46 protein-coding genes and 1 tRNA gene (1 of these 47 running past the window's edge) are annotated in these 44,869 nt (G+C 57.7%); 22 read left to right on the top strand and 25 right to left on the bottom strand.

Annotated elements, in window-relative coordinates; translation table 11 throughout:
• Nucleotides 1-92: 92 nt before the first annotated feature.
• Nucleotides 93-1,985, bottom strand: coding sequence for a methyl-accepting chemotaxis protein (locus tag G5137_RS17840; RefSeq protein WP_421206335.1), 1,893 nt, complete (start codon nucleotides 1,983-1,985; stop codon nucleotides 93-95).
• Between the two features lie 207 nt (nucleotides 1,986-2,192).
• Complete coding sequence (locus tag G5137_RS17835; protein WP_005339743.1) at nucleotides 2,193-2,690, bottom strand: lactoylglutathione lyase family protein; 498 nt, start codon at nucleotides 2,688-2,690, stop codon at nucleotides 2,193-2,195.
• A 100-nt stretch (nucleotides 2,691-2,790) separates the two neighbouring features.
• Between G5137_RS17835 and G5137_RS17830 the strand changes: the two genes are divergently transcribed.
• Complete coding sequence (locus G5137_RS17830; protein WP_421255742.1) at nucleotides 2,791-3,663, top strand: LysR family transcriptional regulator; 873 nt, start codon at nucleotides 2,791-2,793, stop codon at nucleotides 3,661-3,663.
• Between the two features lie 144 nt (nucleotides 3,664-3,807).
• On the opposite strand, the gene G5137_RS17825 is transcribed toward G5137_RS17830, so the two are convergent.
• Nucleotides 3,808-3,884 (bottom strand) — tRNA-Trp (locus G5137_RS17825).
• A 201-nt stretch (nucleotides 3,885-4,085) separates the two neighbouring features.
• Here G5137_RS17825 and G5137_RS17820 point away from each other — a divergent pair.
• The 5 genes from G5137_RS17820 to G5137_RS17800 all read left to right on the top strand — a co-directional run bounded on the left by G5137_RS17820 (nucleotide 4,086) and on the right by G5137_RS17800 (nucleotide 6,995).
• Nucleotides 4,086-4,628 carry a hypothetical protein gene (locus G5137_RS17820; RefSeq protein WP_335865244.1) on the top strand — a complete coding sequence of 181 codons (543 nt, stop codon included), beginning with the start codon at nucleotides 4,086-4,088 and terminating at the stop codon, nucleotides 4,626-4,628.
• A gap of 99 nt (nucleotides 4,629-4,727) precedes the next feature.
• Nucleotides 4,728-4,922 (top strand): hypothetical protein, encoded by a 195-nt coding sequence (locus G5137_RS17815; protein WP_133249581.1) that lies wholly within the window; start codon nucleotides 4,728-4,730, stop codon nucleotides 4,920-4,922.
• Nucleotides 4,903-5,823 (top strand): aspartate carbamoyltransferase, encoded by a 921-nt coding sequence (gene pyrB / locus G5137_RS17810; protein ID WP_005339735.1) that lies wholly within the window; start codon nucleotides 4,903-4,905, stop codon nucleotides 5,821-5,823. The genes G5137_RS17815 and pyrB overlap by 20 nt, the downstream gene beginning before the upstream one ends.
• Nucleotides 5,824-5,838: 15 nt before the next feature.
• The gene (gene pyrI, locus G5137_RS17805) at nucleotides 5,839-6,303 is read left to right on the top strand and encodes an aspartate carbamoyltransferase regulatory subunit (RefSeq protein ID WP_005339730.1); all 465 of its coding nucleotides are present in this window, start codon (nucleotides 5,839-5,841) and stop codon (nucleotides 6,301-6,303) included.
• Between the two features lie 200 nt (nucleotides 6,304-6,503).
• Nucleotides 6,504-6,995, top strand: a complete 492-nt coding sequence (locus G5137_RS17800; protein WP_005339728.1) for an arginine repressor — start codon at nucleotides 6,504-6,506, stop codon at nucleotides 6,993-6,995.
• A gap of 132 nt (nucleotides 6,996-7,127) precedes the next feature.
• Here G5137_RS17800 and G5137_RS17795 read toward each other — a convergent pair whose 3' ends face one another.
• From G5137_RS17795 to arcA, 4 genes are all read right to left on the bottom strand, one after another.
• The gene (locus G5137_RS17795) at nucleotides 7,128-8,534 is read right to left on the bottom strand and encodes a YfcC family protein (protein WP_120416203.1); all 1,407 of its coding nucleotides are present in this window, start codon (nucleotides 8,532-8,534) and stop codon (nucleotides 7,128-7,130) included.
• Nucleotides 8,535-8,657: 123 nt separating this feature from the next.
• Nucleotides 8,658-9,662, bottom strand: coding sequence for an ornithine carbamoyltransferase (gene argF / locus G5137_RS17790; RefSeq protein WP_040095168.1), 1,005 nt, complete (start codon nucleotides 9,660-9,662; stop codon nucleotides 8,658-8,660).
• Nucleotides 9,663-9,741: 79 nt separating this feature from the next.
• Nucleotides 9,742-10,668: a carbamate kinase gene (gene arcC / locus G5137_RS17785; protein ID WP_005339719.1), complete on the bottom strand. Its 927-nt coding sequence runs from the start codon at nucleotides 10,666-10,668 to the stop codon at nucleotides 9,742-9,744.
• 62 nt (nucleotides 10,669-10,730) lie between these two features.
• Entirely contained in the window at nucleotides 10,731-11,951 is a 1,221-nt protein-coding gene (arcA, locus tag G5137_RS17780) for an arginine deiminase (RefSeq protein WP_043850716.1), read from the bottom strand.
• Nucleotides 11,952-12,698: 747 nt separating this feature from the next.
• Between arcA and G5137_RS17775 the strand changes: the two genes are divergently transcribed.
• The 3 genes from G5137_RS17775 (at nucleotide 12,699) to G5137_RS17765 (ending at nucleotide 13,990) form a co-directional block, all read left to right on the top strand.
• A complete protein-coding gene (locus G5137_RS17775) occupies nucleotides 12,699-12,875 on the top strand; it encodes a hypothetical protein (RefSeq protein ID WP_216952272.1) in 177 nt (58 codons plus the stop codon).
• 97 nt (nucleotides 12,876-12,972) lie between these two features.
• Nucleotides 12,973-13,620: an AAA family ATPase gene (locus G5137_RS17770; protein ID WP_216952274.1), complete on the top strand. Its 648-nt coding sequence runs from the start codon at nucleotides 12,973-12,975 to the stop codon at nucleotides 13,618-13,620.
• A 1-nt stretch (nucleotide 13,621) separates the two neighbouring features.
• Nucleotides 13,622-13,990: a CopG family transcriptional regulator gene (locus G5137_RS17765; RefSeq protein ID WP_421206330.1), complete on the top strand. Its 369-nt coding sequence runs from the start codon at nucleotides 13,622-13,624 to the stop codon at nucleotides 13,988-13,990.
• A gap of 734 nt (nucleotides 13,991-14,724) precedes the next feature.
• Here the strand turns inward: G5137_RS17765 and hemN are convergent.
• The 4 genes from hemN to G5137_RS17745 all read right to left on the bottom strand — a co-directional run bounded on the left by hemN (nucleotide 14,725) and on the right by G5137_RS17745 (nucleotide 18,623).
• Nucleotides 14,725-16,098: an oxygen-independent coproporphyrinogen III oxidase gene (gene hemN, locus G5137_RS17760; protein ID WP_204384669.1), complete on the bottom strand. Its 1,374-nt coding sequence runs from the start codon at nucleotides 16,096-16,098 to the stop codon at nucleotides 14,725-14,727.
• Nucleotides 16,099-16,129: 31 nt separating this feature from the next.
• Entirely contained in the window at nucleotides 16,130-16,570 is a 441-nt protein-coding gene (locus G5137_RS17755; RefSeq protein ID WP_216954465.1) for a DUF2489 domain-containing protein, read from the bottom strand.
• 11 nt (nucleotides 16,571-16,581) lie between these two features.
• Nucleotides 16,582-17,169, bottom strand: coding sequence for a Der GTPase-activating protein YihI (gene yihI, locus G5137_RS17750; protein WP_421206328.1), 588 nt, complete (start codon nucleotides 17,167-17,169; stop codon nucleotides 16,582-16,584).
• Nucleotides 17,170-18,005: 836 nt separating this feature from the next.
• Nucleotides 18,006-18,623 (bottom strand): c-type cytochrome, encoded by a 618-nt coding sequence (locus G5137_RS17745; protein ID WP_005339710.1) that lies wholly within the window; start codon nucleotides 18,621-18,623, stop codon nucleotides 18,006-18,008.
• Between the two features lie 142 nt (nucleotides 18,624-18,765).
• Here G5137_RS17745 and yihA point away from each other — a divergent pair, with 142 nt between their 5' ends.
• Nucleotides 18,766-19,422 (top strand): ribosome biogenesis GTP-binding protein YihA/YsxC, encoded by a 657-nt coding sequence (gene yihA / locus G5137_RS17740; protein ID WP_216952281.1) that lies wholly within the window; start codon nucleotides 18,766-18,768, stop codon nucleotides 19,420-19,422.
• A 776-nt stretch (nucleotides 19,423-20,198) separates the two neighbouring features.
• Here yihA and G5137_RS17735 read toward each other — a convergent pair.
• The 9 genes from G5137_RS17735 to G5137_RS17695 form a co-directional block, all read right to left on the bottom strand.
• Nucleotides 20,199-20,459 (bottom strand): DUF1488 domain-containing protein, encoded by a 261-nt coding sequence (locus tag G5137_RS17735; protein WP_005357522.1) that lies wholly within the window; start codon nucleotides 20,457-20,459, stop codon nucleotides 20,199-20,201.
• Nucleotides 20,456-21,277, bottom strand: a complete 822-nt coding sequence (gene aroE, locus G5137_RS17730) for a shikimate dehydrogenase (RefSeq protein WP_270905537.1) — start codon at nucleotides 21,275-21,277, stop codon at nucleotides 20,456-20,458. The genes G5137_RS17735 and aroE overlap by 4 nt, the downstream gene beginning before the upstream one ends.
• 103 nt (nucleotides 21,278-21,380) lie before the next feature.
• Nucleotides 21,381-22,289, bottom strand: coding sequence for an oxygen-dependent coproporphyrinogen oxidase (gene hemF, locus G5137_RS17725; protein WP_005357520.1), 909 nt, complete (start codon nucleotides 22,287-22,289; stop codon nucleotides 21,381-21,383).
• A gap of 112 nt (nucleotides 22,290-22,401) precedes the next feature.
• Entirely contained in the window at nucleotides 22,402-22,962 is a 561-nt protein-coding gene (locus G5137_RS17720) for an L-threonylcarbamoyladenylate synthase (protein ID WP_421255741.1), read from the bottom strand.
• Nucleotides 22,963-23,097: 135 nt separating this feature from the next.
• Nucleotides 23,098-23,601, bottom strand: coding sequence for a 5-(carboxyamino)imidazole ribonucleotide mutase (gene purE, locus G5137_RS17715; protein WP_421255740.1), 504 nt, complete (start codon nucleotides 23,599-23,601; stop codon nucleotides 23,098-23,100).
• 74 nt (nucleotides 23,602-23,675) lie between these two features.
• Entirely contained in the window at nucleotides 23,676-24,233 is a 558-nt protein-coding gene (locus tag G5137_RS17710; RefSeq protein ID WP_421255739.1) for a topoisomerase DNA-binding C4 zinc finger domain-containing protein, read from the bottom strand.
• A 55-nt stretch (nucleotides 24,234-24,288) separates the two neighbouring features.
• Nucleotides 24,289-24,762, bottom strand: coding sequence for a DUF494 family protein (locus tag G5137_RS17705; protein ID WP_005339699.1), 474 nt, complete (start codon nucleotides 24,760-24,762; stop codon nucleotides 24,289-24,291).
• Entirely contained in the window at nucleotides 24,755-25,870 is a 1,116-nt protein-coding gene (gene dprA, locus G5137_RS17700) for a DNA-processing protein DprA (RefSeq protein ID WP_421255738.1), read from the bottom strand. Before dprA ends, G5137_RS17705 begins: the two co-directional genes overlap by 8 nt.
• A 1-nt stretch (nucleotide 25,871) precedes the next feature.
• Nucleotides 25,872-26,966, bottom strand: a complete 1,095-nt coding sequence (locus G5137_RS17695; protein WP_421255737.1) for a LysM peptidoglycan-binding domain-containing protein — start codon at nucleotides 26,964-26,966, stop codon at nucleotides 25,872-25,874.
• A gap of 108 nt (nucleotides 26,967-27,074) precedes the next feature.
• Here G5137_RS17695 and def point away from each other — a divergent pair, with 108 nt between their 5' ends.
• The 5 genes from def to G5137_RS17670 all read left to right on the top strand — a co-directional run bounded on the left by def (nucleotide 27,075) and on the right by G5137_RS17670 (nucleotide 32,900).
• Nucleotides 27,075-27,587, top strand: coding sequence for a peptide deformylase (gene def, locus G5137_RS17690; protein ID WP_216952294.1), 513 nt, complete (start codon nucleotides 27,075-27,077; stop codon nucleotides 27,585-27,587).
• A gap of 12 nt (nucleotides 27,588-27,599) precedes the next feature.
• Nucleotides 27,600-28,544 carry a methionyl-tRNA formyltransferase gene (gene fmt, locus G5137_RS17685; RefSeq protein ID WP_421206319.1) on the top strand — a complete coding sequence of 315 codons (945 nt, stop codon included), beginning with the start codon at nucleotides 27,600-27,602 and terminating at the stop codon, nucleotides 28,542-28,544.
• A 60-nt stretch (nucleotides 28,545-28,604) separates the two neighbouring features.
• Nucleotides 28,605-29,897: a 16S rRNA (cytosine(967)-C(5))-methyltransferase RsmB gene (gene rsmB, locus G5137_RS17680; RefSeq protein WP_421255736.1), complete on the top strand. Its 1,293-nt coding sequence runs from the start codon at nucleotides 28,605-28,607 to the stop codon at nucleotides 29,895-29,897.
• Nucleotides 29,898-29,984: 87 nt separating this feature from the next.
• Entirely contained in the window at nucleotides 29,985-31,361 is a 1,377-nt protein-coding gene (trkA, locus tag G5137_RS17675) for a Trk system potassium transporter TrkA (RefSeq protein ID WP_005339689.1), read from the top strand.
• Nucleotides 31,362-31,457: 96 nt separating this feature from the next.
• Nucleotides 31,458-32,900 carry a TrkH family potassium uptake protein gene (locus tag G5137_RS17670; RefSeq protein ID WP_216952300.1) on the top strand — a complete coding sequence of 481 codons (1,443 nt, stop codon included), beginning with the start codon at nucleotides 31,458-31,460 and terminating at the stop codon, nucleotides 32,898-32,900.
• A gap of 239 nt (nucleotides 32,901-33,139) precedes the next feature.
• Here the strand turns inward: G5137_RS17670 and typA are convergent, their stop codons facing one another.
• Nucleotides 33,140-34,951: a translational GTPase TypA gene (gene typA, locus G5137_RS17665; protein WP_106844305.1), complete on the bottom strand. Its 1,812-nt coding sequence runs from the start codon at nucleotides 34,949-34,951 to the stop codon at nucleotides 33,140-33,142.
• Nucleotides 34,952-35,302: 351 nt separating this feature from the next.
• Between typA and glnA the strand changes: the two genes are divergently transcribed.
• The 6 genes from glnA to G5137_RS17635 all read left to right on the top strand — a co-directional run bounded on the left by glnA (nucleotide 35,303) and on the right by G5137_RS17635 (nucleotide 41,617).
• Nucleotides 35,303-36,712 carry a glutamate--ammonia ligase gene (gene glnA, locus G5137_RS17660; protein WP_005339672.1) on the top strand — a complete coding sequence of 470 codons (1,410 nt, stop codon included), beginning with the start codon at nucleotides 35,303-35,305 and terminating at the stop codon, nucleotides 36,710-36,712.
• A 115-nt stretch (nucleotides 36,713-36,827) separates the two neighbouring features.
• Complete coding sequence (locus G5137_RS17655) at nucleotides 36,828-37,409, top strand: DUF4124 domain-containing protein (RefSeq protein WP_421212419.1); 582 nt, start codon at nucleotides 36,828-36,830, stop codon at nucleotides 37,407-37,409.
• A gap of 80 nt (nucleotides 37,410-37,489) precedes the next feature.
• Nucleotides 37,490-38,545, top strand: coding sequence for a nitrogen regulation protein NR(II) (gene glnL, locus G5137_RS17650; protein ID WP_005356202.1), 1,056 nt, complete (start codon nucleotides 37,490-37,492; stop codon nucleotides 38,543-38,545).
• Nucleotides 38,546-38,554: 9 nt separating this feature from the next.
• On the top strand, nucleotides 38,555-39,973 hold the full coding sequence (glnG, locus tag G5137_RS17645) for a nitrogen regulation protein NR(I) (RefSeq protein ID WP_005339666.1): 1,419 nt from the start codon (nucleotides 38,555-38,557) through the stop codon (nucleotides 39,971-39,973).
• Nucleotides 39,974-40,114: 141 nt separating this feature from the next.
• Nucleotides 40,115-41,116 carry an adenosine deaminase gene (gene add / locus G5137_RS17640; RefSeq protein ID WP_236095642.1) on the top strand — a complete coding sequence of 334 codons (1,002 nt, stop codon included), beginning with the start codon at nucleotides 40,115-40,117 and terminating at the stop codon, nucleotides 41,114-41,116.
• Nucleotides 41,117-41,320: 204 nt separating this feature from the next.
• Nucleotides 41,321-41,617 (top strand): hypothetical protein, encoded by a 297-nt coding sequence (locus G5137_RS17635; protein ID WP_421206314.1) that lies wholly within the window; start codon nucleotides 41,321-41,323, stop codon nucleotides 41,615-41,617.
• Between the two features lie 66 nt (nucleotides 41,618-41,683).
• On the opposite strand, the gene rmuC is transcribed toward G5137_RS17635, so the two are convergent.
• Nucleotides 41,684-43,024, bottom strand: a complete 1,341-nt coding sequence (gene rmuC, locus G5137_RS17630; protein ID WP_236095644.1) for a DNA recombination protein RmuC — start codon at nucleotides 43,022-43,024, stop codon at nucleotides 41,684-41,686.
• Nucleotides 43,021-43,236 (bottom strand): hypothetical protein, encoded by a 216-nt coding sequence (locus tag G5137_RS17625; protein ID WP_033114762.1) that lies wholly within the window; start codon nucleotides 43,234-43,236, stop codon nucleotides 43,021-43,023. The genes rmuC and G5137_RS17625 overlap by 4 nt, the downstream gene beginning before the upstream one ends.
• Nucleotides 43,237-43,376: 140 nt before the next feature.
• Here G5137_RS17625 and G5137_RS17620 point away from each other — a divergent pair, with 140 nt between their 5' ends.
• On the top strand, nucleotides 43,377-43,898 hold the full coding sequence (locus tag G5137_RS17620; RefSeq protein WP_216952305.1) for a ferredoxin-type protein NapF: 522 nt from the start codon (nucleotides 43,377-43,379) through the stop codon (nucleotides 43,896-43,898).
• 53 nt (nucleotides 43,899-43,951) lie between these two features.
• Here the strand turns inward: G5137_RS17620 and G5137_RS17615 are convergent, their stop codons facing one another.
• Nucleotides 43,952-44,404 carry an Rrf2 family transcriptional regulator gene (locus tag G5137_RS17615; protein WP_033114760.1) on the bottom strand — a complete coding sequence of 151 codons (453 nt, stop codon included), beginning with the start codon at nucleotides 44,402-44,404 and terminating at the stop codon, nucleotides 43,952-43,954.
• 333 nt (nucleotides 44,405-44,737) lie between these two features.
• Nucleotides 44,738-44,869, bottom strand: the end of a protein-coding gene (locus G5137_RS17610) for a PfkB family carbohydrate kinase (RefSeq protein ID WP_216979891.1). It continues 708 nt past the right edge of the window; the window shows 132 of its 840 coding nt (coding positions 709-840); its start codon lies off the right edge, out of view; its stop codon occupies nucleotides 44,738-44,740.

Below are 44,869 nucleotides of genomic sequence, written 5' to 3'. Positions count from 1 at the left end.
CCCCGATGCGGTACATAGGGGGTTCTGAGTAGAGAAATGCTAGTTGAAAATGTGTAAACCTATTTCAGGACTAGATAAAGATGGCCTGAGGATCAGAGCCGGAAGCGGCCGATCTCCTGCTCCAGCCGCTCGGTCAGCGACTTGAGTTCGGCCGCCTGAGCCGCCTCGTTGCCCGCCTGCTCGGCCAGCTCTTGCGAGACGTGGCGGATATTCTCGGTATTGCGGCTGATCTCGCCGGTCACCGAGGTCTGCTCCTCGGCCGCTGCGGCGATCTGGGTCGCCATGTCGCTGATGGAGCCGATCGCCTCGTTGATCCGGGCAAGGCTCTGGTTGGCCGCTTCCGCATCCTCGACGCTGGTACCCGCCAGCTGACGGCTGGTCTCCATACCACCCACGGCGCGACGGGTGGTCTGCTGCAGGGTCTCGATCATCTGCTGGATCTCGTCGGTGGAGTCGTGGGTGCGGCGTGACAGCACCCGTACCTCGTCCGCGACTACCGCAAAACCGCGGCCCTGCTCACCGGCCCGGGCAGCCTCGATGGCGGCGTTGAGCGCCAGCAGATTGGTCTGCTCGGCGATGCCGCTGATGGTTGCCAGAATGCCGCTGATCTTCTGGGCATGGTTGTCGAGCTCATTGATGATCTGGCTGGCATCGGCCACTTCGTCCGCCAGACCGGTAATGCTGCGCTGACTCTGGCCAACCTGGGATTGACCGGCGACCGCCAGTGCAACCGCATCGGTGGCGGTAGTGGCGGCAAACTCGGCGTTACCGGCGATCTCCTGGGTAGCGGAAGCCATCTCGGTCACCGCGGTCGCCACCATCACGATCTCGTCCTGCTGCTGGCGTACCCGCTGACTGCGGGCCTGCGCCCCGGCCGCCTGGGCACGGGACTGTGCCGCCAGCTCGATGGTCACATCCCGCAACCGACTGACGATGCCATGCAGCCGCGCCACGAACTGGTTGAAGTTCTGGGCCAGCTGGCCCACCTCATCCTTGCTGTGGGTGTTGATGTGAACGGTGAGATCCCCCTCGCCGTGGGCAATGTCGTGCAGGGCGTGCGCGACCCGACCGAGATCGGCGAACAGGTATTTGAAGGTGGCGGTGAGCAGAGCGCTGAATACCAGCATCAGCACCAGGGTCAGCCCCACCAGCTCCCACAGCAGGCTGCTGAGCGGCGCCTCCAGCACATCGCGATACATCACCATGGCCAGCAGCCAGTCGGTGCCCGGCACCGGTTGTACCGCCAGCAGCACATCCCGCCCGTCGAGGGTGGCGGCGTGCAGCTCGCTGTTTTCGCGGCCCCACTGCTGGAAGGTGGCGGCAGAGAGTCCCGGCGCCAGCTCGGCGATGGGCTTGAGTGCCAGATCCTTCTGCGGATGGCCGACGATGAGGCCGCTGCTGTCGAGCAGCATGGCGTAGCCCTCACCCTGCACCTTCATCGCCAGTACTTCATCGATCAGCTTGTCGAGCGCCAGGTTGGCCCCCACGGCGCCGACCAGCTCGCCCTGATGGCGCACCGGCTCGGAGAGAGTAACCACCAGCTTCTGCATGGTGACGCTGACATAGGGGGCAGTGACGATCAGCTGCCCCGCCTTCACCGCATCCTGATACCAGGGGCGCTCGCGCGGGTCATAGTTGCCGGTGTTGAGGGAGGGATCCTGCCGGGTCATCACCCCCTGCGCGGAGCCAAAATAGGTGAGGCCGAAGCCGCCGGAGGTGTAGGCCTGCTTCAGGTGCGGCACCAGCTCGGCTTGGGGGTTATCGCTGATCAGGTTGACCAGCGCATGGACGGTGTTCTTGCGATCCGTCATCCATTCGCCGATGGCGACCGAGTAGGCGTGGCCATAGTTGACCGCCTCGCTCTGGATGGCGCTCATGGTGCGGGATTTTAGGGTGTGAAAGGCAACGATGCCGAGCAGTGATGCCATCAGCAGCACTACGCCAAGACTGGTGGCCAGCAGCTTGCCGCGCAGAGAGAGGGTCATTACGACGAATCCTTGTTGTTGTGTCAGGCAGGGAAAACCCTGATGTATCAAAGGCTATCGGCCGCAATATGAACAGACTTTAGTGAATCTGTATATTTTCCCATCTATCAACAACAGAACGCGCTATTCGTGTGAACCAGATCGCTATTCCATGCTACTGACTCTTGTAACAACAAAGCAGCAGGCCGCCCTAAGGCGGCCTGTTACTTACCCCTGATATGCACCGGCGGAGTAGGTCAGCTCATAGCTGTGGCTGTAGATCTCGACGATATTGCCGAAGGGATCTTCCATGTAGACCATGCGGTAGGGCTTCTCGCCCGGGTAGTACTCGCGCACCGGCATCCGCTGCTTGCCGCCCGCCGCGACGATGCGCGCCGCCAGCCCCTCGACATCCGGATCCTGCACGCTGAAGTGGAACACTCCGGTCTTCCAGAATTCGAAGTTGTTCTCACGGCGCTCGCTGTTGGGAAACTCGAACAGCTCGATGCCGATCTTGTCGCCGGTGGAGAGGTGGGCGATGCGGAAGGAGCCCCAACCCGGGCCAAACACGTCGTTGCACATCACGCCGATGGCGGAGTCATCCTCGGTGATGGTGGTCGCCGGCATGATGAGATACCAGCCCATCACCTTGGTATAGAACTCGACCGCTTTGTCGAGGTCAGTCACCGTGATGCCGATGTGGGAGAAGTTGCGTGGGTAAGTCATAAGTCACCTTGAAATTGTGTGTGGGAAACAGGTGACATGATAGGAAGGAGAGCCATAATGAAAAATAAGGTCAAACTAATGGAAGGCATAAATTAAATTTATGGTTAATCCACTCTGGCTCCACACCCTGGTGGTGGTGCATGAAACCGGCAGTTTTACCCGTGCCGCCGATCGGCTGGATCTCACTCAGGCCGCCGTCAGTCAGCATATCTCGCGCCTCGAGGCCGAATTTGGCCCCCTGCTGCTGCGCAAGCCTCGTCTGCTGGAGCTCACCCCGCGCGGGCTGGTGCTGCTCGACTTCGCCCGCCAGCAGGAGCAGGCCGCCGAACAGCTGCGGGCACGCCTCTCGGACGACGACCCTCACCACGGCGCCATCACCCTGTCCACCCCGGGTAGCATTGGTCTGCTGCTCTATCCCCTGCTGCTCGACCAGCAACAAGAGCACCCCGGACTCACCATCCAGCACCGCTTTGCCCCCACCCCCGACATAGTGCAGGCGGTACTGGCGGGGCGCAGCGATCTGGGACTGGTGGATCAGCCGCCTGAACACCTCAGCATCGCCGCCGAGCCCTTCGCCCGCGAACCCCTCTGTCTGGTGGTGCCCAACGATGGCAAGGAGCCGAGCTGGCAGTACCTCTGTCAGCTCGGCTTTATCGACCACCCGGATGGCCGCAGCATGGCACAACGCCTGTTGGGACGACGCTACCCCGGCCAGCGCGTTGACGAGATCCCGCAGCGCGGCTTTACCAACCAGATCGGCCTGATCCTGGAGCCGGTCGCCCGCGGCCTCGGCTTTACCGTGCTGCCCCGCTTCGCCGTCACCGCCTTTGCCCAACCGGAGAAAATCCGGGTGATCCAGAGCAGTATTGAGGTGATCGACACCCTCTGGCTGATCTACCGCGCCGAGTGGCCGCTCCCCGCCCGCCACCAGCGGCTGGTCACCGTCCTGAAACAGCGGGTTGCTGCACATTGAACGCTCTTGCGGCAGACATAGAGATCAATGTGGCCACAGTCACCGAGAGCTAGCGGCAAGAAGGAGAAGAGAAAGGAGAGAGGGATAAATTGGCGAACGCCGGAAATGCGAAAGGCCAGCTCAATGAGCTGGCCTTTCTGAAAATGGCAGGGGCGGCAGGACTCGAACCCGCAACCATCGGTTTTGGAGACCGCTGTTCTACCAATTGGAACTACGCCCCTGCAACAAACGAGGCGTAGTATACAAAGCGGGTTTCAAAGGTAAAGGCTTTTTTCACACTTTTAATGCGATTGCACAAATCCCGAACAAGTCGCGCCGATTTGTGCAGCAACGAGGGGTAACTTGCTGTATTTCCAGACTCAGCGGGGTAGGAATGGGGCATAAATGGGGGTAGGGTGAAATCAGGTACCGGGAGGCCACTTATGCTCAATTACCGACTGCTCCAACAACTTGCGCCCCTCAACTTCAGGGACGAACGCAAAACAGAGTCCCTGCCCGACTACCTGGCCCGGGTCGCCCCGCTGGTGCCCTTCATCCCCGAAAATGTGCTTTCCCAGTGGATTTACCGTCATTGGCGCGGTTTTGAGTCCAACTGGAGCTTTATCGATCTCGCCAGCCACCAGTTCGCATGCGAAAGCTGGCCCACCGCGCAGATTATCGAGCAGATAGACTCCCGCCATATGGAGGTGATCGAGCGCTGGGGCGAGATGCTGCGCAGCAACCGCTATGTCCGCCGCTCCTGGCTCGGCGAGAAGATGCTAAACGACGGCACCTGGCCCGAACCTGTCATCGTGCTGGTGCCGGAAGAGGGAGCCAGCTACCCGAACGGTCATCCCCTACCCCGCCCCTACTGCCTGCTGGAAGGACACCACAGACTCGGTTATTTGCGCGCCATGGCCCGCGATGGGGAATCGCTGCAAGAGACGCACAAGGTGTGGATTTGTCGTCATGTTTCCGTCACTTAAACGTTTTTCATGCTGAAATTGGCATCGTAAATAAAATTTTGACAATTAAAAAAGCGGCCCTATAATCTGTCCGGTTTTGAAAAAGGTCGGGACGAAACGATGCAGTTTTTGATTCAGAAAACAGCCTTGCAGACGGGTGGTGCGCACCAGAGCGGCCCCGTTGTTTCCGGTTCCCACCCCAAAGATCCCCAGTTATTTTTAAAAAAAGCCCCTGTTTCAGGGGCTTTTTTTTGTGCCCGAAAAACCTCCAATGATGTCAAAGGGAATGCAGACGATGACCAATCCACTCTATAAGAAACATGTCATCTCCATTTCGGACCTGACCCGGTCAGAAATGGAACTGGTAGTCTCAACCGCACAACGGTTGAAGGCTGAACCTGACACCAGCCTGTTGAAAGACAAGCTGGTTGCCAGCTGCTTCTTCGAAGCCTCCACCCGCACCCGCCTCTCCTTCGAGACCGCGGTACAGCGCCTTGGCGGCAACATCATCGGCTTCGCCGACGGTGGCAACACCAGCGCCAAGAAGGGCGAGACGCTGGCTGACTCCATCAAGATCATCGGCTCCTACTCGGATGCGGTGGTGATGCGCCACCCGAAAGAGGGTGCGGCCCGTCTAGCCTCCGAATTCTCCCGCGTGCCGGTCATCAACGGCGGCGACGGCTCCAACCAGCATCCGAGCCAGACCCTGCTCGACCTGTTCACCATCCATGAGACCCAGGGTCGTCTGGACAACCTCAACGTCGCCTTCGTCGGTGACCTGAAATATGGCCGCACCGTGCACTCGCTGGCCCAGGCCCTCAGCCTGTTCAACTGCCGCTTCTTCTTCATCTCCCCGGAAGCGCTGGCGATGCCGGACTACATCTGCGAAGAGCTGGAAGAGAAGGGTATCCAGTTCAGCGTCCACCAGACCATGGAAGAGGTGATGCCGGAGCTGGACATCCTCTACATGACCCGCGTCCAGAAAGAGCGCTTCGACGAGACCGAATACAAGCACATGGCCGCCAAGTTCATTCTGGAGCTGGCAACCCTGGAAGGGGCCAAGCCCACCATGAAGATCCTGCATCCCCTGCCCCGCGTCGACGAGATCGATGTGGCGGTCGACAAGACTCCCCACGCTTGCTACTTCCAGCAGGCGGAGAACGGGGTCTATGCACGCCAGGCGCTGCTGGCACTGGTACTGAACGAAACTGTCTGAGCTTAGGGGAATATCATGTCTGACAAGAACCAACTGCAAGTCGAAGCCATCCGTCACGGCTCCGTCATCGATCACATCCCCGCTGGCCAGGGCATCAAGATCCTCAAGCTGTTCCAGCTGGTCGAAACCCAGGAGCGGATCACCGTCGGCTTCAACCTGAAATCCGGCGCACTGGGCAAGAAGGATCTCATCAAGATTGAGAACACCCGCCTGACCGAGCAACAAGCCAACCAGCTTGCGCTGTTCGCCCCTAAAGCGACCGTCAACATCATCGAAGACTTCAATGTGGTGAAGAAGCACCAGCTGGAGCTGCCGGAGTTCATCGCCGGGGTGTTCCACTGCCCCAACTCCAACTGCATCTCCCACAACGAGCCGGTGGACAGCTACTTCCGGGTGCGCGAAGTGAAAGGCGTGGTGCGGATGAAGTGCAAATATTGCGAGAAGTCCTTCACTCAGGACATCGTCAGCGAGCGTTACTGATATCTGATTGGGCCCCGCGGGGCCCATTTTTGAACCCTGTCACATCACCGAATTTCCAGTCAGCTATAATTTGCCATCGCAAGATGGTAATGCCCGCTCATTCCCTGCATATAGATGGATTATCAGTGTTTTTACCTGATAACTGACTGCTATGGCAGATATCGCGCGTTTACCTCCGGTCATCATCAAAGGAATTCGCCGTGGTCAAAACCCTCAGTCGTCCCGTTGCCCAAGAGCCCGATCTGGCCCAGCTGGATGCCTGTCGCCAGATCATCGGTCAGCACTGCTACAGCACCCAGGAAGAGATCCGTCGCGAGCTGTCGGAGCGCGGCTTTGCCGACATCAGCCAGTCCACCATCTCCCGTCTGTTGCGCCGCCTCGGCGTCGCCAAGGCGCAGAATGCCAACGGCAAGAAGGTCTACACCCTGGTCGATGAGCAGCTGGAACCCGCCGGCAGTACCCGCTCGATCCACGACATGGTGCGCGAAGTGGTACACAACCAGCAGATGGTGCTGATCCACACCACTCCGGGGGCCGCCACCGTGGTGGCTCGCCTGCTGGATCGCAACGCCAATCCCGAGATCATGGGCGCCGTCGCGGGCAATGATGTAGTGCTGGTCGCGCCGCGCCATATCAGCCGCACCCGTCAGGCCCATGCCGCCGTGGTGCGCACGCTGGCGCAGGCCCGCTAACCCCTTCCATCGAATGCATCGAGGCGACCTGCGGGTCGCCTTTTTGTTGCCAGTTATGTTGTACCCATCACTTCTTGCGCCCATAAAAAAACGGGAGCCATCAGGCTCCCGTTTCATCTTGCTTGTTATCCCTCAGGAGAGCACGGCGCCCAGGCTCAGGCAGATCACGATCAGCACAGTCAGGATACCGAGCAGCGGAGCCACCCACTTCAGCCAGCGCACATAAGGCACTTTGGCGATGGCCAGGCCGCCCATGACCACGGCGGAAGTCGGGGTCACCAGGTTCACCAGACCGGAGGCAGACTGGTAAGCCGTCACCACCAGATCGCGGCCCACGTTGGCGAAGTCGGCCAGCGGCGCCATGATCGGCATGGTCAGTACGGCCAGACCGGAGGAGGACGGCACCAGGAAGGAGAGCACCACTTCCAGCACGAACATCACGTTGATAAAGACGATGGTGGAGAGGCCGGTCACGATCCCTTCTGCACTGTGCAAAATGGTGTGAGTGATCATGCCGTTATCCATCACTACCACGATACCGCGGGCGATACCGATAATCAGCGCCACCCCCAGCAGGTCGCGAGCACCATCGATAAAGTTGGAGGTCAGCTCCTCCTCGCTCATGCGGGAGATGAGACCAACGATGATGGCGGCTGCCAGGAACACACCGGAGATCTGCGCCATCCACCAGCCCAGCACGGCCACACCGTAGATCATCACGGCAAAGGCGGCGACGAAGATACCCAGTACGATTTTACGGGTCAGGGTGAACTCCAGCATCTGGTCGCTCTTGTTGCCCAGGAAGTGGGCACGGTTCTCTTCCCACTTGTCAGCCACCAGCGATTTGCTCGGATCGCTGCGCACCATCTTGGCGTAACGCATGACGTAGGCGACGCAGAGCAGCCAACCAGCCACCAGCATGGCGACGCGCAGCCAGATACCGTCGGTGAAGGAGATACCCGCGGCGTTGGCCGCAATAACGGTCGCAAACGGGTTGATGGTGGAGCCGAGAGTACCGATACCGGCACCCAGCAATACGGTTGCAGCAGCCACCACGGGGTCGAAGCGGGCGGCCATCATCACCGGCACTAGCAGGGTGTAGAACGGCAGCGACTCTTCGGCCATCCCGTAGATGGTGCCCCCTGCGGCGAACAGCGCCATCAGGATCGGGATCATCCACTCTTCCCGGCCGCGCAGGCGGTCGGTCACACGCTCAATACCGGCATCGATGGCACCGGTCTTGGTCACAATGCCAAGAAAACCACCGATGATCAGGATAAAGAGGGAGACGTCGATGGCGCCTGCCTCATAGGTGTCGTGGTTGTAGAGGCCATCGATAGGTGCCAGCAGCACGTCGACGATCCCCTGGGGATTCCCCTCCACCAGTTTGTAGGTACCCGCCACCGGCACTTCTTTGCCGAGGGCTTCGTTCATGGTCATCTCATATTTGCCGGCCGGCACTATCCAGCTCAGGGCGGCCACCAGGGCGATCAGCACAAACAGTATCGTGTAGGCTGACGGGAACTTGAATTTGGTCATGGTCCAGCTTCCTTTTGTGGGTGTGGTATCCATGCAGGCTGCGGGTTGTAGGGTTAGAGGTATTATGCCGCTGTCACATGGTCGAAAAGCCGGGGGTCGCCCCCCGGCACCACTACTGCGACCTTAGTCGCCCAGCGTAGCAACCATCACTGCCTTGATGGTGTGCATCCGGTTTTCGGCCTCGTCGAACACGATGCTGTGCTCGGATTCGAACACGTCCTCGGTCACTTCCAGGCCTTTCATGCCATATTTGTCAGCTACTTCCTTGCCCATGGTGGTCTCGTCGTTGTGGAACGCCGGCAGGCAGTGCATGAACTTCACATCAGGATTCTTGGTGGCGTTGATGACATCCATGTTGACCTGATACGGGGTCATCAGTTTGACGCGCTGATCCCAGGCTTCTTTCGCTTCACCCATGGATACCCAGACGTCGGTGTAGAGGAAGTCCGCACCCAGCACACCCTCTTTCACATCTTCGGTCAGGGTGATGCGTGCGCCGGTCTCTTCGGCGATCAGGCGGCACTTGGCAACCAACTCCTCTTCCGGCCAGAAGGCTTTCGGCGCGACCAGACGGATGTCCATGCCCATTTTGGCGGCGCCGACCATCAGGGAGTTACCCATGTTGTTGCGGGCATCACCCAAGTAGGCGAACTTGATTTGATCCAGACGCTTGCCCTTGCCGTGCTCCAGCATGGTCATGAAATCGGCCAGGATCTGGGTCGGGTGGAATTCGTTGGTCAGGCCGTTCCAGACCGGAACACCGGCGTAGGCGCCCAGCTCTTCCACGATCTCCTGACCGTAGCCGCGGTATTCGATACCGTCATACATGCGGCCCAGTACACGGGCGGTGTCCTTCATGGACTCCTTGTGACCGATTTGGGAACCGCTTGGGCCAAGGTAGGAGACTTGCGCGCCCTGGTCGAAGGCCGCTACTTCAAACGCACAGCGGGTACGGGTGGAGGTCTTCTCGAAAATCAGGGCAATGTTTTTGCCGGTCAGGTGTTTGCGCTCGTAGCCACCGTATTTGGCTTTCTTCAGGTCGATGGCCAGGTCGATCATGTATTGGATTTCGCGCGGGGTGAAGTCCAGCAGTTTCAGGAAGTTACGGTTACGCAGATTAAAAGCCATGATGAGTTCTCTCTATATATGTTTCAGACCAGTTCGGGCAGTAGTGTTGACTACGCATTCTCAGTACAGATATCGGTAATTACGCATGTACGGTGCGGGTGGCGACGATATTGGTGCCGGCTTCCCCCTTGAGGATGGCGAGGCCATCTTCCAGAGAGCCGATGCCGACCATGCCGCCGGTCGCTTTGACAAATTCACAAGAGGCTTCGACTTTCGGTCCCATGGAACCTGCGTCGAACTTGACTCCGGCCAGCTCGTCCGGGCTGGTGACTCGCAGCGGACGCTGGGTCGGTTTACCCCAATCCAGATAGACGGCATCGGCATCAGTCAGGATCAGCAGGGCGTCGGCCTTGATCTGCTTGGCCAGGTAGGCGGCAGACATGTCCTTGTCGATGACGGCTTCGATACCGGTCAGGCTCTGGCCATCCCAGGTCACAGGGATGCCACCACCACCGGTACAGATGATGAGGTGGCCCTGGGCAATCAGAGTTTCGATGGCGTCGCCTTCAACGATGCGCTGGGGCAGCGGGGAGGGCACTACGCGGCGGAAGAACTTGCCGTCAGCCTTGACCACCCAGTGCTTCTCTTCTGCCAGGGTGCGGGCTTCAGCCTCTTCGTAGACGGGGCCGATAAATTTGGTCGGATTGGCAAACGCCGGATCCTTGGGATCAACCTGCACCTGAGTCAGCAGCGCGGTGACATTGCGGCTCGGCATCAGGTTTTTCAGCTCCTGGATCAGCATGTAGCCGATCATGCCCTGGGACTCGGCACCCAGCACATCCAGCGGATAAGGGGATACCTTGGTGTAGGCGCTGTTTTGCAGAGCCAGCAGGCCGACTTGCGGGCCGTTGCCATGCACCAGCACCACGTTGTACTCCTGAGCGATCAGGGCGATGGTCTTGGCGGCAGTTGCGATGTTCTTGCGCTGGATATCCGCTTCCAGTGGCTCACCACGACGGAGCAGTGCATTGCCACCCAGAGCGACGACGACAGTTGGTTTTTTCATAGTGGTTAATCTCGAGTTTGGTTCTGTGTGGCGCCAGCTTCTGCCGGCGCCACGCCGTCTCATCAGATGCTGTCGCGTTCCATCGGGCAGCTCATGCAGCGGGCGCCGCCGCGGCCACGGCCCAGTTCATCACCCGGGATGGAGAGAACTGTGATACCGGCTTTGTCATATTTCTCGTTGGTGTAGGTATTGCGCTCGTAACCCACCACCACGCCGGGACGTACGGTTAGCACGTTGTTGGCGTCGTTCCACTGCTCGCGTTCTGCTTCGAAGCTGTCACCGCCAGTGGTGATGATCTTCAGCTGATCCACGCCCAGTGCTTTCTCGATAGCGGTGACGAAGTAACCCTCTTCCTTGATGTTCATGCCGGTGGCGCCGCCCGGAGTCAGGCTCCAGCACTGCACGTCCTTGCGGATGACTTCCGGATAGACGGAGAAAGTATCGACATCCATATGGGTCATGACGGTATCGAGATGCATGCAACTGCGGTGCTTCGGCAGCTCCATGGCGATGACCTGTTTAGCCTGACCGTGTTTGAACAGGCTGCGAGCCAGATGCTCGACACCTTGCGGGGTGGTGCGCTCGGACATACCGATCAGCACGGCACCGCGGCCGATCACCAGTACGTCGCCACCCTCGATAGTGGAGTTGTCGTAGTCACGCTCCTCGTCACCGAAGTACTTGATGAAGTCCTGACCGGCAAACATCGGGTGCCAGCGGTAGATGGCCTTCACATGGTTGGTTTCGCGGCGACGAGCCGGCTTGGCCATCGGGTTGATGGAGACGCCGCCATAAACCCAGCAGGAGGTGTCACGGGTAAAGAGGTGGTTGGGCAGCGGCTCGATGATGAAATCGGTCGGAGCGTGCATGCCCACTACCATGTTGACACCGCTGTAGGGCATCTCGGAGTAAGTCAGGCCGCCGGAGAGAATGCGGGCCAATTCGCGATGCGGCATGTCAGCCAGGAAGCAGCGCACGTCGTTGGCAAAAGAAGAGCCGAGGCGATAGTCGGAGACCTGATGTTGCAGCAGCCAGGTTTTGGCTTCCGGCACATCCAGGGTTTCCGCCAGCAGATTGGTCAGCAGGAAAACTTCGACATTCTGATCGCGCAGTACCTGAGCGAATTTGTCGTGCTCCTGACCGGCACGTTCAACAGACAGGACGTCATCGAACAGCAGATCCTGGCAGTTGGAAGGAGTCAGACGCTTCAGACTGAGGTTGGGGCGGTGCAACATGACACGGCGCAATTGGCCAACTTCAGAACCTACATAAAATTTGCTCATGATTATATTCCGTCTAGCAGTGGTCCCTGCGAGTGATTGAATAGATTCCTTCTATTCATGCTCGTGGCTAAGGCGGGATATTCTTTATGTAGGGTAATCGGCTTATGTTCTATCCTGCCCTTGCCTTTCGAGACCGAGGTTAGCCCTGCGAATCACGACAAACTTAGACATTGATCACATTCGCTTTGAACTGAATATATTCACCTTTCAATCTATGACTCCAGTAGCAATTTACGCATTTTCCTCCCAGCAAACCCTGAATCTTCATGCAAAATCACCCCGATATATTTCAGGTTGATTCAACTTTTATTCATGCCAACTCACTGGAAAGATTAAAAAAAAAAACAAAAAAACATTAAAAAACAATGAAATGGGCGACAACTAAAATAATATCTGAATATTACTACCTGTGTATTGAATACATCGCCGTAACGAGAGGAACGCGGGAGAAATAAATACTCACATCGACCACATTCACTGCATAAATCTTTTCTTGTTCCAGATCATGGCATTGATGCCAACCCCATCAGGCCCAGCCTCATAAGTCACCACCTCTTTTTGCGGTTCAACTTAATATGCACAAAGTCCGCATCAAGGTGGGCAGCCATCCTCGTCGGTCACCACAACGCCTTTTGATACTTTTTTCATTAATTGAATTTATTCACCTCACCTTGCGCTGGCGCCAACCTCGACTTAACTCAGAAAGTGATCCGGATCACACAGGAATGGCACTACCAAGGAGTTGTTATGAAGATGAAACCCATGCTGTTGCTCGCGACTTTGCTGCTCTCTGCGCTCCCCACCCTCAGTCAGGCTGAAGGAGCCCCTGCCATACCCATGGTGGTATGCCATGTCGACAAGACCCCCCAGATGCTGGTGCCCGACTATGTCTGCCGCTGGCATGGCGGCAGTGTTCACTATTAACCTGCAGAACGAGAGGAGCATCACTCCTCTCGCCTTGTGATGAGCCAACCCCCTCCTATACTGAAATCAACGGTTTTCTCATGGATAGGGGAACGTCATGATCTTGTTGGTCGGTGGGGAGAAGGGTGGCAGTGGCAAGAGCTGCCTGGCGCAAAATCTGGCGGTCTACCTCAGATCCCAATTTCAGGGAGAGGTGTTACTGGTCGACTGCGACCCGCAACGCACTACCTCGGACTGGATTCAGGAACGCAATGACAACCCGGATCTGCCACAAATCAACTGCGTTCAGCTCTATGGCAATATTCGCAACGATCTGCTTAGCCTGAAAAATCGCTATGACTACGTCATCGTCGATTGCGGCGGGCAAGACAACCGGGCACTGCGCTCCACCATGGCTGTCGCCACCCACGCCCTGATCCCCTTGCGCCCGAAACGCCGCGACCTCAAGACCCTACCCCACATGGAAGATCTGATCACCACCTGCAAGATGGTCAATCCGACCCTCAATGCAGCCGTTGTATTGACCCAATGTCCATCTTTGCCCAATCAGGTAAAGCGGATTCTCGAGGCCAAAGAGGTATGTGCCTCGTTCGGAGTCGACGTACTGAATTCCATCACCTATGGCCGCAACGTCTACGACGATAGTGAGGAAAAGGGATTATCGGTGATGGAGATAGAACCGGATGGCAAATCTGCCGAAGAGATCCGGGCCATCGCCAAAGAGTTCCTGAAAGTGGGGGTATGAGATGGGCTTGGCGGACCTGAAGAAAAAGCATCAGCTGCATCACCAGAAGAAGTTCACTGTCGATGAATTTATCGAAGATGCTGAGTTCTACGCCAAGGGTAAACCCAAGGTGGTCAGCCTTGAGTTGACTCTGCATAGGGATGAAGCCTTGTCGGCACTGGCCTTTATCGAGAGTGGTGAGCATCTGAAGCCCAGCTACAAAAAAGCCACCTTCTCCATGAGTACAGTGGCCATCGATGAGCTGGGTAATCTGACCCAACAAGACGGCATGAACAAGTCCCTGCTACTGCGTCTCTTTACCCACTACTTCTCTTCGCTCACCCCTGAAGAGCGCCAGACCATCTATGAGCGCCTCAACCAGCACCTATAAATACCCCATTAACTGCTCTTTTCCTGCCATCACACCCACATTGGGTGATCACCATCAGAGCACAGAATCTGTTTCCAAAGTAACCAAAATTCCGTGTAAGAGATCCGCCATTCCACATGTAAGCCAAAAGCCGAAAAGATCCTCGAGATAATCGGAAGATAGGATCTTAAAACATGAAGGCGACTAACTTAACTCCATGTTTATAAATGAATAAATAGAAACACACCGTTTTCGAAAGCGTTAATAACAAAAACGTTTTCCAATCTGGCGTTGTAGCTGGTTAGAAAATCCTTATAGTTACTCATGCACGGACGCAATGAAGTCGGTCAGGAAGACTGGCTGCCAGGGTTGGGCAAATGGACTCACCACAGGATGTGGTAAAGGACACCTCCCGGGACGGAGAAAGTGCGACGGGACAGGATGACTCGTCAGGCCAAGATGGCTAAAGGACACCCCAAAGGATTGGGAAGGGGAAACCTAAAGGAAGAGGTAAACAGTCAGGGATTGCAGGGAGCAACTTCGTTCAAGGATCTGAGCGATACGACTACCGGGGGCGACGCAAGTCGCCCCCATCTTTTTAGCTGCGTTTCACCGACCATTGCTTGATTCCCAATTGCTTGCCTCAGCGCAGAGACTTCTTACCAGAACCTTCGCGACCCGCAGCCTAAGCAAAAATACATATGAAAGGGGCGCCACGATAGCGCCCTTCTCTGTTCTCTAATCGGCAAACAAGCTTATATCACGCGAGAGAACTGTTGCTGGCGCGCCTTGTTGCGCAAGTACACGTCGAAACACATGCAGATATTGCGGATCAGCAGCTGCCCCGTGGAGGATACCTCCAGACCATCCTCCGTCATACGCACCAATCCATCGTTGATGAAGGTCTGCAGCAGCTTGAGATCGTCGGCAAAATACTCTCTGAAATTGAGACCGTGCGCCTGCTCGACAGACGCAAAGTTCAGACGGAAATCACAGATAAGCCGCTTGATCACCTCACGGCGGATCAGGTCATCCTGATTGAGCGAGCAGCCTTTCCACTGGGCATGACCCAGCTCTGCAACCTGTGCGTAATAGGTCTTGAGCTCTTTCTGGTTCTGGGAGTAGGCATCACCGATCATGCTGATGGAGGAGACCCCCAGCCCCAGCAGATCGCAATCACCTTGAGTGGTATAGCCCTGGAAATTGCGGTGCAGCTTGCCCTCGCGCTGCGCCACCGCCAGCTCGTCATCGGGTTTGGCAAAATGGTCCATGCCGATGAACTGGTAACCCTGACCAGTGAGGAAGGCGATGGTGTCCTGCAGCATGGCCAGCTTCTCCTGCGGAGCAGGCATGTCGTCTTCTTTCAGCTTGCGCTGGGCGGCAAAGCGGCTCGGCAAGTGGGCATAGTTGAAGATGGAAAGGCGCGCCGGATCCGTCTTGAGCACCTCTTCCAACGTATGGTGGAAGCTGGCACGATCCTGATGCGGCAGGCCATAGATAAGGTCGAGGTTGGTCGAGCGGAAACCCAGTTCTCTGGCCCGTTCCAACATGGCTTTAATAAAGTCGTTGTCCTGCTCGCGGTTGACCGCAACCTGCACATCCTTGTTGAAGTCCTGCACCCCAAGGCTGATGCGGTTGAAGCCGACGTCTCGCAGCACATCCAGCATGGTAATGGCAATCTCACGCGGATCGACCTCGATGCTGAACTCCCCCTCTTCGGCGAAATGGAAGTGCTCACGCAGCATGGCCATCAGACGGCGCGTTTGCGCTTCATCCAGATAGGTGGGTGTACCGCCCCCCCAGTGCAGCTGGGTAACCAGACGATGCTTGAAGAGCGGGGCTTGCGCCTTGATCTCCTGCTCCAGGTAGTCGAGATACTCGTCAGCCTTGTGCTGATGACGGGTAATGACCTTGTTGCAGCCGCAGTAGTAGCAGAGCTTGTGACAGAAAGGGATATGCACGTAGAGCGACAGATTGCGCTCGGGATACTGGCCGGCTGCGCGGACAAAATCCGGATAGCCGAAGCTCTCGTTGAACTCCAGCGCAGTGGGATAAGAGGTGTATCGCGGGCCACTGTAGTTATATTTTTCGATCAGGGCCTGATCCCACACAATCTGTTCTGCTTGCACGCTCGCTTCCTCTCTTGTTGTTATTGTTGGCTCACCGACCTAACTGAAAATCCTTCAGCTGGGCCACATCCTTGAGGATCTGAGCCTCCAGCTCGGCCTCGTAGCCGCTTCGTTCGAGATCCATCTTCATCACTTCATTGCGCTTGAGGGCACGTCTGGCTTCATGAGTCGGCATATCTTTCACCTTCTCATACAGCCCGTACAGACCCGGGAACTCGGCAACGAACGCTCGCCCCCCCTTGATCTGCAACGCATCCAGCAGATTGGTCAGCCGAATGGCGCCTTCGGAGTAATCGCACTGCCCCTCCCGCACCGCATGGGCAATGACCCGCACGCTCTCCAGAATTCGTTCATTGCGAGCGGTAATCGCCTGCCACTGCATCGCTTGCTGTCGTCTCAGCCTGGCCAGCAGCATGCCTGCATAGATGGCCAACCCTGACAAAATCAGGCCGCCCAACAGGGCGGCCAGCATCCATCCACTCATCACTTTTTCTTCGGCTCAGGCTTGGGTTCCGGCTTGAAATCGACCTGGTTGAAACGGTCCCACAACTCCTCTTCGGAGGCTGGTTTCTGCTCGTCGAACTCGGCGTCATCGCCATCATCAAACGGCAGATCATCATCTTCATCATCGTCGTTGTCGATGATGCCCAGCTCATCCATCAGCTCCTGATAACGGTCGACGCGCTGATCAACCCAGGCCTGCTCGGCCGCTTCCAGGGTTTCACCGGCATCCAGACGATCCAGCAGATCATTCAAGCGGTCATCGTTTTCGATAGAAGCCAGTTCCTGCTCGGGCGTCATCACCAGCTTCTTCTCTTTCACCGCCTTGGGGGCTGTCGGCTTCTTCTGTTTGTCATCCACCACCAGTACCACCGGCTTGCGGGAACCGATACGCGGATCTTTGGACTGGCTGTTGCCAGACTTGCTCTTCGGCTGTTCAACTTGCTGACGAGAACCAGCCTTCAGGCCTTTGCGCTTGGCAGCCCGTTTACGCTCACGGCCTTCTTGAGCACTGACATCAGATTCTTTGCGCTTGCCAGTAGGCTTGCGAGTGGGTTGTTTGGCAGACATGAATGGCTAACTCCGAAAATAACTGGTTTGACCCGTACCCGGGATGATTTCACCCGGTGGGATACGATGCGAGGAACAGTAAGGCTGGAACAAGAGCAGGATCCCGCACCAATCAGGCCCAATCAGGCCACTGAACACCGCAGGATCGGTATCCTCTGGGCATGTTGCTGGTATTTTGACACAGAATGGCTAATCGGGTTAATGACCCAAAAGAAAAAAGGCAGCCGAAGCTGCCTTGATATGTTCATGCGTGCGCCATCCTGAATGGCAAAACAGTCTGTTTCGTCCTCTCCATGACAACTTGTCGCCGCATCATATCGTTGTGTGGTCATCCTGACCTTATATTGGTCGTTCCTGAATGTGCGTGTGCCTGTTTGACCCGTCTCGACCGCATCCTGCCATCGTGCCGGGGAGTCTGCATCCCGCAACCCCATCCCGCTCCGGAGATGGTCACCATCCTGATCCTTCAATCCTTTGCCAGCTCATCCGAGCCCATGGCATCCCGCCACGCCAGCCATCCTCTGCTCACAACACCCTGTCGTGAAACCGTCACCCAATCCGTGGGTGAATCCATTAAGCCTACTGTACCAACTCTATAAAGCGGCTCAATCCACTCAAAACATTCTCAACATGTCGAAAAATATCAATATTTATATAATTCACTGATAAATAATGATTATTTAATATTTTATGCAATTTTATGAGCCTTGGCCTGCCTTGAGAATGGGAGATCTCTTACAGAACGGGGGGATTAAACCGAGAATTATCTGAAAGCCATAAAAACAACAGGGAGCCCAGGCTCCCCGTTTCAACTCAAATCGACCGTATCGACTATATCAGTGCAGACCCGCCACATATTTGGAGAGGGCTTCGATATCCTGATCAGTCAGTTTCTTGGCAACATCCCGCATCATGCCATTCGGATCGTTGTCACGCGTCCCGGCACGGAATGCGGTGAGCTGAGCCTTGATATAGGCAGGATGCTGGCCGGACAGGTTGGGATACTTCGCCTGTTCGACACCCGAGCCACGAGGACCATGGCAAGCCGTACAAGCTGCCAGACCGCGACTCATGTCACCACCCATATAGAGAGCCTTGCCCGCTTCGACCACGTCGTCAGGGACAGCGATAGGGGTAACCTTCAGGCTGGAGAAATAAGCCGCCAGGTCATCCATGTCCTGTTCCGACAAAGGTAACGCCATCGGCCCCATCACTGGCGCAACCCGGCCAATTTGACCAGAAGCGGCAGCCTTCAGTTCAACTAACTGCTTTTTGATATATGATGCGTGCTGACCAGCAATTTTGGGGTACATATCAACCAGGCTGTTTCCGTCCGGTCCATGACAAGCCGCACAAACGGCAGCCTTGGTCTGTCCCGCAGCGGCATCGCCCTTGGCTTGTGCCATCCCCGTTACGCCAACCATCAGAGCAAGAGTAATGACTAGGTTCTTCATGGCGTTCCAACTTTTCGTTATTAGGCTTCCAGATCCCATGCCGCTGAAGGCATGTTAAAATAAACGCGTTTAAGCGACGCTATTTTACACCATTTTACAAAAAAGTAACTCTATAACCCTCTATCTCCATGGGGAATTTACGTTGGAAACACAAACTCTGAATTTCAATAAGGTGCATTTTGTGACCAGCGCACCCGACATCCGTCACCTGCCAAATGATGGGGGTGTCGAGATCGCGTTTGCCGGCCGTTCCAACGCCGGTAAGTCATCTGCATTGAACACCTTAACCAAACACAAGAACCTGGCGCGCACCAGTAAGACACCCGGTCGTACCCAGCTGATCAACCTGTTTGAGCTGGAACCGGGCAAGCGTCTGGTCGACTTGCCGGGTTATGGTTATGCGCAAGTTCCGCTGGAAATGAAGCTCAAGTGGCAAAAGTCACTGGCAGAGTATCTGCAGCGCCGTGAGTCATTGAAAGGTCTGGTGATCCTGATGGACATCCGCCATCCGCTCAAAGATACCGACATGAACATGCTGGAGTGGAGCTCGCACCGTCAGCTGCCCGTCATGCTACTGCTGACCAAGGCTGACAAACTGAGCCCCGGCCCGCGCAACAACCAGGTGATCAAGGTGCGCCAGGCCGTTGCCAACCTCGGTTCCCAGATCCAGGTCGAAGCGTTCTCCTCCCTCACCAATATCGGTGTGGAGAAGCTGGCGCAAACCCTGACCGAATGGTACGTCAGTGGTGACGATACCGACCTGCTGAACGCTGACGAACAGCAACCTGCCGAGGAGTAATCTACTCCTCGCTCTCCTTGCAATTGGCGGAGCACTCCTCCGCTGATTGAAAGGGTTTCAGATTGTCGCTTTCACCTGCCTCACGACAAACACCCCGTATTCAGCTCCCTTGCTATATCCATTACCGCTTACAGTTCATATAGATAGGCAGTTAATTCACATAAATAATTAACTTAAGTAGGCGTTGATAGCGTTTTCAAATTCGTTCTTTCAAAACGAACAATAATTACAAAAAGAGACAAAAATGAAATTTAATTACAAAACCTAACCGAAAGGGATAAAAATGAGGCCGGACGACAGTGATGCCATCCAGCCTGAAATAATAAGTTCAAAAAATTGGGAAGAAGCTGAATCTTGAGTACCAGACGACAGGTATTCCTCAAGAAGCAGCCTCATTCTATCAAATGCATCGCCAATTTAAAGCATTTACTCTAAATGATGCGCATAAAAAAACACCCCGACGAGAACCTCATCGGGGCAGCTATTCAGCCACATTCAATTACGTGAAATAAAAGGTCTGAAAGATAGAACATCTTACCTCTGTACCCTACGCAGACAACTGTACAGCAAAGCAGCAGAAAGTGAAAGTAATTTATGTAATTTAGTTTCACAACTTACAGATTAAGAAAAAATCTTTTATTTTCATATAGATAAAAAAATCCCCAGTACGAATACCGGGGAGTTATAAAGGTGACTAGCTAGCACTTCCTCAACTATCTAGTTAGTCAGCGCCATTTCAAAGTAGTTCCGCTACAAAACAAAAAAACTTTAAAAAATCAGAGGTAGATAGCGCCATCCTCAGCAAACTCTTGTTCTTCAATGAGTTTTTCAGCCATGTCTTCAATATCAAAACGTACACTTTCGAAGGCTCTGACGATGTCATCCTCTCTCGTCAGCGCCAGACCTGTCATTCTCTCCAGTCGCCGATGGCTGATGTAACAATCTATCAGCGCCCCCATCTGCTGGGCAGGAAAACGCACCCGCTGTTCGTCAGCCTGCCACTCCATCAGGTCGGGAAACAGAATACCCTGGTTCATATCACCCCCAAGTTACGCTTCAACTCTCTCAATACCTGTTTAGTCCCGGGACGAATTCCGCGCCACACGGTAAACGCTTCGGCGGCCTGTTCCACCAGCATGCCGAGTCCATCCATGGTTTGACGAGCCCCATGCTGTTTGGCCCAACTGATAAAAGCCGTATCCGAGGCGCCATACATCATGTCGTAGATGGCAATATCAGTGTGGATCAGGGCTGGGGCCAACGGCGGCAGCTCTCCTTGCAGGCTGGCGGAGGTAGAGTTGATGACGAGATCGAATGGCCCTGCCAACTGCTCATAGGTCTGAGCAGTCACAGGCCCCAGATCGTGGAATTCGGCAGCCAACTGTTGCGCTTTTGTGTGGGTACGGTTGGCGATCACCAGCTCGCTCGGCAACTCAGCCAGCAGCGGCGCCAATGCACCGCGAGCAGCGCCACCGGCACCCAGCAGCAGGATCCGGCTATCCGCCAGCGTCACACCATGGGACTTGAGATCGGCGACCAATCCGGCGCCATCGGTATTATCCCCCAGCAACACGCCATCATCGGTCAGCTTGATGGTATTGACCGCACCCGCCCGCTTGGCCCTCGGGCTCAAGCGATCGACCAGAGTGAATGCCTGCTCCTTGAAGGGAACGGTGACATTGCATCCCTTGCCCCCTTGGGCAAAGAAGGTGCGCAGGGCTTGGGCAAACTCGTCGACGGCGGGTTCAGCCAGCCCATACTCCAGCTCTTGCTGGGTTTGTCTGGCAAACAGGGTGTGAATGAAGGGGGACTTGCTGTGGCGCACCGGGTGGCCAAAAACCAGATAACGATCCATCAAAGAGTTCCATCAGAGGGCAATATTCCGATTTAACGGGTTTTCGCACTCGGGAACAAGCCGAATAACGGCCAGTAAAAAGGGACCATCATGGTCCCTCTGGTCACAGCCACTCTCGCGGCGTGAGGTAATCGGTGTAGAGCAAGGCTTCAGGAGTGCCCGCCTCCGGCTGCCAGTCATACTCCCAACGTGCCAGCGGTGGCATCGACATCAGGATCGACTCGGTACGTCCGCCGGTCTGCAGCCCGAACAGGGTGCCACGGTCATACACCAGATTGAACTCCACATAACGGCCGCGACGATAGAGCTGGAACTCCCGCTCCCGCTCGCCATAGGGCAGCGCCTTGCGTCGTTCGATGATCGGCAGGTAAGCATCAAGATATCCCCGACCTACCGCCTGCATAAAGGCAAAGCAGTCGGCAAAAGGCCAGCGATTCAGATCGTCGAAGAAGAGGCCGCCCACCCCTCGCGTCTCGTTGCGGTGCTTGAGGAAGAAGTAGCGATCGCACCAGGATTTGAACTCGGGGTAGATCTCATCACCGAACGGCTGGCAGAGATCACGGGAGACCTGATGCCAGTGCTGGACATCCTCGGCAAACGGATAGAAGGGCGTCAAATCGAAGCCACCGCCAAACCACCAAATGGGCTCTTCGCCTTCCTTCTCGGCGATGAAGAAACGGACGTTGGCGTGGCTGGTCGGCACATAGGGGTTGTGCGGATGGATCACCAGCGACACGCCCATCGCCTCGAACTTGCGACCGGCCAACTCTGGCCGATGTGCTGTAGCAGAGGCAGGCATGGCATCGCCATACACATGGGAGAAGTTGACGCCCCCCTGCTCGATCACCGCGCCGTGGCGCAGCACGCGGGTGCGTCCGCCACCACCGCCTTCACGGCTCCAGGCATCTTCCACAAAGTGTCCACTGCCATCGGCCTGCTCCAGACCACGGCAGATCTCGTCCTGCAACTGCAACAGGAAGGCCTTGACCTGGGCCACATCCGGTTTGCTCATCTTGTCTCCAGTCAGGCAGGATCGTGAACGCCCTGTCCATTTTTATAGTTAAATCAATCCGATGAGCTCACCGCTCAGCGGATTGATAGCAAATCATGACGTATCCGCCTGCTCAGGAGGGGCGAATAATGGCGCCGGTTCGGGCGTCCTTGATCTCGGATGGGTTAGCTTGACCACCCACTTCACCGGGCAGGATATAGGCTAACTTGCTTGCCAGCCGCTCACCGATATCAGCCACCCGACGGGCAGGCTCCTCACCGGTCAGGTTGGCGCTGGTAGAGACCAGCGGCTTGCCAAAGGCGCGACACAGCGCCTGCACCTGAGGATGAGCCGTCACGCGTACCGCGATGGTCTCGAACTGCCCGGTCAGCCAGGCCGGCGTCGTTGCACGGGCAGGCATGATCCAGGTAAAAGGACCGGGCCAGCTGGCTTCAACCAGAGCCTGTTGCTCACCACTAAGCTGACTCAGATCGATGTAATCCTGCAATTGCGCCACGTCGGCAGCAATCAGGATCAACCCTTTCTCTACCGGACGCTGTTTGATGGCCAGCAGTCGCTGCACCGCCACTTCGGAGTCGGGATCACAACCCAGACCAAACACAGCCTCGGTCGCATAGGCAATCACCCCTTCCTGCTGGAGGGCGGCAACCGCCTGTTCAAATTCATTTGGCATAGGAAAAATGCGGCAGCCAGGCTGCCGCCTCGTCACTTAGTAGCAAGTTGAATCCATACGGCGGCGACCACAACAAAGTGACGTTTTGCTGTAGCACAGGAAAAATACGACACATCCGGATCGCCACCCGTTCACTTACTTGAGTTGAGCCTGCAGGGCGGCATCCTTGGCCATCACCTCTTCGGCATTCTTCTGGCGTTCGGCCCGAACCTTGGCTGCCAGTTCATCATCGGCTACTGCCAGCATCTGGGCTGCCAGATAACCTGCGTTCTTGGCACCGGCTTTGCCGATCGCCACGGTCGCCACCGGTACACCACCCGGCATCTGCACGGTGGAGAGCAGCGCATCCAGCCCCTTGAGCGAGCCACCATCGATGGGCACCCCGATCACAGGACGAGTCGTGATGCCGGCTACGGCACCCGCCAGGTGCGCAGCCAGACCGGCAGCACAGATAAAGACCTTGCAGCCACGGGCCTCGGCATCGGTCACATACTGATGGGTCGCAGCCGGCGTGCGGTGCGCGGAGGTGACTTTGACTTCCACTGCGATATCAAATGACTTGAGCACCTCGAGGGTGCTCTGCATCACGGGGAAATCAGAATCAGAGCCCATCAATACGGCAACAAAGGGTTTATTCATGGTGGGAATTTCCTTACTCCAAGTGGGGGGGTGAAGTTCACCGAAAACGTTTCAATCCGGTTGCGGCGGCGGGATTATACCTGCTCACTTTGGTGGCCGCATTTCTTTTGCGGACAGACCCAACGCAGCGTTCCCCTCACTTTTTTCTCGACCATGATGCCCCAACCACACGCGGGACAAGGCATGGGGATCGGCTTGTAGTTCACCACATATTTGCAATGGGGATAGCCATCACAGGAGTAAAATTGCTTGCCGTAGCGGGAGGTCCGGCTCACCAGATGACCCTTGCCGCACTCGGGGCAGAGGATCTGGGTATCATCGCTCTCCTGCAGGGATTCGATGTGCTGACAGGCCGGATACTGAGTGCAGCCGACAAACAGACCGTAACGCCCCTTCTTGATCGCCAGCGGCTGTCCGCAATCGGGACAGGCAGAGCCTTCGAGCACCTTTTCGATGTCGCGGCCGGATGGCGTCAGGGAGCGAATGTAATCACAGGCAGGATAGGCAGAACAGCCGAGAAAGGGGCCATGTTTGCCCTGGCGGATCACCAGCTCGGCCCCGCACTGCGGGCACGGCTCGCGCTCGAAGGCATGTTCGTGGGCTGAAAAGAGGTGATGATCGATTTTTGACATGGGCCGCGCCTTGAAATCCAGATGGCCTGAATTCTACCAGCGCGGCACCGGACTGTCAGTGAATGACGCCGTCTGACTCATCAAACACCAGCTCTTCCATCTGCTGGTAGGCATTTTCACTGCCCGGTACGTTGAACAGCACCATCATGACGACCCACTTCAGGTCATCCAGCTCGATATCCGGTTTGTCCAACTCGAGCAGACGCTCGATACAGATCTCGCGGGTTTCGGCATTCAGTACCTGGGCCTGTTCCAGAAATAGCAGGAAGCCGCGGCACTCGGTGCTGAGGCGTGCTAGCTCTTGCGGAGCATAGATACGCATCGAGCCTTGCGCGCTGGCGGTGACATAGACCTCCCGCTCGCTGTCGTGCAGATTGGCCAGCCGCTCCAGCCAGTCGAGCGCCTTGTCGATCTCTTCTTTATCGAAACCGGCCCGGCTCAACTCGTCGGTGAGCTCATCCTGCTCGACCATCACATCTGCATCGCTGTGGATGTAGGTCTCGAAAAGGTACATCAATACATCAAACATGATTCGCCCTCCTCGCTCTGACGTATCCACCGGCTACCGCCATCACTGCACCGGCCAGCTCCAGCTCTACCAACCTGCCCAATACCACTTCGACAGGAAGCTGGGCCCGCTCGGCAACGGTATCCACGCTCGTGGTCTCATAATCTACGTTATCCAACAAATCGGCATAAGGCAATTCGCTATTATGCGGTTGCTCAGATGGTATGACCGACGGATGTGGCCGTGCGATCCACTCTGGCAGCTCTTCCACTATATCGGCCGCACTCAGCACAAGTTTGGCCCCCTGCTGAATTAATCTGTTGCACCCTATCGCCTGGGCGTTTTGCAGGGCACCGGGTACCGCAAACACTTCGCGCCCCTGCTCAAGCGCATAACGGGCGGTGATCAGCGAACCGCTCTGCTCGGTCGCCTCCACCACCAGAGTTCCCAGCGACAGACCACTGATAATACGGTTGCGACGAGGAAAATGTTCAGCCAGCGGTCCTTTATCCGGTGCCAGCTCGGAGATAAGCAAGCCACCGCTCTCCAGAATCTGGCCTGCCAGCCCCTGGTGGCGTTTGGGGTAGAGGCAATCCAGCCCGGAACCCAACACGGCAAGGGTGATACCGCCACAAGCCAGCGCTTGGTGATGGCAAACACCATCGATACCGAGCGCAAGACCCGAGGTGATGGCTAACCCGCATCCAACCAGCTCGCTACAGAGGCGGGAGGCATTATCTTTACCTGCATAGGTAGGATGGCGTGTCCCCACCATTGCCAGCTGGGGTAGCGACAGCGCAGCAAGATCGCCACGACAGTAGAGCAACAGGGGAGCTGCGGGAATTTCCCGCAACAAGGGTGGATAAATCGGGTGATCTTGCGGAATAAGGATATTGTCAGGCAAAGCGGCCCAAGCCAGGCTCTGCTCAACCACCGGCGAGGGCCAGCGCAGTTGCCTGACCTGCTCTGACGACAGCCCCATACCATACAGTTGCGCTTCATCGCTCTGAAACAGGGCATCAATCGAACCACCGCTCTGCTCCAGCAGTCGAACTGCGGTTACAGGGCCGATTCCGGTAACCGCATTGAGGGTTAACCAGAGCGCCAAGCGCTCATCGGGGTAGTTCACGTCAGAAGTGAGTGACCTGATAACCCGAGCTCACCATGTCCTTGCTCTGCATGATGAGGCCATAACTCAGCTTGTCATACACCTTGAACAACATGACGCGGGCAATAGCTTCAGAGGGCAGTGGTGCCTTCTGGTTGCCACTACTGTAGAACACCTTGTCGTAGACAGAGGAGAACTCCTTGTATTGCACTGCACCATTCTTGGTGACCAGCGCAACCCCCGGACGCCGAACATCGAGCACATCGCCCGCGGAGAGTTGATCCCTAGCGCCTTTGTTAATCAAGACCACATCAAACTTGCCCCCTCCCCTGGCTTTGCTCGGCAAGTCGATGATGTAGCCAGGGGTAATCGCCGGGGCAGCCTTGGGCATGAAAACCGCAGGCATGTTCTCCTGAGGGGGCAGCTCCATAATCTTGTCACCTTGCAATACTTCACGCTGGTTGTGGGTGAGAGTCACTTCGGTCCGATCACCATCCAGCAGCGCTACCGCACGCACCACGCCTGCAAAGATGGCCTCCTGACCCAAAAGCTCACCTGTCTCGCGATCCTTGTAGACCACCCCGGGATGATAGATGCCATACATCTTGCCCGGTATCAGAGCTCCCTGCACATAGAGGGTGTCCCCCTCAAGCATTCCAATGTGCTTTTCGTCGGAACCCAGCAAATAGGGCAGCATTTTCTGCTGCTGACTGTCGGCCAAAATATGGTCCGTCTGCAAAAAGGGACCTATCTCGCTGAAGGGCAGAGTAGGGATAGGATTTGCCTTGCTCTCATAACGGGTTTTCGGGCCGAGACGGATGACCTGTTTGTCCCCCTGCATCGCTTTGCCCAGCCGGGGCTCACCATTGACCCAGCTCAGGTGCAGCACGTCCCCTGGGTAGATCCAGTGCGGATTGGCAATCTGTGGATTGATGTTCCAGAGCCGGGGCCACAGCCATGGCTCAGAGAGATATTTGCCGGAGATATCCCACAGGGTATCGCCTTTTTGCACTACATAGCTTTCGGGATAACCCGCTTTCAACCTCAGCTGATCGGCCAGAGCAGCTTGGCTCATGGTCACCAGCAGGCAGGTGAGGATGGTTTGCTTCAGATACATAACACTCCCTGTTACCTCTGCGCGCAAAGTGTTGCTGTTTTTTGTCGGCGTAAATGACTAGAATTACGCCAATATTGACTGCATTTATACGAAACTAAAGAAAAAACTATGGCCATTCTAGATGTATTGCGTTTTCCCGATGAGCGTCTGCGTACTATCGCAGCCCCTGTCGAGACCTTTACACCCGAGTTACAACAAATTGTAGATGATATGTTCGAAACCATGTATGCGGAGGAAGGCATTGGCCTGGCCGCAACGCAGGTGGATATTCATCAACGCATCATAGTGATCGATGTCTCTGAAAACCGTGAAGATCCTCTGGTATTGATCAATCCGGAAGTGATCTCCCAGTGTGGCAGCACCGGCATTGAAGAGGGTTGTCTCTCCGTGCCTGGCAGCCGCGCTCTGGTACCGCGCGCTGAGCAGATCAAGATCCGCGCTCTGGATCGCCACGGCAAACCGTTCGAGCTGGAAGCGGACGACCTGCTCGCCATCTGTATCCAGCACGAGATGGACCACCTGATGGGCAAGTTGTTCGTGGATTACCTGTCCCCGCTCAAGCGCCAGCGCATTCGCCAGAAGCTGGAAAAGATGGCCCGTGAAGATCGCAAAGTCCTCTGAGGATCTGCCCCATTGAATAAGCTGAAACTGATTTTTGCCGGTACTCCCGACTTCGCCGCCCGTCACCTGGCGGCGTTGTTGTCTTCCGACCACGAGGTCGTTGCCGTTTATACCCAGCCCGACAAGCCCGCCGGCCGTGGCCAGAAGCTCACCGCCAGCCCGGTCAAAGAGCTGGCACTGGCCCACAACCTGCCGGTTTACCAGCCCGCTACCCTGCGCAAGGAAGAGGCGCAAGCCGAACTGGCCGCCCTTGGCGCAGACCTGATGGTCGTGGTGGCCTATGGCCTGATCCTGCCCAAGGCGGTACTCGATACCCCGCGTCTGGGCTGCATCAATGTGCATGGCTCCCTGCTGCCCCGCTGGCGTGGCGCGGCACCGATCCAGCGCTCAATCTGGGCGGGCGATAGCGAAACCGGCGTCACCATCATGCAGATGGATGTGGGGCTGGATACCGGCGCCATGATCCGCAAGGTAAGCTGCCCCATCGCCGCCGACGAGACCTCTGCCAGCCTCTATGACAAGCTGGCAGAGCTGGGTCCGCAGGCGCTGGTCGACACCATCGATGCCATGGCTGCCGGTGAAACCGCTGCCGAGGCGCAAGATGATGCGCTGGCCAACTACGCCGAAAAGCTCTCCAAGGAAGAGGCCCGCATCGACTGGTCGATGGAGGCTGTTGCCATCGAGCGCTGCATCCGCGCCTTCAATCCCTGGCCCATCAGTTGGTGCGAGGTCGCCGGCCAGACCATCAAGGTGTGGCAGGCCGAGGTCATCGAGCACGAACACGGCCAGAGTGCCGGTACCCTGCTCAAGGCCGACAAGCAGGGGATCGATATCGCCACCGGCAAGGGTGTGCTGCGCCTGCTGACCCTGCAACCGCCCGGCAAGAAGGCGATGTCCGTTTCGGATCTGCTCAACTCTCGCCGCGACTGGTTTGAACCCGGCACGCAATTGAATTGAACTGGATTGAATTGACACAAGCGGGGCCCAGGCCCCGACTTGCGCATCTAAGGTAACTCTATGAAAACACGTGCACAGGCCGCTCTCGTTATTCAACAGGTGCTGGATCAGGGTCAATCCCTCTCCGCTGTTCTGCCTGCTGCCCAGGAGAAGGTCGCGCCTCGCGATCGTGCTCTCCTGCAAGAACTCTGCTACGGCACCCTGCGCTGGCTGCCCCGCCTCGATGCGGCAGTCAACGAGATGATGGACAAGCCGCTCAAGAACAAGAGCCGCATTTTCCACTACCTCATCCTGGTCGGTCTCTATCAGCTCATCTACACCCGCATTCCGGCTCACGCCGCGGTGGCCGAGACCGTCAACGCCGTCAAACTGCTCAAAGGCACCTCACTGCGTGGCCTCATCAACGGCGTGCTGCGCAACTTCCAGCGCAGCGCCGAAGTCATTCTGCTGCGCATCGACCGCGTTCCCAGCATTCGCCTCGGTCATCCGGAGTGGCTCACCAAGCGCCTGCGTCAGGCCTATCACGATGAGTGGGAATTCATCATGGAGGCGAACAACCAACGCCCTCCCATGTGGATCCGCAACAACAGCCAGCGCCAGAGCCGCGATGCCATGCTGGCTCGCATGGCTGAAGTCGGCATCAATGCCGTGGCCGGTGAAGAGAGCGAGGATTGCATCCTGCTGGAGCGACCTTGCGATGTGACCAAGCTGCCCGGCTTCGAGGTCGGTGACTGCTCGGTACAGGATGGTGCCGCACAACAGGCCGCGGCACTGCTCGACCCACAACCGGGTGAGTGGGTACTGGATGCCTGCGCGGCACCCGGTGGCAAGACTGCCCACCTGCTGGAGCGTCAGCCCAAGCTGGCTGGCGTGGTCGCCGTCGATGCCGACGAAAACCGCCTCAAGCGAGTGCAGGAGAACCTGGACCGCATCGGCCTCACCGCCAAGGTGATCCATGGCGATGCCGCGGCACCGGAACAGTGGTGGCCGGAGGGTCAGTTCGACCGCATCCTGCTGGATGCCCCCTGCTCCGCCACCGGCGTCATCCGTCGCCATCCCGACATCAAGTGGTTGCGCCGTGATCAGGACATCCGCGAGCTGGCCGAGCTGCAGCGCCGTATTCTCAATGCCCTCTGGGGCAAGCTGAAAAGCGGTGGCACCCTGCTCTACGCTACCTGCTCCGTCCTGCCGGAAGAGAACCGCGAACAGATCCGTGCCTTCCTTGCCGCGACCAAAGATGCCAAATTGGTACCGCTGCACGAACATGACACCCCGGACTGCCCGGGCCGCCAGTTCCTGCCGGGTGAAGCCGAGATGGATGGCTTCTACTACGCCAAACTGGTCAAGCTCTGAGCCGGGCATGACAAACCTCATTCGGGAGAGCCGCCAGCTCCGTTCTGGCGCTCCCCTTTACTGCCTCAACGTGAGTAGACGTTCCCTATGAAAATCATCATTTTGGGAGCCGGCCAAGTCGGCGGCACCCTGGCCGAGAACCTGGCCGGGGAGAACAACGACATCACCATCGTCGACACCGACAGCGAGCGCCTGCGCGAACTGCAGGACAAGTTTGACCTGCGGGTAGTCAACGGGCACGGCGCCCACCCCAAGGTGCTGCGCGAAGCGGGGGCTCAGGATGCCGACATGCTGGTCGCCGTCACCAACAGTGACGAGACCAACATGATCGCCTGTCAGGTGGCCTACTCCCTGTTCAACACCCCGAACAAGGTGGCGCGGATCCGCTCACCAGCCTATCTAACCGAACGGGATCGCCTGTTCCTGCCGGAATCGGTGCCGGTGGATCACCTGATCGCGCCGGAGCAGCTGGTGACCGACTATGTTCGTCGCCTGATCGAGTATCCGGGTGCCCTGCAAGTGGTTGATTTCGCTGGTGGCCGCGTCGGTCTCGTGGCGGTCAAGGCCTACTACGGCGGCCCGCTGGTAGGTAACGCCCTCTCCACCCTGCGCGAGCACATGCCCAACATCGAGACCCGGGTAGCGGCCATCTTCCGTCAGGGCCGCCCGATCCGTCCGCAAGGCACCACCATCATCGAAGCGGATGACGAGGTCTTCTTCGTCGCCGCCGCGGGCCATATCCGTGCCGTGATGTCTGAGCTGCAGCGCCTCGAGAGCCCCTACCGCCGCATCATGATCGTCGGTGGTGGCAACATCGGCGCCGGCCTCGCCCGTCAGCTGGAGAAGCGCTACAGCGTCAAGCTTATCGAGCGCAACCAGAAGCGGGCGGAGCAGCTCTCCGAACTGCTGGAGAACACCATCGTCTTCTGCGGCGATGCGGCGGATCAGGAGCTGCTGGCCGAGGAGCATATCGATCAAATTGACGTCTTCATCGCCGTGACTAACGAGGATGAGGCCAACATCATGTCGGCGCTGCTCGCCAAGAAGATGGGCGCCAAGAAGACCATGGTGCTGATCCAGCGCGGCGCCTACGTCGATCTGGTGCAGGGTGGCTCCATCGATATCGCCATCTCGCCCCAACAGGCCACCATCTCGGCCCTGCTGACCCATGTGCGCCGGGCCGATATCGCCAACGTCTACAGCCTGCGCCGCGGCGCTGCCGAGGCGATCGAAGCGATTGCCCACGGTGACGAGAACACCTCCAAGGTGGTCGGCAAGACGGTGGGCGAGCTCAAGCTGCCGCCGGGTACCACTATCGGTGCCGTAGTGCGCGGGGATGAGGTGCTGATCGCCCACGATCGTACCAAGATCCAGCAGGATGACCACGTGGTCATGTTCCTGGTGGACAAGAAGTACATCCCGGAAGTGGAGCGGCTGTTCCAGCCAAGCCCCTTCTTCCTGTAACGTCTTCATGCGCACAGGCTGTCAAACCAGACCCGGCTCAGCTCCTCCAAGGGGATGGTCCGGGTCTTTTGTTAATCAACGACCAGGTTATCGAACATGATCAAACTGCGTCCCATTATCTTCACCCTCGGGCTGGTGCTCTCCAAGCTGGCGCTCTTCATGTGGCTGCCCACCTTGCTGGCACTGCTCACCGGGTCAGAGGGATTTGTCGAGTTTCTCAAGTCCGTGCTGATCACCCACGGCGCCGCCCTGCTCTGCCTCCATTACGGCCGCAAGGCGGAGTTTCATCTGGGGGTGCGGGAGATGTTCCTGCTCACCACCTCGGTTTGGGTGGTTGCCTGTATCTTCGGGGCGCTGCCCTTTGTCTTCATCACCCACATCAACTTTACCGACGCCTACTTCGAGACCATGTCGGGGGTGACCACCACGGGCTCTACCGTGCTCTCCGGCCTCGACAACATGGCCCACAGCATCCTGTTGTGGCGATCCATCCTACAGTGGCTGGGGGGGGTCGGCTTTATCGTGATGGCGGTTGCCGTACTGCCCTATCTCAACGTCGGCGGCATGAAGCTGTTCCAGACCGAGAGCTCGGACTGGTCAGACAAAAGCGCCCCGCGTGCCAAGACGGTCGCCAACAACATCGTTGTGGTCTATCTGGTGCTCTCCATGCTCTGCTTCATGGCCTACTGGGCCAGCGGCATGAATATGTTCGAGGCGATCAACCACGCCATGACCACCCTCAGTACCGGCGGCTACTCCACCTCCGATCAATCCATGTCCCACTTCTCCAACTCGGCACACTGGATTGGCACCCTGTTCATGTTCCTCGGCGGCCTGCCCTTTCTACTCTATGTGCAGAGCCTCAACCACAGGGACTACAGCCTGCTCAAGGATGCCCAGGTGCGCGGCTTCTTCTGGCTGGTGGTGTGGGTCACAGTCATCATGACCTTCTATCTGTGGGAGAGAGATCTGTTCGGCTTCTGGGATGCCCTGCGCATCAGCTGCTTCAACATCGTCTCGGTACTCACCACCACCGGCTATGGTCTTGGTGACTTCGGCACCTGGGGGCCGCTCGCCAGCATCGTCTTCATCGTGCTGCTGGCTCTTGGGGCCTGCTCTGGCTCCACTGCGGGCGGCCTCAAGATCTTCCGGGTACAAGTGGCCTTTGCCCTGTTCAAGAAGCAGATGCGCCAACTGATGCACCCTTCCGGCGTATTTCCCCAGAAGTACAACGGCCGGACAGTCAATGACGCCATCATCCGCTCAATGATCTCCTTCGTGCTGGCCTACTTCGCCATCATTCTGATGATAGCCGCACTGCTGGGCGCCATCGGGCTTGACCCCCTGACAGCCATATCCAGCTCCATCACCGCCGTTGCCAACGTCGGCCCGGGCATGGGCCCGGTGGTCGGCCCCAGCACCAACTTTGCCAGCCTGCCGGAATCGGCCAAATGGCTGCTGTCATTCGGCATGCTGCTGGGACGACTGGAGATCCTGACGGTCGCCGTGCTCTTCTTCCCCTCCTTCTGGCGCCAGTAACGCTCACCGTAAGCAAGCAAAAAGCCGCAGCGTTCACCCGCTGCGGCTTTTTTATCTCGTCCATCCCCACGACTTTCCCTCAACGCTCATCAGCCCCATTACCGGTGGCCTGAACGACCTCATCGGCATGGCCAGAGCGGATCACAAGCATAAAAAAACGGACCCAAACCAGAGGTTTGGGTCCGTTTATCAGTGAACCGTCAGCGGCCGCGAGGGCTGCCGAGACTCAACACATGGCATTAACCACGGCCAGAGCGCTTACGATCCAGCTCGGTCAGCAATTTCTTGCGGATACGGATGTTCTTCGGAGTCACTTCTACCAGTTCATCGTTATCGATGAACTCGAGAGCCTGTTCCAGAGTCATGCGGATCGGCGGAGTCAGAACCTGAGCTTCGTCGGTACCGGAGGCACGCATGTTGGTCAGCTGTTTGCCTTTCAGGCAGTTAACAGTCAGGTCGTTGGAACGGGAGTGAATACCGATCACCTGACCTTCGTACACTTCGGTCGCGTGACCGATGAACAGACGACCGCGGTCTTGCAGACCGAACAGGGCGTAAGTCAGTGCCTTACCGGTAGCGTTGGAGATCAGCACGCCGTTCTGACGCTCACCAATGCTGCCACCCTTGTGCGGACCATAGTGGTCGAAGGTGTGGTACAGCAGACCGGTACCTGAGGTCATGGTCATGAACTCGGTCTGGAAGCCGATCAGGCCACGGCTCGGGATCATGAAGTCCAGGCGGACACGACCCTTGCCATCCGGGGTCATGTTGGTCATTTCGCCTTTACGCAGACCCAGCTGCTCCATCACGGAACCTTGGTGCGCTTCTTCAACGTCCACAGTTACAGTTTCGAACGGTTCTTGCAGTTCGCCGTCAACGGTACGCAGGATTACTTCCGGACGGGATACCGCCAGCTCGTAACCTTCGCGACGCATGTTTTCGATCAGGATGGAGAGGTGCAGTTCACCACGACCGGATACACGGAACTTGTCCGGATCATCAGTCTCTTCCACGCGCAGGGCCACGTTGTGGACCAGCTCCTGGTTCAGACGCTCCAGAATGTTGCGGGAGGTCACGAACTTGCCCTCTTTACCGGCGAACGGTGAAGTGTTGACCTGGAAGGTCATGTTCACGGTCGGCTCGTCAACGGAGAGCGGCGGCAGGGCTTCAACGGCACCGTTGTCACAGATGGTGTCGGAGATTTTCAGCTCGCCCAGACCGGTGATAGCGATGATGTCACCCGCTTGCGCGTCGGCAACTTCAGTACGGGACAGACCCAGGTAACCCAGCACCTGACCGACTTTACCGTTACGGGTCTTGCCGTCAGCACCAACGATGGTGACTTGCTGGTTGGTCTTGACGCGACCACGAGTGATGCGGCCGATACCGATAACGCCCACGTAGGAGTTGTAGTCCAGCTGGGAGATCTGCATCTGGAAACCACCTTCGGCATCAGCCTTCGGCGCTTCAACGTTGTCAACGATGGCCTGGAACAGCGGCTCCATGTTCTCGGACTCGACGTCCTGATCCATGGTGGCCCAACCGTTCAGTGCAGAGGCGTAAACAACTTTGAAATCCAGCTGTTCGTCAGTCGCGCCCAGGTTGTCGAACAGGTCGAATACCTGATCCATTACCCAGTCAGGACGAGCACCCGGACGGTCAACCTTGTTGATGACCACGATCGGCTTCAGACCCTGAGCGAACGCTTTCTGGGTCACGAAACGGGTTTGCGGCATCGGGCCGTCTACGGCGTCAACCAGCAGCAGCACGGAGTCAACCATGGACAGTACGCGCTCTACTTCACCACCGAAGTCGGCGTGACCCGGGGTATCAACGATGTTGATGCGGTAGTCATTCCAGCGGATCGCAGTGTTCTTGGCGAGAATGGTGATGCCACGTTCCCGTTCCAGATCATTGGAGTCCATGATCCGTTCCTGGCCTTCCGTGGAGCGGTCCAGGGTGCCGGACTGCTGCAGCAGCTTATCAACCAGAGTCGTTTTGCCGTGGTCAACGTGCGCAATAATCGCAATATTGCGTAAATTCTCTAACATTCTCGCCTCAATCACCGGGTAAAATTGGGCGCTAATTGTACTCTTGCCTTTGTGATCTGCCTAGCAGAATTGCAGTACATTCGCGCATAACAACAGATCTGGATCATAGACCTCTCTGACAAACCCTGCTTAGATGGGCGGTGACCGTATTTCGCGCACCATTACAGTGCACCAAAACGATCCACCATCGCACTAAATTGATGCAACGCGAGTCGAGATCGCCTGATTTTGGGGAGCCTCTTCAGCGAGATTGCCCTGAAATCAAGCTGTCACAAACTTGGCACGATACTGGCTTATGTGAATACGACGACGCATTCACCCAGAGAGTTTTAACACCGGAGGTTACTTAGCATGTCAGCCCAGAACGTTTTGGCCCTGATCCAGGAACACGAAGTCAAGTTTGTTGATCTGCGCTTTACCGACACCAAGGGTAAAGAGCAGCATGTATCCATCCCTGCTCATCAGGTTGATGAAGATTTCTTCGAAGACGGCAAGATGTTCGATGGTTCCTCCATCGGCGGCTGGAAGGGCATCAACGAATCCGACATGGTACTGATGCCGGACGCAGCCTCCGCCAAGCTGGACCCGTTCACCGAAGAGACCACCCTGAACATCGTTTGTGACGTACTGGAGCCTGCCACCATGCAGGGCTACGACCGCGATCCGCGCTCCATCGCCAAGCGTGCAGAAGATTTCCTGAAGTCCAGCGGCATCGCTGACACCGTGCTGTTCGGGCCGGAGCCGGAATTCTTCATGTTCGACAACATCACCTTCTCCAACACCATGGGCCACAGCTTCGTGAAAATCGAATCTGAAGAAGCCGCATGGAACTCCGGCACTGCCTATGAGCATGGCAACAAGGGTCACCGTCCGTTCGTGAAAGGCGGTTACTTCCCGGTTGCACCGGTCGACTCCTCCCAGGATATCCGTGCCGCCATGTGTCTGGTGCTGGAAGAGATGGGCCAGGTCGTTGAAGCTCACCACCACGAAGTGGCCACTGCCGGTCAGAACGAGATCGCTACCCGCTTCAACACTCTTACGCTGAAAGCAGATGAAGTACAGGTACTGAAGTACGTGATCCACAACGTGGCCCACGCCTACAACAAGACCGTCACCTTCATGCCGAAACCCATGTTCGGTGACAACGGCTCCGGCATGCACTGCCACCAGTCTCTGGCCAAGAACGGCGTCAACCTGTTCGCCGGGGACCTGTATGGCGGTCTGTCCGAGATGGCGCTGCACTACATTGGCGGTATCATCAAGCACGCCAAGGCCATCAACGCCTTCGCCAACCCGACCACCAACTCCTACAAGCGTCTGGTTCCGGGTTATGAAGCACCGGTCATGCTGGCCTACTCTGCCCGCAACCGTTCTGCCTCCATCCGTATCCCGGTGGTACCGAGCCCGAAAGCTCGTCGTATCGAAGTGCGCTTCCCGGATCCGGCTGCCAACCCGTACCTGGCCTTCGCAGCCCAGCTGATGGCCGGTCTGGACGGTATCATCAACAAGATCCATCCGGGCGATGCCATGGACAAGAACTTGTACGACCTGCCGCCGGAAGAGGCTGCAGAAGTGCCGACCGTTGCTGGCTCTCTGGACGAAGCCCTGGCAGCTCTGGATGCTGACCGCGAGTTCCTGACCCGTGGCGGCGTGTTCAGCGATGACTTCATCAACTCCTATCTGGAACTGAAACAGCAGGATGTTGACCGTGTGCGCATGACCCCGCACCCGCTGGAGTTCGAACTGTACTACTCCGTCTAAGTCGCAGCAGACAGCCCATTTAGATTGGGGCAGCTTGCCGAATCGTGACAAAACCCGCCAGATGGCGGGTTTTTTCTCTGATAGGATTAAGCAAGATACCGTCAAGGAGAGATGGATGAACAAGATACATGGCATAGGAGCAATTACCCTCCTGTTACTGACCTCATTCAGTACTCATGCGGCCAAGGTCTACTCCTGGGTCGATGGCAATGGCATTACCCACTACACGGATGCCCCTCCTCCCGGCAAAAACGTAAAGGAGGTGGATCTGCGGGCTGCTCCCCTGCTGGGTAGCGCCCCCAGCTCGGTACAGGTAGACAACTTCAACAGCCTGACTGGCGCCGATGTCAAGAAGGAGCAGGAGGCGGCCAAACTGGTGATCGAGCTGCTCTCCCCTGAACAGGGCAGCACCCTGCGCGACAACACAGGCAATATCGTCTTTCAGGGTCAAATCAGCCCCAAACCGCCAACCCAGTATGATGTGCGCCTGACTCTGGATGGCAAGGCAGCCCCCATCGTCAGCAACAGCCTCTCTATCCGGGTCGAAAATGTCGATCGCGGTGCCCACGAAGCTCAGCTCGAGCTGCTCGCCAAAGACGGTACGATCCTTGCTAAATCTACACCAGTCACCTTTTACCTGCATAGAGCGACCGTGACTCCGGCTCCCAAACCCACCCCCAAAGCCAACCAAGGGTGATATAGCGCACCGATGCGGGTAAACTCTATGCACCATATCGGTGCATAATAGGTGTGTAGCACCGTTTTAGGGAGAAACCTGTGCCAACCCGCTCGGACAACGCCAAAACACTCTTGGATAATTTGCTGACCGCCGTGATCCTGATGGATGAACGGCTCTGCATCCAATTCGTCAACCCGGCGGCTGAACAGCTGCTCTCCCTCAGTGAACGCCGGCTGATCGGCATCGAACTGCCTCATCTGCTGGAACATATCTCCCTCGATTTGCAACGGCTCAAGCAGTGCCTCGTTTCAGGGCAAGGCTTTACCGATAGCGAAGTGACTCTGGTGGTAGAGGGAGAACCGCGACTGGTGGAGCTGAGCGCTACCCCCATGGCCGACCACGAACAGCGTCTGCTGGTCGTGGAGCTGCGCAAGATCGACCAGCAGAAGAAGATCAGTCAGGAGCAGCAGCAACATGCCCAGCAGCTGGCGGCCAAGGAGCTGGTGCGCGGCCTGGCACACGAAATCAAGAATCCCCTCGGCGGCCTGCGTGGCGCGGCCCAGCTGCTGCAAAAAGAGCTGCCCGACCCGGCGCTGCGCGAATATACCGGCATCATCATCGAACAGGCCGATCGGCTGCGGGTACTGGTCGATCGCCTGCTCGGCCCCCAGCGCCCCGGCCGTCACCAGATGCACAATGTCCATTCGGTACTGGAACAGGTACGCCGACTGGTGGAGCTCGAACTCCCTCCCTCTGTTCGCATCGAGCGGGATTACGATCCCAGCATCCCCGAATTCGAGATGGAGCCGGATCAGCTGCAGCAGGCGTTTCTCAACATAGTGCGCAACGCCGCCGAAGCACTGGGCGATCAGACCGGGCTTATCCGTATCAAGACCCGCACCGCGTTCCAGATCACCATCCACGGCCAGCGCTACCGGCTGGCGGCGGAGATCAAGATCATCGACAACGGCCCCGGCATTCCCGATGCCATTCGCGACACCCTGTTCTACCCCATGATCACCGGCAAGGAGGGGGGAACCGGGCTCGGCCTCTCCATCGCCCAGAACCTGATCGACCAGCACAAGGGGCGGATTGACTGCATCAGCTGGCCGGGTCACACCGAATTCACCATTTTTCTACCGCTTCGCAAGTAAGGGAACCCCATGACCGCCAAAGTGTGGATCGTCGATGACGACAGTTCTATCCGCTGGGTGCTGGAGCGCACTCTCGGCAGCGAAGGCTTCAACTGCGAGAGCTTTGCCGATGGCGAAGCCCTGCTGCACGCCCTTGAGCTGCGATCGCCCGATGTCATCCTCTCCGATATCCGGATGCCCGGCATCGATGGTTTGAGCCTGCTGGAGCAGATCCACCGCCGTCAGGCCGATCTGCCCATCATCATCATGACCGCCCACTCGGATCTCGACAGCGCGGTCAACGCCTACCAGCGCGGCGCCTTCGAGTACCTGCCCAAACCGTTCGACATCGACGAAGCCGTGACCCTGGTGCGCCGCGCCGAGAATCATCTCAAGGAGCAGCGCACCAAGCGCAAGTCTCGTCAGCAAGAAGCCACCGCCACTCCCGAAATCATCGGTGAGGCACCGGCGATGCAGGAGGTGTTCCGCGCCATAGGCCGCCTGTCACGCTCCAGCATCTCGGTGCTGATCAACGGTCAGAGCGGTACCGGCAAGGAGCTGGTCGCCCACGCCCTGCACAAGCACAGCCCGCGCGCCCACAAGAACTTTATCGCCCTCAACATGGCGGCTATCCCGAAAGATCTCATCGAATCCGAGCTGTTCGGTCACGAGAAGGGGGCCTTCACCGGCGCCAACAACATCCGCCACGGCCGCTTCGAGCAGGCCGACGGTGGCACCCTGTTTCTCGACGAGATCGGTGACATGCCGCTGGATGTGCAGACTCGGCTGCTGCGGGTCTTGGCCGATGGCCAGTTCTACCGGGTCGGTGGCCACCAGCCGGTGCAGGTGGATGTACGGATCATCGCCGCCACCCACCAGAATCTGGAGAAACGGGTCGCCGATGGCGAGTTTCGCGAGGATCTGTTCCACCGTCTCAACGTCATCCGCATCCACATCCCCGCCCTCAAGGAGCGCCGTGAGGACATCCCCCAGCTGGCACGTCACTTCCTGCTGCGCGCCGCCAAAGAGCTGAACGTCGAGGCCAAGAGCCTGCACCCGGATACCCAGGCCTATATCAGCCGCCTGCCCTGGCCGGGCAACGTGCGCCAGCTGGAGAACGTCTGCCGCTGGCTTACCGTGATGGCCTCGGGGCAAGAAGTGCTGGTCGGCGACCTGCCTGCCGAGCTGCTCACTCCCATCACCCACAACGCCGAACCGGGCCAACCGGCGTTGCCCGGTTGCTGGCAGCAACAGTTGCAAGAGTGGGTGGCCAGCAAGCTGGCGCTGGGAGAGACAGACATCCTGGCAGATGCCATGCCTCAGTTCGAACGGATCATGCTGGAAACGGCGCTGGAACACACCCACGGCCACAAGCAGGAGGCGGCGCGCCTGCTCGGTTGGGGTCGCAACACCCTGACCCGCAAGCTGAAGGAACTCGATCTCTCCTGAGTCCCGGGGAAAAACGATTCCCATCACGCCCTGACAAATCACCGCCCGCCAGAACCCCGTTTAACGATAAACGGGGTATCTTTTTTGAAAGCCCCGCCTAGAATGGCAGGCTTTCAAACCTGACTCGACGAGGGCGCCCCCATGATTGACAGATCTCTCCCCCTGACCGACCTGCACCGCCATCTGGACGGCAACATCCGCCCGCAAACCATCCTCGAGCTGGGTCGCCAACACAACATTCAGTTGCCCGCCTTCGAGCTGGAGGCGCTGCGCCCCCACGTACAGATTGTCGAGAACGAGCCGAGCCTGGTCGCCTTCCTGAAGAAGCTGGACTGGGGTGTTGCCGTGCTGGCCGACTATGATGCCTGCCGCCGGGTCGCCTACGAGAACGTGGAAGATCTGCTGCGCGCCGGTATCGACTATGCCGAACTGCGTTTCAGTCCGGCCTATATGGCGATGGCCCACAAGCTGCACCCGCAGGGCGTGGTAGAAGCCATCATCGACGGCGTGGCCGCGGGCAGCCGCGATTTCGGTATCAAGACCAACCTGATCGGCATCATGAGCCGCACCTTCGGCACCGAGCAGTGCAATCGGGAGCTGGCCGCCTGTCTGGCCCACCGCGACAAGCTGGTCGCCATCGATCTGGCCGGTGACGAGCTGGGTTTCCCGGGGGAACTCTTTGTCGATCACTTCCGTCAGGTGCGCGATGCAGGCATGCGCGTCACCGTACACGCAGGTGAAGCCGCTGGCCCCGAGAGCATGTGGCAAGCCATTCGCGAGCTGGGCGCCGAGCGTATCGGCCACGGCGTCAAAGCGATTCAGGATCCGGCCCTGATGGCCTATCTGGCCGAGCACCGCATCGGCATCGAATCCTGCCTCACCTCCAACGTCCAGACCACCACAGTGGCGAGCCTGACCGAACACCCGATCCGCCAGTTCCTGGCCGCTGGCGTGCTGGCTTGCCTCAACACCGACGATCCGGCGGTGGAAGGGATCGACCTGCCCCACGAATATGAAGTGGCCGCTCCGGCCGCCGGCATGACCGCGAGCGAAATCCGCACCGCCCAGCAGAACGGCCTGACCCTGGCCTTCCTGAGCGATAGCGAGAAAGCCGAGCTGAGCGCCCGCGCCGCCAGCCGCTGATCCACACCGGCACTGCAAATAGAAACGGCCCACTTCGGTGGGCCGTTTCTATTTGCCTGTTACATGGTCAGACATAAAACCAAAAGCCTCACATGACGAATTCGCCAATGAAAAACCATTATAAACAATGAGTTGAGCAATACTCCAAACTCCCTCATTCTAATTGCGTAACCGTGAGGTTACTTCTTACAAAGAGGGTTTTTGATGGATATTACACCAGATATTGTTGGGCACTTCCGCGCTTCGTTTTTCGGTCAATTCGGTAAGGAAGATACATACCCTACCGAGAAAGTTATCTTCGCCTTGCAAGAAGCGAGCTATGAGACAGGGGGTAGCCGTTGGGGGGAATATGGATCGCAGACATTAAAACAACGAGGGATGTTTTATCTCGCAGCTCATATATTGACTCAACCAACCAGTGCAGTTCTAAAAACAACCAGCTTTGGCCAGCAATACCAAAAACTCAGAAGACGAGTGGGAATGGGAGCCATCGCCTGTTAACAAAGTTAAATGGCAAAAGGCCCAAACCGGGGTTGGACCTTTTGCGGATGGCGATGCAGGGAAAAACTACTCCCGCTCCTTGTCGCGTTCCAGCGCGCGCTCAACTAGCGGCTCGGGTAGGCTCTTTGTTACCTCCACCCCCAGCTCGCGGAAACGCTCGACCTGCGCAATCAGGTTGCCACGGCCGTTGACCAGCCGTCCCATCGCCTTGTCGTAGCTCTCCTGCGCCTTGTGCAGGCTGCCGCCCATCTGCTGCATCTCCTCGACAAACAGCCGCAGCTTCTCGTAGAGGCGACCGGCCCGTTCGGCAATCTGGCGGGCATTCTGGTTCTGCCGCTCGTAGCGCCACAGGTTTTCGATGGTGCGCAGAGCCACCATGAGATTGGTGGGGCTCACCAGCAGGATATTGTTGTCGAGACCGTAACGCACCAGCGAGGGATCGGCCTCCATCGCGGTGAGGAAGGCGGGCTCCACCGCCACGAACATCAGCACATAGTCGAGGGTGCGCACCCCGGGCAACTGCTGATAATCCTTGCGGCCCAGCTCGCGGATGTGGTTGCGCACCGAGGCGACGTGCTCCTTGAGCGCCACAGCCTTCTCCAGCTCGTCCCCGGCGTTATACCAGCGCTCGTAGGCGGTCAGCGACACCTTGGCGTCGATGATGATGTCTTTTTCCTGCGGCAGGTGGACAATCACATCGGGCTGGTAGCGCTTGCCCTTCTCCACCTCGATATTGACCTGGGTGTGGTACTCGTGGCCCTCGCGCAGGCCGCATTCGCTGAGGATCCGCGCCAACACCACTTCCCCCCAATTGCCCTGTTGCTTGCTGTCGCCCTTGAGGGCGCGGGTCAGGGCCGCAGCCTCTTCGGTCATACGAGCATTGAGCTCGGCGAGGCGCTCCAGCTCGAACTTGAGGCTGTGGCGCTGGGCCGTCTCCTGGGCGTGGGTCTCCCCCACCTGACGACGAAAGCCCTCGAGCTGCTCCTTGAGTGGCGTGAGCAGCAGATCGAGGCTGCTCTGGTTGAGTTCACGGAAGTTGCCGGAGTTTTGCTCGAAGATCCGGTTGGCAAGGTTCTCGAACTGCTGGCTGAGGCGCTGCTCCGCCTCCTGTTGCAGTTGCAGCTTCTCGGCGGCAGCCAGCCGCTCGCTGCGCAGGGTCGCTTCCGCATCCTTGAGTCGGGCGGTGAGTTTGATGAGCAGGGTCTGCTGCTGATCCAGCTTCTGCTGGCCCTGCATGCGCTCATCCTGCAACTCGTCGAAGCGATCCTGCAACGCTTGATGCCGCTCCTGCGCCAGCATCAGCTCCTGAGCCTGTGCCGTGGCGGCCCGTCGCCCGATCAGCCAGCCAAGCCCGAGGGCCAGCACGGCGGCTGGCAGCAGGATGACCCAGAGCCCGGGCTCGATCATTTACGGCTCCGCTGGCGCAGGAAGAGTTCGAGATAGCGGTTGGCCAGCAGCCAGAGCAGCACGTAGATGAGGTAGGCGGCGAGCACCACCCACTTGTGGCTGTTAACCCCGGTATCGAGCTCGACGAACTCGATGCCCTTGATGCGGCAGTAGCCCCACATCAGCAGGGGAAAGATATAGAGCAGGGACGAACGCCAGAGAAATAGCCACATATGTTTTCATTCAACCACGTAAAAAGACCCGCCTAGCTTACACAAGGGCAACTGCGCTTGCGATCCTGACGGCCGCTATTCTCTGGCCTGCTTCCCGAAACTTCGATAAAATTAACCCCTAATAGGTATCAGGGGCGAGCATGACTCACTATTTCCTCCGTTGGCTGACACAAGGTTGGCAAGCTTCCCGCAAGCCCGCAGTGGTTTGCCATGAAGCGCGCCCGCCATGGGCCATCGAGGAGTCCCAGTACCTCTCCCTCTGCAGCCGCTGTGGCGAGTGTTTCAAGGCCTGCCCGCGCGGTCTGCTCAAACCGGCCACCCAGGAGGAGTACGAGGGGAGCCCCATCGCCGGTACGCCGGTACTCGATCTCGCCTGTGGCCAGTGCAGCTACTGCGGCAGCTGCGCCAGAGCCTGTCCCACCGGCGCCCTCGACCTGCAGCTGGGTCGTCAGGTGCAGACCCGGGTGCAGATTGAAGAGAGCTGTCAGGCACGGCAGGGCTTCTACTGCCTGCTCTGTGAAGATGCCTGTCCCCAGCAGGCAATCAAGGCCACAGCCGATGGCATCAACGTCAACATGGATGCCTGCAATGGCTGCGGCGCCTGCGGCCTCGCCTGTCTGCACGGCGCCATCACCCTGATCCGCCAGCCGGGCAATCGCTGACAAACAAAAGGGGCCATCAGGCCCCTTCTATATCTGTTCTTGCTTCCTGCCCATCAGGCCATCGCCAGAATTGACTCCTGCTCGATGCCCAGCAGATGGCAGAGACGGTTCGGATCGCGCACCGCATCGGCCAGGGTGTACTCACCCAGCACTTCGAGGAAGGCGTTCATGGCGCGGCGCAAAATGCCCTGAATGCGGCAGCCACCGGAGAGACGGCAGTTCTCGCGCTTGCAGTCGACCGGACAGAGCACGTGCTCCATATCCATCACCACATCGCGCAGGTTGATGGAGACCGCGGAGCGACCGAGGCGGATACCGCCATGCTTGCCACGTACCGTCTCGATGTACCCCTTGATGCCGAGCTGGTGCACTATCTTGACCACGTGGTTGCGAGAGATGCCGAAGGTATCGGCCACTTCGGTAATGGTCGACAGGCGATCGCCCGGCTGCACCGCCAGGAAGGTCAGGGTACGCAGGGCGTAGTCGGTAAATCGTGTCAGTTGCATGGTCGCACTTGCCTCTTACTACAAGCCAGGAATCAGGACGACAACATTGAGCTAAGAGGCAGGAGACAACCGGTTTGCCTCTGTTCGCCATTGGTTCGCCAGAGGAGGGGCCTGTCTCTTAATCTGAGTTGCGGAGTGACAAGGTTAAGAGCAGCACAACCGGGTGTCGATGAAGATGCACATAAATCGACACTTTCTTTGATTGATCGCAAACTTGCCGGGTTAGCCCGGCGTTTACCTCCATTCTGGCGGCTAAATTTCCCGAAATTCCTCACCGCCGCACCCAACAGACAAGAGGGGAAATCTCCCTTCGAACAGTGAATAAACGGGGCGTCAGTGCGGCTGTTTCAGCCAGTTTTTCAGCGCGACCGATGGGATGGAGCTCTCGGAGGCGACGGCAAACGCCCCCCAGTCCACCGCGCACTGTAGCGCATCCTTGATCGCCATGCCGCGCGCCAGGCCATG

It is taken from the genome of Aeromonas sp. 600282 (assembly GCF_049175755.1).
Lineage (GTDB): Bacteria > Pseudomonadota > Gammaproteobacteria > Enterobacterales > Aeromonadaceae > Aeromonas > Aeromonas veronii_A.
Note: the sequence above shows the minus strand (reverse complement) of the source record. Positions and strands in the feature narration are given on the sequence as shown.

Coding starts and splice junctions, on each gene's coding strand:
- G5137_RS17840 (WP_421206335.1), bottom strand. CDS start 1,985: ATGACCCTCTCTCTGCGCGGCAAGCTGCTGGCCACCAGTCTTGGCGTA.
- G5137_RS17835 (WP_005339743.1), bottom strand. CDS start 2,690: ATGACTTACCCACGCAACTTCTCCCACATCGGCATCACGGTGACTGAC.
- G5137_RS17830 (WP_421255742.1), top strand. CDS start 2,791: ATGGTTAATCCACTCTGGCTCCACACCCTGGTGGTGGTGCATGAAACC.
- G5137_RS17820 (WP_335865244.1), top strand. CDS start 4,086: ATGCTCAATTACCGACTGCTCCAACAACTTGCGCCCCTCAACTTCAGG.
- G5137_RS17815 (WP_133249581.1), top strand. CDS start 4,728: ATGCAGTTTTTGATTCAGAAAACAGCCTTGCAGACGGGTGGTGCGCAC.
- pyrB (WP_005339735.1), top strand. CDS start 4,903: ATGACCAATCCACTCTATAAGAAACATGTCATCTCCATTTCGGACCTG.
- pyrI (WP_005339730.1), top strand. CDS start 5,839: ATGTCTGACAAGAACCAACTGCAAGTCGAAGCCATCCGTCACGGCTCC.
- G5137_RS17795 (WP_120416203.1), bottom strand. CDS start 8,534: ATGACCAAATTCAAGTTCCCGTCAGCCTACACGATACTGTTTGTGCTG.
- argF (WP_040095168.1), bottom strand. CDS start 9,662: ATGGCTTTTAATCTGCGTAACCGTAACTTCCTGAAACTGCTGGACTTC.
- arcC (WP_005339719.1), bottom strand. CDS start 10,668: ATGAAAAAACCAACTGTCGTCGTCGCTCTGGGTGGCAATGCACTGCTC.
- arcA (WP_043850716.1), bottom strand. CDS start 11,951: ATGAGCAAATTTTATGTAGGTTCTGAAGTTGGCCAATTGCGCCGTGTC.
- G5137_RS17775 (WP_216952272.1), top strand. CDS start 12,699: ATGAAGATGAAACCCATGCTGTTGCTCGCGACTTTGCTGCTCTCTGCG.
- G5137_RS17770 (WP_216952274.1), top strand. CDS start 12,973: ATGATCTTGTTGGTCGGTGGGGAGAAGGGTGGCAGTGGCAAGAGCTGC.
- G5137_RS17765 (WP_421206330.1), top strand. CDS start 13,622: ATGGGCTTGGCGGACCTGAAGAAAAAGCATCAGCTGCATCACCAGAAG.
- G5137_RS17755 (WP_216954465.1), bottom strand. CDS start 16,570: ATGCTGGCCGCCCTGTTGGGCGGCCTGATTTTGTCAGGGTTGGCCATC.
- yihI (WP_421206328.1), bottom strand. CDS start 17,169: ATGTCTGCCAAACAACCCACTCGCAAGCCTACTGGCAAGCGCAAAGAA.
- G5137_RS17745 (WP_005339710.1), bottom strand. CDS start 18,623: ATGAAGAACCTAGTCATTACTCTTGCTCTGATGGTTGGCGTAACGGGG.
- G5137_RS17735 (WP_005357522.1), bottom strand. CDS start 20,459: ATGAACCAGGGTATTCTGTTTCCCGACCTGATGGAGTGGCAGGCTGAC.
- aroE (WP_270905537.1), bottom strand. CDS start 21,277: ATGGATCGTTATCTGGTTTTTGGCCACCCGGTGCGCCACAGCAAGTCC.
- hemF (WP_005357520.1), bottom strand. CDS start 22,289: ATGAGCAAACCGGATGTGGCCCAGGTCAAGGCCTTCCTGTTGCAGTTG.
- G5137_RS17720 (WP_421255741.1), bottom strand. CDS start 22,962: ATGCCAAATGAATTTGAACAGGCGGTTGCCGCCCTCCAGCAGGAAGGG.
- purE (WP_421255740.1), bottom strand. CDS start 23,601: ATGAATAAACCCTTTGTTGCCGTATTGATGGGCTCTGATTCTGATTTC.
- G5137_RS17710 (WP_421255739.1), bottom strand. CDS start 24,233: ATGTCAAAAATCGATCATCACCTCTTTTCAGCCCACGAACATGCCTTC.
- G5137_RS17705 (WP_005339699.1), bottom strand. CDS start 24,762: ATGTTTGATGTATTGATGTACCTTTTCGAGACCTACATCCACAGCGAT.
- G5137_RS17695 (WP_421255737.1), bottom strand. CDS start 26,966: ATGTATCTGAAGCAAACCATCCTCACCTGCCTGCTGGTGACCATGAGC.
- def (WP_216952294.1), top strand. CDS start 27,075: ATGGCCATTCTAGATGTATTGCGTTTTCCCGATGAGCGTCTGCGTACT.
- rsmB (WP_421255736.1), top strand. CDS start 28,605: ATGAAAACACGTGCACAGGCCGCTCTCGTTATTCAACAGGTGCTGGAT.
- trkA (WP_005339689.1), top strand. CDS start 29,985: ATGAAAATCATCATTTTGGGAGCCGGCCAAGTCGGCGGCACCCTGGCC.
- G5137_RS17670 (WP_216952300.1), top strand. CDS start 31,458: ATGATCAAACTGCGTCCCATTATCTTCACCCTCGGGCTGGTGCTCTCC.
- typA (WP_106844305.1), bottom strand. CDS start 34,951: ATGTTAGAGAATTTACGCAATATTGCGATTATTGCGCACGTTGACCAC.
- glnA (WP_005339672.1), top strand. CDS start 35,303: ATGTCAGCCCAGAACGTTTTGGCCCTGATCCAGGAACACGAAGTCAAG.
- G5137_RS17655 (WP_421212419.1), top strand. CDS start 36,828: ATGAACAAGATACATGGCATAGGAGCAATTACCCTCCTGTTACTGACC.
- glnG (WP_005339666.1), top strand. CDS start 38,555: ATGACCGCCAAAGTGTGGATCGTCGATGACGACAGTTCTATCCGCTGG.
- add (WP_236095642.1), top strand. CDS start 40,115: ATGATTGACAGATCTCTCCCCCTGACCGACCTGCACCGCCATCTGGAC.
- G5137_RS17635 (WP_421206314.1), top strand. CDS start 41,321: ATGGATATTACACCAGATATTGTTGGGCACTTCCGCGCTTCGTTTTTC.
- rmuC (WP_236095644.1), bottom strand. CDS start 43,024: ATGATCGAGCCCGGGCTCTGGGTCATCCTGCTGCCAGCCGCCGTGCTG.
- G5137_RS17625 (WP_033114762.1), bottom strand. CDS start 43,236: ATGTGGCTATTTCTCTGGCGTTCGTCCCTGCTCTATATCTTTCCCCTG.
- G5137_RS17620 (WP_216952305.1), top strand. CDS start 43,377: ATGACTCACTATTTCCTCCGTTGGCTGACACAAGGTTGGCAAGCTTCC.
- G5137_RS17615 (WP_033114760.1), bottom strand. CDS start 44,404: ATGCAACTGACACGATTTACCGACTACGCCCTGCGTACCCTGACCTTC.